Here is a 57276-nt window from a genome sequence, read left to right on the forward strand (position 1 = left end):
GCCAGCGACTCCCTCGCGCGTGCTCCTCGGCCGCAAAGCGGCCTCGGAGGCACGCGCCACCGTCCGGGGCCCGTGGTTGCGATCCGCCACGACGCCGCCGGGACCCAAACCGTTTCCCGCGACGGTGGCCGAGACCGGACATGGACCTCTCAGTCGTCGACCTCTCGCCGGTCCCCCGGGGCGGCACCGCGGCGGACGCGTTCGAGAACACGGTCGACGCCGCGAAACACGCCGAGCGACTGGGGTACGAGCGGTTCTGGGTCGCCGAACACCACGGGATGGGCGACCGCCTCGCGGGCACCACGCCCGAGGTGCTGCTCGGGCGGCTCGCGGGCGCGACCGACTCGATCCGGATCGGCAGCGGAGCCGTCCTCATGAACCACTACAGCCCGTTCAAGGTGGCCGAGTCGTTCGGCGTCCTCGACGGGCTGGCGCCCGGCCGCGTCGACCTCGGGATGGGCCGCGCGAACGGCTCGCCCGCGTCGGACCGCGCGCTCGGCACCGACCGGCGCGTCGAGAACCCGAACGAGGACCACCGCGAGCGGATCACCGCGGTCGTGAACCACCTCCGCGGCGACTACCCCGACGAGCACCCGTACGGCGACCTCTCGGTTCCCGGGTCCGATTCCGGGCCGGCGGTCCCGTGGGTGCTGGGGTCGAGCCCGGCGAGCGGGGAGATCGCGGGCGAGCTGGGCCTGCGCTACTGCTTCGCCGGGTTCATCCGCCCCGGGTTCGCCGAGCGCGCCTTCGCGGCGTACCGCGAGGCGTTCGACCCCGAGGGAGGAGTCGGGGGCCTCGACGAGCCGCGCGGGATGGTCGCGGTCAACGCGGTCGCGGCGGAGACGGACGAGGCGGCGGCCCGCCGGCGCGCGCCAGCGGAGGCGACGTTCCGGCGGATGCAGCGCGGCGAACTGGGCGACGAGACGCCCACGGTCGAGGAGGCGATCGAGGAGCTCGGCGGCGCGCCCGAGCCGACGCCCGCGACGCTCGACGCCGACGAGTGGCCGCGGTCGATCTCGGGGGGTCCGGAGACGATTTCGGGGTTGCTGGAGCAGCTGGCCGACCGCGTCGGCGTCGACGAGGTGATGATCCAGCACACCGTGCCGGACCACGACGACGCGCTCGACTCGCACGCGCTTCTCGCCGAGGCGATGGATCTGGGCCCGCGGGAGTAGTTCGGTCTCGGCGAGGTGGCCGTTCTCGCTCTCGCGAATATCCCCTTGAGGAGCGGCCGAGAAGGACGAAACGGTGATTTTGTTCACACCGGAGGCGAGTGACTGAAGCGACCGACGACACGGAGACGCCGCTCAGGACAGGGGTATCAGGAGTCTGTGTCGCCCCGAGTGGACCGAATTGCGTCCACGACCCGGTGGAAGGTCCGTATCCCGATAAAGCGCGGCACGGTCCGGGCGTATTCGGCGTATCCGTCGTACTGCGCTCGCAGCCACGGCTCCTCGATGAGAGACTGTGCGGCCATCCAGATAGTGAGGACACCCGCGAGTATTCCGACGAGGAGCGACGCCGAAGCGACCGCCGAGGACCAGAACAGGAGGATGTACCCGAGGTTCTGCGGGTTCCGCGTGTATCGGTACAACCCGTCTGTCCGAAGTTCCCCGACGCGTCCCGCCGTCTCTTCTTCCCCGAGGTCGAAGCCCGATTTCGCTAGTAAACCGACTGCGAAGATGACGACCACCCCACCGACCGCTCGCGACCATAGCGGAATCGTCGCGCTCCCGGCGTCGAGAGCAACGACTGCGAGCGTACACAACGCGAAACCACGAGAACAGGAGAGGTACACGCGCCGTTTCCCCTCGTCCGCGCCGGGCGGCCAAAACCGGTAGTCGTCCCTGAATGCGGTGGCGGCGAACCCGACGAGGAGAGCCGTAGCACAAAGGAGTCCGGTGGCGAGCGAGACGTACGCCAGCATCGTGCGATCACATACGGATCGCCCGTTGAAAGTATCTGCCGTTCAACCATTTGGACGGTTCGGGCCTCCGGAACCCGTTACTCCGTCCGCGACGCTCGCCGGCCATCCGTTTCCGGTGAGAGTACATCTGAGAAGCCAACCGCTCGAAGTGGACGGCGTCCCTCGCGCGTGCTGTCGCCGCCGCAGATCGATCCCCGAGTGACGACGGGGTCTGACTCCTACTCCACGCGCTCGCGGGCCGCGGCGACGAGCATCGGGAGCATCACCGTCGCGTCGCCGTAGACGGAGGCGTTGCGCGCGTCCTTCTCTAGTTTGCCCCACGAGCGCGCCTCTTCGAGGCTCGCGCCGGAGAGCCCGCCGGTCGCCTCGGGGTCCATCGTGATCTGGACGGCGTAGTCGTAGGCGCGCGGCGTGACGAGCATCGTCTGGAGCGTGAAGTTCTTCGGGACGCCGCCGCCGACGAGCAGGCAGCCGGCGTCGTCGGCCTCGAACGCGAGGTCGGTCAGCTCCGTCATGTCGTCGAGGGCGTCGAGCGTGAAGTCGGCGGTCTGGGCGTACATCCACGCCTGAAGCCCCAAAACGGAGTCTTGAACCGCGGGGCAGTAGATCGGCACGTCGCACTCGTAGGCGGCGGCCGCGACCCCCGGCCCCTCCGGGACGTCGTCGCGCTCGTTCACCGCGGCGTTCGCGCGACCGAGCTCGCGCGTGAGGTCGGCGATGGAGACGGCGTCTGTCCCCTCCGCGTCCGGGTCGGCTTCCAGCGCCGGGAACACCTCCTCGCGGAGGTGGCCCTCGAAGTCGGCGAAGTGCTCCTGCGGGAGGTAGACGTTGTAGATGCGGTCGACCCCCTCGTCGCGGAGCCCCTCGTCGTGTTCGCGGGGGGTCTTCTCCGGGTCGTGGGTGCGCCCGTGGTGGTGTTTCCCCCCGATGGCCTCGATGGCGTCGTGGGTGAGGTTCGCGCCCGTGGTCACTACGGCGTCGACGTAGCCGTCGCGGATGAGGTCGGCGACGATCCGACGCATGCCGGCGGGCACCATCGCGCCCGCCAGCGAGAGGAACACGGTACAGTCGTCGTTCTCGAACATCTCCGCGAGCACGTCGCCCGCCTCGTTGACGGCGGCGGCGCCGATCCCCGCGTCGCCGTAGCCGTCGACGAGCTCGCTCACCGTCATCCCGGCGGTCGCGCGCGTGTGTCCGACGGGGTCCTCGCCGAACTCCTCGCGGTGCGGGTCGTGGCCGCCGTGATCGTCGCTGCCGCCGTGGTCGCCCTCGGGACCCGCCGCGTCGTCTCCCGTCTCCTCGTTGTTGTCGGTCATGGCTCCCGATGGGGCCGGCGCGCGTTTGAAACGACCGATCTACCGACCGGCGGCCCCGCCGCTCACGGGCGGGAACAGCGCCAGTTCGTCGCCCGCTTCCAGCGTCGCGTCGAGCCCCTCCTCGTCGTGGCGGACGCTCCGCCCGTTCCGGAGGACGTTGATGTGGTCTGCGACGGTCCCGTCCTCCAGCACCCGGTCCCGGAGGTCGGGGTGCGCCTCCAGCAGCGCGTCGAGCGCGTCGCCGACCGTGTCGCCCGGCTCCGCGTCGACGGCCACCGCGCGGTCGCCCGCGATCTCCGCGAGGTCGGCGAACAGCTTCCACTCCATAGCGGATCCCCGCGCGGGCGACTCAAGAGCGTTGCGTCCCGTCGGAATCGGTTTCCTCGTCACGGTCGACCTCCGCGTCGAAATCGGTCCCCTCGTCGATGCCGTCGAGCTCGGCGTCGCGCGCGGCCGCGGACGCCGTCTCGATCCCTCCGTCAGCCCCCTCCGCGTCGGGCGGCGACGCGGCGGCGGCCTCGAACCGACGGATCGCGTCCGGCCTGCCGACGAGGTACACCAGGTCGCCGGCGCCGAAGGCGTACGCGCGCGGCGGGATCGGCTGAACGGGCCCCTCCGCCGGGCGGACCGCGGCGACGACGGCCCCGACCTCGCCGACGGTGCTCCCGTCGAGGTCGCTCCCGGCGCCCACCGCGACCGAGGCCATCGTCTCGTCGGCGGTCCGCAGCAGGGAGGCGAACTCGCGGTCGGCCTGCGGCTCCGCGGGGAGGGTCACGAGGCGGTAGTCGCCCTCCTCCGTCAGCCGTTCGGCGTCCGACTCGTCGAGCGCGACGGTGACGGCGTCGCCGGCGACGCCGCGCAGCTCGCCGGTCGCGACGCGCTTCGGCTCCGGGTCGTCGCGCCACAGCTGGACCGTGTCGCCGACGGTGGCGTTGTTCGGCGGGTCCGCCGCGACCGCGACCGCCGCCGACCCCGGCGCGAGCGTCGGGCCGAGCCCCGCCGCGCGAGAGCCGACGGCGAAGTACTCGACGGTCCCGTCCGCGTCGAGGTCGAGGTCGACGTAGCCGACGCCGTACTCGTCTTTGAGCCGGGAAACGAGCCGCTCTCGGAGGTCCGCCGCCGAGAGCTTCCGCGGGAACAGCAGGGTCGTCTCCGCGAGCTCCGCCTTCTTCTCCGGCGAGACGGGGTCGTACGTGTCCATGTCGCCGATCTCGTCGGCCGGCGGGATCGTCACCGCCGTGAACCGGCCGACCGCGCGCACGACCCCGCTCAGCTCGCCCTCGAGCTGCTTGGCCCCGGAGAGCGCGAACACGTCGACAGCGAGCCGGTCGCCCGCGTACCGGCCGACGGGGGCCATCACCGCCGCGACGCCGAGCGAGACGAGGTTGAAGAAGACGCTCTCGGGCGCCAGGAGGGCCGGGTTGTCGCCGACCGCGACCGACCCCAGCGAGGTCGTGTTGAGGTACAAGGCGACGACCGAGACCCCGATCAGGCCGGTCACCCCCTCGGGGATCTCCGTGCGGAAGTACCAGCGGTAGGCGAGCGCCGCGCCGCCGGCCACGAGTGTGGCGACGACCGCGAACGTGACCAGCGTGACCGCCGCCTGCCGGGGGCGAGCGAAGCCGACGTCGACCGCGGCGAGAACGGCGAGCGAGGGGCTCACGCGGCCACCTCAGCGAACCGGTCGAGCGCGTCGCGGCTCCCGACGACGAACAGGTCGTCGCCCGCCGACAGCGACTGCGAGCCGTCGGGCGCGATCGTCCACGACTCGTGGCGGGCCGCGAGGACGGCCACGTCGTACGCCTCGCGGACCTCTGCCTCGCCGATCGTGTGCCCGTCCAGCGGCCCTCCGGCGACGACGGAGACCCTCCGGAACCGCTTCCCGGCCCGGCGCAGCAGGGCCGTGAGCTCGTACTCGCGGCGGGTGCCCCGCGACAGCACCAGCACGCGCCCGCGGTCGGCGCGGAGGAGCGCCGTTGCCTCGGAGCGGTCGAGCGCGAGCGTCACGCGCCCCTCGCCGCCGGTCGTGGTCGGTGCGGTCGCCGCCGGCGGGGCGGCGACGGTCTCCTCGCCGCCGTCGGTCCGCGCGTCGTCGTCCGGGTCCGGGTCGTCGCCCGCAGGGGCGGGTTTCGCCGCCGCGGCGGCCCCCGGTTCCGGCTTCCCGCTGGACCGGGCGGCGATCACGGCCCCCTCGGCGTCGAGGTCGGGGGTTATCACGCGGACGACGTCGCCGCGGGCGATCCCGGTCGGGACGAGCGCCGACACCGACACCGCGCGCTTCCCCGCGGGCACGCGCTTCGAGAGAGCGCCGGTCGGCGGCGCGGCGGCCACGGTCGCGCGCGCCTGTTCGTCGATCCGGACCGCCACGTCGGCGAGGTCGAGCTCGGTCTGGAGCCGCTCCGCGAAGCGGTCTTCCAGCTCCGCGAGCGGGAGGTCGGCGGGGAACGTCCAGTCGCCGTCGAGGATCGCGCGGCGCGTGTCGGCCGGCAGCGGCGGGTACCCTTCCATGTCGTTCACCTCGCCGGCGACCTCGACGGAGACGCGCCCCCGGCCGCCGACGAGCTCGATCACGTCGGTCGAGAGCGTCCGGTCGCGGAGCTGCCTGAGCGAGATGCGCTTCGGGACGCTGGCGCCGAGCCGGTCCCCCTGCGCGTGGGCGTACATGGAGAGCATCAACACCACGACGATCGCCGTGAGGATGGCGGGCGCGCGCTCCGACGAGCGGATCGTCTCGTCGTTGAGCGCGAGCAGCCCGCCGTTGACGCCGGCGATCGCGAGCGACAGCACGACCACCCCGAGCCCCGGGATCGTCACGTCAGTGACGTACTTGAACACGAACCCGAGGGTCCCGGCCACCAGCGCGGGGACGATCCCGGTGATGACGCCGAGGTAGACGCCGAAGACGATCTCGACGGGCAGCGACATACCCCTTTCAACCGACGGGTGGGTTAAACGTGTGTCGACGGGGGAGCTGGTCGCCCCCGGGACCGTCGGCCTCGCGGTCGCCTCGCGGGGTTTAAGTCCGGTCTCGGCGACGCGGAGATATGGAGCTGACCCGGGACTGGGTGACCGTCCGAGCGTCGATCGCCTTGACGTTCGCGGTCGCGATACTGTCGATCCTCGCCGGCCTCGCGCAGATCGGCGGGCTCGGCGTCTCCGGGCCGCTCGCCCCGCTGGTCCCCGACTTCGTCAGACAGACCGTCGGGTTCACGGGGACGATCACGGGGTTCTCGATGCTCGGGAGCGGCTTCGCGCTGAAGAACGGCTACCGGATCGGCTGGTACTCCACGGCGGTGTTGCTCCCGTTGACGGCGATCCAGGGGCTGATGCAGGCCTCTATCCTCTCGTTCCCGTTGGTGGCGCTCTCCGTCCTCTCGGTGCCGACGCTCGTGATCAACCGGGGGCGGTTCGACAGGTCGTACTCCCCCTCGCCGACGCAGCTCGCGGCCGGCGCCGCGCTGGTGACGGCCGTCTCCTACGGGACGGTCGGCACGTACGCGCTCCGCGATCAGTTCAACGGGGCCGTGACCATCGTCGACGCGTTCTACTTCACCGTCGTCACCGCCTCCACGGTCGGCTACGGCGACATCAGCCCGGCGACCGACATCGCCCGGCTGTTCGCGGTCTCCTCGCTCGTGATGAACGTCGCCGCCTTCGCGGTGGCGCTCGGGGTCCTCCTCACGCCCGCCATCGAGGCGCAGCTCTCCAAGGCGCTCGGAAAAATGACCGACAGACAGATCGACCTCCTCGACGACCACGTCCTCGTGCTCGGCTACGGGGACCTGACGGAACCGATTCTCGAAGAGCTCGACGCCCGCGACGGCGTCGAGTACGCCGTCGTGACGCCCGACGAGACCGCCGCGCGGCGGCTCGCCGAGCGCGACATTCCGGTGTTCACAGCGGACCCCAGCGACGTCGACCCGCTCGAACGGGTGAACCTCGCCGGCGCCCGCGCGGTCGTCGCCGCCACCGAGGACGACGCGCGCGACGCGCTCGCCATCCTCACCGCCCGACAGCTCAACCCCGACGTGCGGATCGTCGCGGCGGTCACGCAGCGTGAGAACGTCGACAAGCTCCGCCGCGCGGGGGCCGACCAAGTGATCTCGCCGACGACGCTCGGCGGGCACATCATCGTCGACTGCGCGTTCGGCGCCGACAGCACGGACGCGACCGAGGGAGTCCTCGACGACATCGACCTCGACGACTGAGCGTCGCGGCGGGATCGCTCCCGACCGCTCAGCGGCTCCGCCGCCCCTTCGTCTGTCGGTAGTCGCGGCTCAACACGTTCTCGCGCATGTGGTCGCGGAAGGCGTCGGCCTCGTCGTCGCTCATCGCCGCCGGCTCCTTCATCGGCACCAGCTCGAATCCGCGCCCGCGGATCGTCGTCGCGTGCTCGGCGCCGACGTCGAAGGAGTCCGGCCGGCGCGTCGTGTACTCGACGGCCAGCTCGCGGAGGGGTCGCTCGCCGACCGGCACGATGATCTGGGGGTTTATCATCCGGATCTCCGCGTTGAGGAACGGCTCGCAGGTGCCGACTTCCCGGTCCGTCGGCTTGCGGTCGGGATGCCGACACCGCGTCAGGTTCGTGAAGAATATGTTCTGGACGTCGGGCTCCGCGGCGTCCGGCGCCGAGCGGACGAAGCCGAGGTCGCCGAAGATCGACTGGACGCGCTCGCCGCCCCCCTCGCCGGTGAAGGGGACGCCGTTGCGCTCGGCGGCTTCGGTCGGCGCCGTCCCGACCACGAGGAACTCGGCGCCGACGTCGCCGTAGCCGTGGACGACGCGGTCGCGGGCGCCGCACAGCTCCTCGCAGTTCTCGCAGTCGGTGTCCATCGCGAACGGGTTCTCGAACTCCGTCTGGTTCGCGTCCACGGTCGACGTGGGCGCTCCGCCACCCTAAACGCTCCGCCGTGGCGGGCGAGGAGACGAGAGAAACGCGGCGTTGCGAGGCGACGACCCGCGAGCGCCGAGACGGCGGCCGCGTCAGTTGGGTACGTAGCAGTCGCCGTCGCAGTCGACGAGCCCCTCGCTGCGGAGGGTCTTCAGGATGCTGTATAAGGAGAGCTTCTTCATGCCGAGCGACTCGCCCATCTCGGAAACGGTGGCGTCGCCGTTCGTGGTGAGGTACAGGTACACGAGCTTGGCGCGGGGCGACTGGAGCTCCCGGGGGAGCGACGGGGCCGTCGCGGACGCGGTCTCCGTTTCGAGCATCTTGTCCGAGACGTCGGGTTCGACGATAATAAATCCCCTATTCAACAGTCGTCGAAAACACCTCAAATAACGAGAGAGCGCCTAAGAACTCGAATATCCGCATATCCGATCGAATAACGTCGATCGACGAACCGGGAATCGACGCGTATCGACGCTCGATTTCGACCGTCGACGGATAGGAAACCGTGAACGATCCGGATCGATCCGGCGAAAGCGAGCCGGCCGGCTCAGTACGAGCGGCTCTTCGGCTCGTACGTCTTGTTCTCGCCCTCGAGGACGACGGGCTTGTACCACAGCTCCGGCTCGCCGTCGTTCCACGAGATGAGCGTGTGCTTCAGCCATTCCTCGTCTTTGCGCTTCTGGTGCTCTTTGCGCCAGTGGGCGCCCCGGAACTCCTCGCGGGCGAGCGCGCCCATCGTCAGCGCCTCCGCGAGGTCGAGGATGTTCCGCGTCTCGATCGTGTGGATGAGGTCGGTGTTGAACGTCCGCGACGGGTCCGACACCGCGACGTCCTTGTACGCCTCGCGGGCCTCGCGGAGGTCTTCGAGCGTCTCCTCCAGCCGGCCCTCCTCGCGGAACACGTTGACGTTGGCCGTCATCGTCTCCTGGACCGCGGAGCGGATCTCCGCGTGGTTGCGGCCCTTGCGGGAGAGCAGCTCGTCGACGCGCTCCTGTGCGCGGTCGACGGCGCCCCCGACGACGCTCTCTGCGTCGGTCGCCACGGCGCCGCCGTCGGCCGCGGCGGGGTCCGAGCCGTCCGTCTCGCCGACCTCGACGCCGAACTCGTAGTCGGCCGGTTCCCAGTCGCTGGACCGGCCGGTCGTGACCTCGGCCTCGCCCATCTCCTCGCCGGCCGCGTGGCGCCCGGCGCGCTTGCCGAAGACGATGAGCTCTGGGAGCGCGTTGCCGCCGAGGCGGTTCGCGCCGTGGACGGAGGCGCAGGCGCACTCGCCGGCGGCGTACAGCCCGTCGATAACGGTCTCGCCGAACTCGTTCGTCTCGATGCCGCCCATCGCGTAGTGCTGGCCGGGCTTGACCGGCATCGGCTCCGTGAGCCCGTCGGCGCCCTCGAAGTCCTCCGCGAGGTGGAGAATGTTCTCCAGCCGGTCGAGGATGCGCTCCTCGCCGAGGTGGCGCATGTCGAGGTGGACGTACTCGTCCTCGATGCCGCGGCCCTCGTTGACCTCGGTCAGCTCGGCGCGGGAGACGACGTCGCGGGAGGCGAGCTCGCCGTCGTTGTTCGCGTAGCCGTGCTCGAACATGAACCGCTCGCCGTCCTCGTTGTAGAGGATTCCGCCCTCGCCGCGGACGCCCTCGGAGATGAGGACGCCCGTCGACGGCAGCGTCGTCGGGTGGAACTGGATGAACTCCATGTCCTCCATCGGGACGCCGGCGCGGTACGCCATCGCGACCCCGTCGCCGGTGTTCGCGACCGCGTTCGTGGTGTGGTCGAACACCTGCCCCATCCCGCCGGTCGCGAGGATGACGCCGTTCTCGGCGCGGAAGCCGCTGATCTCGCCGCTCTGGATGTCGTACGCGACGACGCCGTGACAGGTCCGCTCCGCGGGGTCGTCCTCGTCGGTGACGGCCAGATCCATCACGTGCCACTCGTCGTACACCGTGATGCCTCGTTTGACCACCTGCTCGTACATCGTGTGGAGCATCTGGTGGCCGGTCTCGGCGCCCGCGTACGTCGTGCGCGGGAACGATAGGCCGCCGAACGGTCGCTGGGAGACGCGGCCGTCGTCCTCGCGGGAGAACGGCATCCCCCAGTGTTCGAGGCGGATGACCTCCTCGGGGCTCTCCTGACAGAGGGCCTCGACCGCCGGCGCGTCGCCGAGGTAGTCGGACCCCTTCATCGTGTCGTACGCGTGGTCCTGCCAGGAGTCGGCGTCGCGCAGCGCCGCGTTGATCCCGCCCTCTGCCGCGCCCGTGTGCGACCGGACGGGATGGAGCTTCGACACCATCGCCACGTCCGCGCCCGCCTCTTGTGCCGCGATCGCCGCCCGGAGTCCCGCCCCGCCGGCCCCGACGACGACGACGTCGTGTTCGTACATTGTTGGTATGAAAGTTGGTTAGGTCTGAATGCCCTTGAGCGTGTCTCCCGTCGCTACCAGAACTTCAGGTTGTTTTTGACCGCCTCGCGCTTCAGCTCCTGGATGTGCTCGGTGAGGGGGATGTCCTTCGGGCACACCTCCGTACAGGAGAACTGCGTCTGACACCGCCAGACGCCGTGTTCCTGCTCGATGATCTCCAGCCGCTTCTGTTTGATATCCTCGCCCTCGCGCTCGTCCATCGCGAACCGGTACGCCTTGTTGATCGCGGCGGGACCGAGGTACTCGTTGTCGCCCGCGGCGATGTTGCACGAGGACATGCACGCGCCACACCAGATACAGCGCGTGGACATCTTGATCTTCTCGCGGTTCTCCCGGTCCTGGCGCTGCTCTTCGAGCTCGCCGTCCGGGTACTCGTTCGTCTGGAAGTACGGCTCGACGGCCTCCATCTGGTCGTAGAAGTGCTCCATGTCGACGACGAGGTCCTTCGTCACCTCGGCGTGCGGGAGCGGCTCGACGCGGACCGGCTCGTCGAGGTCCGAGATCTGCGTCTTACACGCCAGCTTCTGGCCGCCGTTGACGAACATGGCGTCCGAGCCGCACACCGCCTGCCGGCAGGAGTGCCGGAAGGTGAGCGAGGAGTCGTACGTGTCGCGCGCGTACATCAGCGCGTCGAGGACGGTCATCCCCTTCGTGAACGGGACGTGGAACGTGTCGAACCGCGGCTCCTGTTTCCCCTCGACCTGCGGGTCGTAGCGGAACACCTTCAGCTCGACCGTGCTCTCGTCTGCGGCCGCCTTCTCGGCCTCCTCCTGTTGCCGCTGTTCGCGGCGGTCGGCCGCGCGGCGCCGCTTCTCGGCGCGGCGCTCGTCGCCCTTCGAGGCCGGCTCCGTCTCGGTCTCGGTCGATTCCTCGGTCTGCTTCGGAATTTGCGTGCTCATGGTCGGTTCAGTAGAGTCCGATACCCGCCCACGCGTTCGCGGTGCGGATTCCCTGGGCGATCAACACGACGCTCGCGGCGACGAGCGTCCACTTGATCACGGTGCGTTTCGTGCCGGTGAGCCCCTGGTTCACCAGCGCGTTGTAGACGCCGTTGACCCCGTGGAACGTCGCGGTCACGAGGAAGAGGATCATCAGCGAGTAGTAGCTCAGCTGCTCCATCCGAGCCGAACTGGCGAGGAACGACACCTCGTCGGCGTGGTGGACGAAGTGGAGCAGGAAGAAGTGGAACGCCAGCACGACCAGCAGGAAGACCGCCGTGACGCGCTGGAGGAACCACATGCGGCCGCCCGACTGGAACGAGGAGTAGCGCTCGGCCATCTCAGAACGCCCCCGCGATGAACGTCGGCACCGACGCGACGGTGATCGCTCCCGTGAGGATCAGCGACGCGTAGAAGCTCTTGTCCTGTGCCTCCAGCCCGATTCCGAGGTCCGTGAGAAGGAGGCGGGTCCCGTTGAGCATATGGAACACCGCCACCGCCAGCAGGCCGACCTCCAGGAGGCGCACGAGAAGCAGCCCCTCCAGCGAGACGATGGTCTGGGTGTACACGTCGTTTCCCGCTGCGATCGCCGCCTCGCCGGCGCCGGCGGCCGGAATCCCCGTACTCAACACGGCGATGTGCGTGAACAGGTACCCGATGAGCACCCATCCCGTGAACTTGTGGAAGATCCACGCCCACATCCCCGCCTCGAACTCCCGCCAGCGGCCGAAGTCCTCGATGAGGCCTCGATTGTACGACTGACTCATACCTAACGGTTCTGAACCGGGGTCGTATAGTAGTTTCTAACACGGCGGCGCTCGCCCCCGCGTCCCCGGGCTCGGCGGCGGCTCGCGGCCGGGGCGGGTCGCCCCCTAGCCGCTCCGTGCCACGGCTCCGAGCCGCTCCGTGAGACGGCGTTCCACGCCGCGACACGTCACGGAAGCCTTATATGTTCCAGTCCCGCTTCTACGGTCGCAATGGCGAAAGGCGAAGTTGACTTCTTCAACGACACTGGCGGCTACGGTTTCATTTCGACTGACGACGCGGACGAGGACGTGTTCTTCCACATGGAGGACGTCGGCGGCCCGGACCTCGAAGAGGGTCAGGAAGTCGAGTTCGACATCGAGGAGGCGGACAAGGGTCCGCGCGCGTCGAACGTCACCCGTCTGTAAGTCGGCGACACCCGAGGCGAATCGGCTTTTCGACTGTTCTCGTCCGCTGAGCGGCGGCGCCGACGCGCGTGCTGCCGCGGACGAGGGGCGCTCGCGGCGCGGAGTGCTTTCGGCCCGGAACGCTTTCGGCGCGGAACGCCCCCGACCGATAGGAATTTACCGCTCGTTGACTGACCGGTCAGTCAATGAGCGACTCGCCGAGCGCGGCCGCGGAGATCATGGACGGGGTGTACAGCGCCCTCCGCGCTCACGGCTACGCCGACCTGACGATGCAGGACATCGCCGACGAGTGTTCGAAGAGCAAGTCGCTGCTCCACTACCACTACGACACGAAGGAGGACCTGCTCGTCGCCTTCCTCGACTACGTCGTCACCGACTCGGAGGAGCGGATCGCGGCCCGCGCCGACGACCCGCCCGTCGACCGACTGGTCCAGTTCGTCGGCTGGTTCGTCTTCGCGCCCGACGAGGCCGACCGCGAGGCGTTCCACATCGCCCTGCTGGAGCTCCGCACCCAGGGCCCGTTCAACGAGCGGATCCGCGAACAGCTGGCGCGCAGCGACCGGCTGCTCCGGGGGACGGTCGCCGACATCCTCGCCGACGGCATCGAGGCGGGCGTCTTCCGCGACGTCGACGTCGAGGAGACGGCGGCCCTGCTCGTGGCGACCCTCGACGGCGCGCGGACCCGGCAGATCACGCTCGCCGGGGCCGAGCGCGACGCCGAGGGCGACGGCTACACCCGCGAGGTCGCGGAGGCGGCGCTCCGGCGGATCGTCGGGCCGCTGCTCGCCGACGGGGTCGAACTGCCGCCGCTCGACGACGCCATCGAGGCGCTCCGGCGCGATCCGGACGCACCTGAGAACGAGCGTCAGGAAGCCGACGCGGCCGCGGACGAGCCCGAATGACACGCTTCGGGTTCGAGCGACCGCCGCCGGTGCTGCTCGCGGTGATCGCGAGCACGTTCTTCGTCGGCTTCGGCGGCGGCGTCGTCTTCCCGATCCTCCCGAACCTCGGCGCGGTGTTGGGGATCTCCGCATTCATGGTGGGCGCGATCCTCTCCGCGAACCGGTGGGTTCGGCTCGTCGCGAACGCGCCGGCCGGCGCCCTCGTCGACCGGTACGGGACGCGCACGCCGTTCGTCGCCGGGCTGTTCGTGGAGGGAGTCGCCACGCTCGGCTACGTCGTCGCGCTCGCGATGCCGCCCGCCGAGTCGCTCCGCCCGCTCGCGGCCTCGCTGCCGACGCTCGCGGCCGGCCCCCTCGCGGTCGGCCCCGAGGAGTGGTTCGCTCCGATCGGCGTCGCGGTCGCCCCGGAGACGTGGTTCCTGCTCGCGCGGATCCTGTGGGGGCTCGGCTCCGCGGCCGTGTTCGCGACCGCCTACACCATCGCTGCCGACCTCTCGGACAGCGGCTCGCGGGGGACGAACATGGGGATCGTCCGCGGCGGGATCACGATGGGGTTCCCGGCGGGCCTCGTGCTCGGGGGGATCGTCTCCGCGCTCGCGGGCAACGTCGCCGCGTTCACCGTCGCCGCCGCGTTCGCGCTCACGGCCAGCGTGGTCGCGTACCGGTACGTCCCGGAGACCCACGTCACCGGCGACCGCTCGGGAGACTCGATCAAGCCGTGGGAGGTCGACACCGCGATTCCGGCCGTGACGGTCGGGCTGGTCAACTTCGGGCTGATGTTCGCGTACATCGGCGCGCTGTTCTCGACGCTCGTCCTGTTCCTCGGCGCGAACGACATCTCGCTGTTCGGCCTCGCGCCGCAGGGCACCTCCGGGCTGTTCATGGCCGGCACGGTCGTCTCGGCAGCGTTCTTCATGCTCGTCGGCGGGCGGATATCCGACACTCGGAACTCCCGGACGCCCATACTGCTGACGTTCCTCGCCGTCTCGTTCGTCGGGTTCCTGCTGCTCGCCAGGGCCGGGTCGGTCCTCTCCTTGGGCCTCGCCTGCGTCTTCATCGGCGCGGGGCAGGGCGGGACGAGCGGTCCGATGATGGCCCTGCTCGCGGACCTGACGCCCGACGAGCGGATGGGCCGCGCCTCGGGGACCAACAACGTCCTCGGCGACGTCGGCGGCGGCCTCGGGCCGATGGTGTCGCTCCCGCTCATCGAGGCGGTCGGCTTTACCCCGATCTACGCCGCCTGCGCGGCCCTCCCGCTCCTCGCCGGGGGCGTCCTCCTCCTCGGGGTCCGCCGGGAGACGGGATCGTTCCTCCCCGGACGCGTCGCGGACGAGGCGGGTTCGAGCGACCCGTCGAGCGTCGTCGACTCGTAGTCGATTACGCCCTCGACCCAGCGTAGGCACGGTTTAAAAATGAACGAGGCGGTGGCGCGTGCCTGCGAGCGGCCCTCGGCCGCGAGCAGCACGCGCGAGGGAGTCAGTCGCCGGAGCGAAGCGACGGCGACTGACGAGGCTGGGGAGGTGTGAGGTGCGGTTGCTGTGCTGTGCGGGGTGGGACTCAAAGGGGCAGCCGCGAGGAGGGCGTAGGCGACGTAAGCACCGTAGCGAAGGAACGGAGTGACTGAGCGAGGAGCGCAGCGAGCGTACGGCCTCCTCGCGGCTGGGGCTTTGGAGGTGTTCTCCGCGGCAGCGACCACGTATCGCCGAGCGGCTGGGGCTTTGGAGGTGTTCTCCGCGGCAGCGACCACGTATCGCCGAGCGGGTGGGACTTTGGCGGTGTTTGCCGTTTGTCAGCAGTCAACGATTGATAAATAAACGGCGGGAGAGCTGGCGGAGCTCCACTCGACATCGAGTATTCATTTATAAGCACACACTGAACAGACGTGCTTCGTCGAACGAGTGGTTCACCGCCATGTAAGCCACTCGTAAGGTGTGCGAACCGCTGACTCCCCCTGCCCGAAAGAACAACCGTTAAAAGTCGGCGACGGGTTCGTACGGACATGGCTGGAACTATCGAAGCGCTCGTCCCCGGCGGGCAGGCCAATCCCGGTCCGCCGCTCGGTCCCGAGCTCGGACCGACGCCGGTGGACGTCCAGGACGTCGTCGCGGAGATCAACGACGAGACCGCTGCCTTCGACGGCATGGAGGTGCCCGTCACCGTCGAGTACGACGACGACGGCTCCTTCACCATCGAGGTCGGCGTGCCGCCCACCGCGGAGCTCATCAAGGACGAGGCCGGCTTCGAGACCGGCTCCGGCGAGCCCCAGGAGAACTTCGTCGCCGACATGTCGATCGAGCAGGTGAAGACGGTCGCCGAGCAGAAGTCGAGCGACCTGCTCGCGTACGACACGAAGGCCGCCGCCAAGGAGGTCGGCGGCACCTGCGCCTCCCTCGGCGTCACCATCGAGGGCGAGGACGCCCGGACGTTCGACGACCGCGTCGACGCCGGCGAGTACGACGACGTTCTCGACGAGTAGCTCCCTTTTCGCGGCTCTCCGACCTTCGGTGCCGCTTTCGATTCCGCCCGGTCAGACCGTGGACCGATCAGACCGCGGACCGATCAGACCGTGGACCGATCAGACCGCGGACCGATCAGACCGTGGACCGATCAGACCGCGGACCGATCAGACCGCGGGCCGCTCCGCGGGCTCCGACTCGGGCGGTTCGGACGCGACCGGTCGCACGTCGGCCCACGTCCAGCCGACGATCGCGGCCGCGGCGACGAGCGCGTAGAACTGGACGAACACGCCGGCAATCGTTCCGAGCACGGGGACCACCGAGAGCACGCCGATCGCGAGCGCGCCGGCGAGGACGACGACGGCCGCGGCGATCCACCCCGTCGCGTACGCCCGCTTCGTGACGACGCCCCAGAGCGTCCCGACGGCGAACCCGTCGCCGACGCGCCCCGAGTCCGCCACCGCGGCCAGCGCCGCGGGCGTCACGTAGAGCCCGACCAGCGACAGGACCAGGGCGACGAGCCCCGCGACGAGGACGAAGATCCCGACTGCGAAGGTGCCGAGGAAGGTCCCCGCGCCGCCGTCGCCGGTTCCCGGCACCACGACGAACGCGCCGAGGCTCACCGCCGCCGCGACCGCGACGACCGCGAGCGGCAGCAGCGAGTAGACGAACGCGACGGCGAACGCCTTCAGCCCGTCGACGAACAGGTCGCCCCACTCCCCGAAGACCGGCGGGGCGTCGTCGCCGTCGGCGGTGCGCCGCAGGACGCGCGTCAGGTAGCCGAGGACGAGGATCGAGGGGACGATCAGCGGACTCGCGAGGAGCAGGAGCCCGCCGATGACGGCGGTGGTGACGGCGTCGTCGCCGTCGCGGAGGTAGGTGAGCGATGCTTCTATCATGATGATTCTCACGCTCTCGACGCGCCGTGAGGTATTAAGCTAGTATGGCGGCGTTCAGCGGGCACCGGAGCCGACGGATTTTATCCGGCCCGACCCGACTCGCCGGTATGCCCGACCTCAACCCCGTCGCGAAGCGGATCCACAACGTCCAGCCTCGGCCGGTGCGGCTCGAACTCGACTCCGGCGAGAGCGGCGTCTTCGAGTTCTCGTCGACGGAGTTCTTCCAGCGAGAGTTCCGCGGCGAGGGCGTCCGGACCGACGCCGACGGCGACGCCGACTTCCGGCTGATCAGCTCCGACGACTACGAGCGGATCCTGCTCGGCCGCTCGGGGCCCGACGAGGAGGGGTGGTCGATGGTCGGCGAGGTGGTCGCGGCCGAGCGCGCCGAGGAGTAGGGGCGCGCCGATCGCAGCGCTCGATTCAGCGGACGATTCAGCGGACGACCGTCACGGGCACCTCTGCGCGGCGCACCACGCCCTCCGCGACGCTGCCGAGGAGGACCCGCGAGAGCCCGGTCCGCCCCCGACTCGCCAGCACGACGTGGTCGAACGGCTCGGCGGAGTCCGGCTCCTCGCCGACCGGCTCCTCGCCGCCGGCCACCTCGAGGATCGTCTTCGTCGGCCGGCCGACCTCCAGGCGCGTCTCGATCTCTCGGTCGACCGCCTCGGCCGCCTCGCGTAGGGTCCGGTTGCCGCGCTGTTTGGCGCTCTCGTACCACTGGTCGGAGGCCCCCGGGAACCCGCCCTCCGCGCCTGTCGCCGAGTCCGCGGGGTTGATCACGTGGAGCGCCGTGAGTTCGGCGTCCGGCCACTCGCCGGCCGCGAACCGCAGCGCTTCGGCGGCCTCCTCCGACCCGTCGACCGCGACGAGGATGCGTTTGGGCATACGTGGCGGTTCGCCCGCTCCGAATAAAAAGAGCGGCGGCGACTCCGGCTCGGTGGCAATCCGCCGCCAGCGGGGAGCGGAACTCCTCGACTGCGTCGGCGGTCGGCCCAAAACACTTGCTGGGGCGCCCCTTCAACGATCCGCATGGGCAACACCCCGTACGCGCGGTCGCAGCTGGCGTCGGTCACCGCCCGCGGCGGCGCGTGGCTCGTCGACATGGTCGCGAGCCTCGCCGCCGCCGCCGTCGTCTCGTTGGCGGTCGGCGCCGTCTCGGGCGGCCTCGCCGACCTCGCCTTCCTCCTCGTCGCGGTGGGCTGGTACGTCGTCTCGGAAGCGGTCTGGGGGCACACGCCGGGGAAGTGGGTCGTCGGGATCGAGGTCGTCGACACGGACGGCGAGGAGATCTCCGCCAGCGCAGCGGTCGTTCGAAACGTCACGAAGATACTCGGTGGCGCCTCGCTCCTGCTGATCCTCGCTGGCGTCGTGTTCATCGCCGACGACCTCGACAACCAGCGGCTCGGCGATCGGTTCGCGGACACGCTGGTCGTGCGGGTTTAGGAAGGCTCCGCAGTCAGTCGTGCCGCGTCACGCACTCCGAGAGCCCGATCAGCTCGACGGGCTCGGAGTTGTCCGGCGAGTAGACGACCATCTGTCCCTTCTCCATGTACGGGACCTTCCCGGCGAGGTTCGTCGGGATGTTGACGCTGGAGATCGCGTCCTCGTCGCCGAGGTTCAACACGATCTTCGTGTTCACCTGTTTGAACACCGACTCGGCGACGTCCTGCGGGTCCTGCGTGATCAGGAAGAGCCCCAGTCGCTCCTTCCGGCCCTGCTTGGCGGCCTCCGTGAACTTCTGGACCACCTTCTGCGCTTGGACGTTGTCGGCGTCGGCGAGGAAGTTGTGCGCCTCGTCCATCCCGACCAGCAGCGGCGTCTCCTTGATCCGGTCGCTCGCCGGGTCGTTCGAGAGCTTGTCGTCGACGAGTAACCCCGCGACCGCGAGGACGACGATCTCCTTCTGCCGGGAGGTCGGGAGGTGATACGTGGGGACGACGGAGAGCCCGCCGGGGCGCACGAGCGTGTGGTCCAGCTCCGTGATCGGCTTCGCGTCCTGGTCGAACACGCCGCTCGGGACGCCCCGGACCCGACGCTTGACGGCGTCGAACGTCGCCTCGTGGACCCGGCCGCTCTCGTGGAGCTCCTCTTTCAGCGCCGGGTCGTCGAGGTACGAGAGGAACTGGCTGTAGGTGCCCGAGTCCCCGTAGTTGTCGAAGAAGCGGTTGAGCAGCGTCAACAGCGCGGGGTACTGGTTGTCGTTGAGCCCGGAGCCCGCGACGAGCCACGGCATGTCGTCCGCCAGCGAGAAGGGGATCGTGAACTCGACGCGTTCGGCGCGGTGTCCCTCGCCGGGGTACGTCGCGTTCGCGACTCGCGGGACGAGGGCGACCGTGTCGTCGTGGCCGCCGTGGGCGATCCCCTCGCGCTCCAGCCGGCGCGCGAACGCGTCGTCGAGGTCGGGGTTGTCGTCGTGCATCTGCGCGTACTCGTCCTGCGGGTCGAACTGGACGACGGCCATTCGCGACTCGCGGCCGTCGCCCATGGGGTAGGTCCGGTCCGAGTCGAGGTACTGCCGGAGGACGTTCTTCGAGGCGTGGGTCTTCCCCGACCCGGTGCCGCCGGCGACGAGCGTGTGGCGGAACGCGAGCGGGTCGCCGTCGGCGTAGTCGTCCTTCACGCGGTAGTCGACCGTGGGGGGTTCCGCCGCGGTCCGGACCTTCTCGCCGCCGACCGAGAGGTGCCCGAGGAAGACGCCGTCGTCGGGGATCTTCAGCCCCGTCTTGATTTCGGCGTCGTCGGCCGCCTCCTCGACGACGGCGCCCGGCTTGGGCACGCGGTCCGTCATCCGCCGCTTCATCGAGTCGCCCTCGCCGTAGACGACGGACATCGGTTCGAGGTCGGCGACGAACTTGTAGTCGCGCTCGGCGAACTCGTCGCGTCGCATCTGCCGGCGGGCGTGGATCTCCGTCGCGTCGTCCGACTGGAACTCCTGTGCGTACTCCAGTCCGGTGATCCGACAGAAGAGGCGCTCGCCGTCGGGATACGGGATCAGGAGGTACTTCCCGAGCCGCACCGACTCGCGGTTCCCGGTCGTGACGAACGCCTTCAGCGACGTCTCGTCTTCCTCCTCCGCCACGCGGAGCCCCTGCGACACCGACACGACGCCCAGGCCCGAGTCGCTTCCGGCCGGCGTGGCGTCGTAGGCGGCGAACGCGTCGTCCCCGCGTTCGCCGCCCGCGTCGGGCTCGGGCGCGTCCGAGGGGGCCGCGCCCGCCGCGCTCCCGCCGTCGGCCGCGGACTCGCCGCCGTCTCCGGCCTCCCCGGCGCCGTCGGCCTCGCCTCGAGCGCCGTCCTCGCCGTCACCGTCACCGTCCCCGGTGAACTCGGTGAAATCCTCCAGCGTCATGGCGTATCCACCGGTCGCCGGGCCGAAAGCGTTTCCCCTCGCGTCGCCGGCAGCCGTCTCGGCCCCGACCGGCCGCGGAGCGCCGGTCACGGCGCCCTTATCCGGCTCGGTCCCGTAGCCGTGGCATGATACTCGTTCGCGGCAGCGGCGGCGGGACGGACCTCACCGGAACGGTGTTCGAGCGCGGCGAGGAGCCGCCCGCGTACAAGGGCGCGCCGAACGAGGACGCGCCGTACGTGTGGGTGTGCGACTCCTTCTACGAGGTCGAGAGCGGCGGCTCCCCGCTCGTCGTCGACGGCGAGGAGATCCGCGTCGCCTTCGAGGAGCCGATGCCCCGCGGGTTCGACACCCGAGACCAGGCGGTCGAGGCGGCCCGCGACCACGTCCGGACGCAGTTCGCGCGGATCGGCGTCGACCCCGACGACGTCGCGGTCGAGGTGAGCGCGGCGGACCCCGCCTGAGCTTCGCTACCGAACTCCGGCCGCGTCCGCTACCGGCCCTCCTTTTACCCGTCCCGCTTCGGTACTGGTCGGTATGTCCGACCCGTCCGAAAATTTCGATCCCGAGTCGCGGGAGGAGCGCGAGGTCGCCGCCGAGGCCGCGACCGACCGCTCCGACTTCCTCTCGCTCATTGCCCACACCTACCGCGGCGAGCTCGGCCGGACGAGCTCGTGGCGGACCCGCATCGACCGGACGACCAACTGGGCGGTCGTGGTGACGGCGTCGCTGCTCACGTGGACCTTCTCGAACGAGTCGCGGCCGCACTACGTGCTGCTCATCGGGCTCGTCATGCTCAGCGTCTTCCTCGGCATCGAGACCCGCCGGTACCGAGCCTTCGACGTCTGGCGGTCCCGCGTCCGACTGCTGGAGGAGAACGTGTTCGCGAACGCGCTCGACCCGGAGGGCGTCGAGCAGTCGAACTGGCGACAGCTGCTGAGCGAGGACCTCCGCGAGCCGACGATCAAGATGCCGAGCGTCGAGGCGGTGTCCCGGCGCCTCAGACGGGTGTACGCGCCGCTCTTCTCCGTCCTCATCGCGGCGTGGATCGTCAGGCTCACCGTGTTCACGCCGTCCGGGAGCGGCGTCGTCGCGACCGCCGCGGTCGGCGCGATTCCGGGCGCGCTCGTGCTGGCGATCGTCGCCTGCTTCTACCTCGTCGTGCTGGCGCTGACGCTGCGACGGGCCCCGAGGCGGGCCAAAGGCGAGATGCAGTCCGCCGAGAGCGTCGACGACTGGAAGTGAGCCGGGCCCGTCTCCACCCTCGCGTTAAGTTTGACGTGAATTGTGGTAGACAGCGAAGGCTTCGAGCCAGTTTTGAGCTGTTTCGAGCGCGACATTGTAAAAACTATTCGCAAACGATGATATTCGTCGGCACATATTTCAAATGACATTTTAGATGGCATTCCGATTTTCATGTTGAATGAGTTAAAACCGATAGCCATCTTCAGCGAGTACTGATCCGAGATAGTCTGCGTCATCGACGAGAAACTCCACGTTATTCAGCTAATAGCGCCGATGTAGATCGGTCAGAAACCATCGCGTCGTCTGTTTATTTGTGGTTGAATAGAGACTCACGTGGAGGATCTCGTTCGTCTGTGGATCAACCGCGCCGTACAGTCAGAACTGCTGGCCGTGGAGGCGGATCATCTTTTCGTCAATCGCGAGTTGATCCTTGGAAACGGTTGAGATCGGCTTTATGAACTCAGTTGTGAATAGCGACGCGGCTCGGATTAATTCTATATTTTCAGGGAATTTACTTACTTCGCGTAGTGGCATACCGGTTAAGTGACATCGGATCCCTATTTCGATTGACCATCGATGCGTTCGATCTTGCTCCACAAAACGACAAGTCGATCCACACGATACCATCGTTGAGGCGGTCGAATTCTGCCATAGACACTCAGAACTCGTCCGCCTCATCCTCTAAGTTAAGGCGACCACGGTGGGTCGCCGAGATGTTACGAACTCTGATCGTCGGTCGCCGTTCCTCTCGCGTGGACGACAGGTCTTTAGCCCAGTCAGTTACACATACCTCGTATGGACGTGGACCGCTTTGAGGGTGTTCAGTCGGGGATCGCCGAGCGGACTGAGCTGGCTACCGAACCGGGCACGACCGCGGTCCCTTTCGAGGGCGTCCGGAGCGTCGAATCCATCGAGAGCGTCGTCGGCATTACAGGGGGATACGGGTCAACTCTGCTCGCCGCCGTCAGCGCCGCGGTACTTCTCGTAGTCGCGGTCGGCGCGTTGACCGTGTACCGCCGCCGGGCCACTAACACATTCGGCGGCCTCTCGGCGTCTCCGACCGGCGGCAGCGCCTCGGACGGGGGCAGCGCGAGCGCCGACGGAAACGGAGGAACGAGCGATGCGACCGAGCCGAACGTCGGCAAGTCGGACCGATCAGACAGTGACGGCGCGAGCACGGCGTTCGACGACCAGATCGGCGATCGGACCCTCGACCAGCTCGAACCGGTTGTGCCGGACGCAGTCTCGCGAGTCCGTGACCGACTCCCGCTTGGTCGGAACGCGACGCCGAACACAGTCGACACGATAGAGCGAGACCTTCGGCAGGCTGTCGAGGGCGCGCTTGACGAGGGGCTGTTCGACCCGACCGTGACCTCGCCGCTGGGCGGGACCTACGACGTAGTGAATCTGCCGAGTCGATTCCGCGAACTGACGGTACCCCCCGGGGGCGAAACAGCCCATGTGGCAGATATGGAGGGAGTTGTCCGCGCCGCACTCTCCGGCCGGGACCTCCACGAGGCCGCTCGAATCGTCACGGCGGTCCACGAGCACTGCCAAGAGATCGAGTCCCACATCCGGCGCCGCGAGGGATCGTACCTCGAGACGCGACGAGAGGCGGAGCGAACGCTCGAGGACATCCGAGGAATGACCAACCGCTTCGACGGCACCCTCGCCGACCGTGTTCGGGAGTTCGTCGTTGACGGGCGACACGAGGCCCTCTTGGGTGTCCGCGATATCGAGCGACGGATCGACACCGCGGACCGATCGCTCCACGCCTGCGCGTTCGACGATGCTGACCGGGCGGTCCGCAACGCCGAACGGGCCGGCGACGACCTGCTGATGGCGGTCGACTTCCTCGGCGGCGTCACCGGAACGATCGACCACGGGAGCGGCCGGATCGAGGTTCCGGAGGGAGTGGACGACGCGTTCGTCGCCGATCTCGTGCCGATCCTCGAACGACAGTACACCGTCGGCGTGGAGTTCGACGGCGACGAGATCGTCGTCACCGGCGGCGAGTCGTCACAGTCCGGAGGGCGCGGCTCCGCGCCCTCCGGCGGCGGAGGCGGCTCGCGTCCCGGCGGGAGGAGATCTGGTTCCAAGCCCGAGGCTTCCGGTTCCCCCTCGTTGGGTGATTCGACGGGAGGATCGAGGCGGGAGAGAAGCAGTGGACGTGAACAGCTCACGCCGGACGCGGTCGCGGACGAGATTCTCTTCGTGCTCCGGGAGCTCGACGATCGGGGCGGGAACGGCGCCGTCGAGTGTCAGACAGAGCTGCTTCCCGACGCGGTAGCGCGCCGCGAGGTGCTCGAACCGCTGGCGACGTTTTGCCGGCGACAGACGGACCTCGTGGCGTCCGTGACACTCCAAGAGAACGCACCCCCGGGCTTCTTCGAAATTGAATTCACGGAGAGAACCACTGCGTCCACCGGGCTCAACTCGCTCCGGAAGCGATTTACTGAGCGACACGGAGGGTGAGCAGTCTGGAACGCTGTCGAAGTTCTGTCAACTTCCAATAATAAAATCGGGGGAACCAACCGCGTCCGTAATGTTTTATGTGTCTCCGTGACCGCTCATACGTTATCCTAACATGACCGACATCTGTAAGATCTGTATGCAGCGCTCGAACAAGTGGGCTGGCGAGTCGCTCGTCGAGCACTTGGCCCGAGCCCACGCGGACGAGCCCGCATCGGTCGAGCAGGTGTATCCGGACCGCAAGGAAGCGGCGCTGTCCGGGGACGGTCCCGCCGCAGACGATCAGGACAACGCGACCGATCCAACAGACACCGGCGAGTTCGGGCGGGCCGCGACGCCAGCGCCCGCGGGAACCGAAACGCCGAGCGACGACTTGATGGACGATGCCTACGGAAAGAAGTGGTATCTCGTCGGCGTCGGAGGCGCGGGAAACAACATCCTCGACGCGATTCTGCTGCGACGCGCGACGCTTGAGGAGAACAACGAGCGTCGCGCCCGGATCTGGCAGGGTGGGTTGGCGGGGTACGGGTTGTTGAACACTAATGTCAGCGAACTCGAACAGACCTACTATGCCCAAGAGGAAAAGGGGTACAGCCGTAACGACCTCCTCCCCAACTGTATCATCGGCTTCGGCGAACACGACTACGCCGGCGCCGGCTACCGGTGGGACCTCGGACGAGACCTGATCGAGGCCGACTTCGCCGATGACGCCGACCCCTTCCGGGAGCGGTGGGACCTCAAGGGCGAGCGGCTCCGTGACTCACAGGCCGTGATGTTCGTCCACAGCGTGACCAAAGGCACAGGCTGTGGCGCGACCCCGGTCCTCGCCGAGAAACTCCGCGAGAAGGTGCTCGACGATGGGATCGTCTCAAAGCCGCTGTTCAGCAGCGTCGTGATCCCCTCCGAGGGGACCCAATACTCGGAGTTTGGTGGCCGCGCGAAGGTGAACGGCGTTGTTGGCCTCGCCCGCACTTCCCGAACCGTCGACGCGATCATCCCGTTCGATAACCAGCGGCTGGAGGACGTGGGTGCCGATATCCGCCCGCGGGTCGACCGACTCGGCGAGTACAACCCACCACAGTACGTCGAGGTGAACAAGCCGCTCGTGGCCTTCTTGGAGGCGTTCACGATGTCGTCGGTGCCGCAGTTCCTCGACCGCGACGCGACGATGTCGATCAAGGGAGACGTGTTCGACCCGGCCGACAGCTTCCGCCCGGTTCAGGACAAGTACCAGCGCGACCCGGACCGAGACTTCTCGCCCGCGGTAGTGCTCGCGCCGGTGCTCGGCCGATCGCGAGCGAACACGTTCGACAAATCGAAGCTGGAGCTGCTCGTCCGGAACGCGCTGTTCCAGAACAAACTCGCCGAGTTCGATCCGACAACCGCGTGGGGCGGTACCTTCCTCGTGTACGGTCCCGAAGGGAAGATGCAGGAGGTCTCGGAGCTGATAGGTGACGGCACTCTCGCGAGCATTATCGGCGACGAGGAGTTCCTTGACGCCGGTCGCTCGACCGGGATCGAGTCGGTGGACATCCACATCAAACAGCTCGTGACGCCGTACCTTGACGACGTGTACCTGTGGGGGACGCTGTGGAACCCAGAGATGCCCTCGATCGAGACGATGTACGACCACGCGCTGACACTCAAACAGGAGGGGAACAGCGAACAGGCAGAGAACGTCCGCGAGGTATGGGACGAGGTCGAGGCGCTGTTCTCCTGTCTCGGCCGGGAGAATATGGCGTGACCGGAAAGTCAGCCCCCGAGTAGTCTTTCCCGTGTCGCTTTTGTCTCTTCTTTTCCCTCTCTCTGTAAGTGTATGAATATATATGAAAAGTATTAGGGTTACTTACCAGACAAATGACAACGATGAAGAGGGATATTGTGGTACAAACGACGGTCACGCCGTCGGGGAAGGGTGTCTATCGTCGGGGGGATCAGTCGGACGACCTCAGAGATGCCACCGGTGCGCACGAATGGTCTGATATCAAAAAATCGATCTTGGACGGTGAACCGGCCGCGCGCGCCTCGTGGGTGAGGAGGTAGCCCATGTCCGAGGAGACGGGTCACGAGGCGAGTACGGCCGGGATCAATCCGCTTGACGGGGAGTCGGTACTCAAGAACGTCCATCCGTCTTGGATCAACTGGAAAGGACGGCTGTTCTTTGCCTTCTTTTTCGCGGTTATCGGGCTGATGATCGGAGGTGACGTCGGTGCGTTCTTGATCTTCCTCGGACTGCTTCAAGTTTTGAGCGCCTTCCTTTCGCGCCGGGCGAGTCGGTACATCGTTACGAATCAGCGGGTGAAAGTAAAAATCGGCCTGTTGGGATCGTCGACTCAGGAGGCCAGGCTGGACACCCTCAACGGCATCTCGACCAACTCCGGGTTCATCGAGGGGCTCTTCGGCAAGGGCACCGTCTCCGTGACGGACGCCGCCCGCGAGACGCTGGCGATCAAGGGCGTCGGGGACTACCAAGACCTTGCGCGGACGCTCCGCGAGCAACAGCGACAGGCGTCACAGCCCGGCCGCGCCGGCCATCAACAGCAGCCGCCGGGCGGTCAGCAGTCGCAGCCCCCACAGTCGCAGTCGGCGAGCGGCTCGGCCGCGAGCGGAGGTGAGTCGCCCGCGAGCGATTCGGAAGCCGAGACCGACGAAGGGACCTCCCGCGAGCGCTGCCTGAGCTGCGGCTCGCTGATCGACGACTCCGTGGGCTTCTGTCCGGAGTGCGGGACAGAAGAACCGTTCTCCCCGTCCGCGGTGTCGGCGTCGGACGACGACGAGTCGGGATCCGCGGCCGACAACGCGTCGAGCGACCCGGAACCGGAGTTCCGCGACCACCCGGTCGTTGAGGCCGCGGACGCGATCGCAAGTCAAGAACGCCCCGACGACGACGCAGCCCGCGAACTCTGTCGGGTGCTCGCAGATCCCGACATTGACAGCCACTCGGTCAAGTCAGCTCTGAGAGGCGCTGTCGGTGCCATCGAAGAGGCGGAAGAGAGACAGACGGAGACGGAGAGAAGCGTCCCCGACGAGCTTGCCGGCCTCGGGGAGTCGCCGACCGCAAATCAGCTCGAATCCGCCCGCGGACGGCTGTTGCGCTCCGATCATCCCGCCGCGACCGCGACACTCCCCGTCGTGGATCGCGCGATCCAGCTTGAGGCCGAACGCGAGCAAGCGGCGACCGAACGGGACCGCTACCGAGAGGCAGTCGAGTCGATCTGCGACGCGGCGGCCCGTGGGGGGGCCGTGAGCTTCACGGCTAACAACCCCGACGCGCGCGCCGAGGAACTCGTCAAAGCCGTCGAGCGCGGTGACGCAGTCATCGAGTCCTCCGGAACCGCGTGGGAGTCCGTGGCCGCGGAAATAGAGCGCTCGAAGCGACCACAGAGCACGGAGGCGCGGGACCTACTCAACGCGTTCGAGACGAACGACACCGAGGAGATGACCGCCTCCCTCGGCGCCGCGGTGGAGGAGCTCGAAGAACTCGGCGAGCTCCGATCCGGGATCATGGACATTGAGCAGCGCGACATCCAACGGCGGATCGACTCCTTGGAGGAGGAGCTTGGCCGTACCGACGGGAGCGTCTACCGTCACCTCGCGGACCGGGTCCGCGAGCTGGAGGCGATGGCGAACGAGCCAGATGTCGACGAGGTACAGCTATACGCCATCTACCAGGAGTGTACCTTCTACGATCGGACGCTCGTCCCGCGGCTCTCGCGGTCCGACAGCTCCTCGGAGAGCGTCGACGTCGCACGGCGGGCGCGCGATATTGAGGATCGGATCGCGTCAGTCAACGACGAGTACGTATCGGTCCGCGCCGACCACAACCACACCATCCCGAAGCACTTCCTCGACCTCGCCGACACGCTCCGTGATCGGGCGCGGCGCATGGGCGACGAACAGCCTCACCAGGCGGCCGGCCAGCTCGCCGCCGCGAGCGATCTCCTCGACCACGTCGAAGAACTGTACGAGCGTAATGAGTACAGCGTGATGCTCCGTCGGCTGCGCGGTTGACACCTATCCGCGTACTGGCATGTCCATCATCTTTATAATCTAATGCTCCAGCAATGTTTATCGTAGAAACATGTACTGTCCGGTAACTATTTTCCCAAGCGGACGTACGAAGGAATCACCAGCTAAATGACGTATCTATTTATTGGCGCGGGGCAGGCGGGGGGGGCTATCGTCGACGCGATATTCGAGTACACGGACGACTCGATGCTCAGCCTGTTCGAATCCACGGACATCTCGACGTTGGGTCGACCGTTGGTGTTCAACTCGACGATGCGGGACTTACAGAACCTCTCGAACGTTCCCGCGGAGGACCAGTACGGAGTCGCACAGCAGCACGGGCTCGTACAGGGGATCGAGCCCGGCTTCGAGGAAATGGTGACTGGCGGGTTCGGCCGGAACCCGGTCGACGCCGATGAGGTGATGGGAGATCACGCCGACGAGCTCCAGACGATCCTCGAATCGAAGTTCGGGGGGCGGACATCTCCTGCCGCGGACGAGGAGGAGGTACCAGCGACTGACACCGACGCCATCCAGTTCGCGTTCCTGTTCGTCGGGCTGGGCGGCGGCACCGGGTGCGGGATCAGCCCACACATCGCCCGCGGCGTCAAGGAGTTCACCGACGACCGGACCAAGGTGGTCGCCGTGGCCGTCCTCCCGAACACCCGCGGCGGGGTCGATAACGACGAGACTGACGGCGAGGTCAGCGCGGGTCGACAGGCGTGGAATGCCCGGTACGGGCTCGACCGACTGGAAGACGAGGTCGACGGCATCGTCCTCGTCGACAACCAGCGGATATCGTACCTCGACTCGGCGGGGGGCGAGTTCGGCGAGTACAACGAGTACGTCGCCGCCGCGTTCCACGACATCGTCGTCGGACCGATGCTGAGCAACGTCGACGCCAGCGAGGTAGAAGGCGTCGACACGCCAGACATCGACGTTCGCGACATCGTCACGTCGCTGTCGTTCGGCGTTGCCGGAGGGGAGTCGAAACCCGGCTACGGTGCGATCGGTCGCTCCGTCACGATGACTCGGTCGCTGTCGGGGTACCTGCTGCCATTCGTCGGCCGCCGCGATATCGACAGCGCGGCGTTGGCACGGCTCTCGGCGTCGAAGCAGTCGCTCGCCAAAGCCGACCCGGACGACGCCCAGAAGGCAATCGCGCTGGTCCGGGCGCCGAGCGCCAATATCGGGCCGGGCTCCCACAGCATCGAGACCGGAACGATCAAGGAATACTTGGAACGGAGCTGTCGGCTCAACGAGGTGAACCTCGGCGTCGCGCTCAGCGATCGCAACCTCGCGTCGGTCGTGACGCTGTTAACGTACCGACGTGAGGACCTTGGCCGGCTCGACGAGATCGAGGCCGCGGCCGACGCCTACGAACAGGAGACGGAGGAGCTGTTCGCATGACACGGACGACGAAATCGCGGATCGCGGGCAGCGCTCTCGTCGCGGCGGCCGCGCTAATCGGGTTCGTCGGCGTCGTCGTCGGCGACGGCGGGAACCCGGTTGAGCCCGCAGTAGATGCGTTAAATACGGCGGAGACCGCCGCGGCGCTCGCCGGGCAGGTCCCGTACCTCGCGGCCGGCGGCGTGCTGATAGGGCTCGGCGTCGGCGCCGTGATCGCGAGCGGCGCCACGTACTGGTACCAGAACAAACAGATCGGGGGGCGCCTCGAATGACCGGACGCGCGGGACACTACCTGCTCGCCTCGCTGTGCTGTGCCGCCCTGCTCGCCGTCGTCGCGACCGGCGGCGCGGCCGCTGCCGGCCCCGACGACTACTGCGAGGGAGTCGGTGAGAACGAAAGCGCAATCGTCGGCGGCGTCGGCGACACCACCTACACCGACAACGTGACGCTCTACCCCGGATCGACCCTGACCGTCGGCTACTGCTCGTTCGGCGAGCCGGCCGACCGCGACTGGCTGTCCAACGCGTCCGGGTTCGAGGTCGGAGAACGCGACGGCCACACCTATCCCGTCACGATCACCGGCGAGACCGGCACCGTCGACTTCGCGGACCACCTCGCCGACGGGGATCAGCCGTCGTTCGAGACGCGGCTCGTCGTTACCGTGGCCGGGGGCGGAGACGAGGCTGCCGGCCCCGGCCTCGCTACCGGTGACAGGAATCTCACCGACACTTACCGCGGGTACCGCAGCGCGGTGCGTGAGACAGAGAACGCGACGACGGCACTGAACGAGACGACGAGCGCCATCAACGCGGACGAGATCGACCCCGGTGACGCGAACGAAACGGTATACTCGCTGGAGGAGGAGTACAGGACAATGAATAAGACACGGGCAGAGCTACTCAACCAACTCAGGTCGGCCGGGGAGGAGGGGAACGCGGCGGGCACCGTCTCGGCCGCCGAGGCGGTTGACGACGGGTACGGACAGACAAAATCGAACGTGACGGCGGCGGTGACCGCGTACACCGGGGCCGTTGAGACGACGACGCAGGGGCTCCGATCGACGGTGCGGCTCTCGGTGCTCGGGTCGTTGGGCGTCGGCGCGGCGCTCGGCCTTGTCGCCGGCGCGGCGGTCCCGCTGGTCGCCGCACGCCGCGTCAAGGAGAAGATGAAGCTGAGCCGCGACGTGAGCTACGACCGGAAGACGGCGCTGATCCCGATCCTGCTCGGGGTCGTCGCCGCGGTCGGCGGGGCAGCGATCCTCGCCGTAAGAATCGGGATCGACGACCTGCTCAGGGTGATAGTATGAACGCGAACCGGCGGACCGCGCTCGGAATCGGCGCACTAGTCGTGTTGGCGGCGGCGATCGGGGCGGGGATCTTCGTCTGGTCTGGGTCGCAGGCGGCGACGTGGTTCGTCCTCGTCGGAGTTCCGCTGTTCGTCGTCCTCGGTATCGGGCTGTACGTCCGCGGCGTGATCACTCGCAGCGGGACGAGCGAACAGCAGTTCGTCCGCACCCGCGCCCGGTCGACCGCCGAGGAGTTCCAGGCGCTCCTCCGGCAGAGACAGGAGCTTCAAACTGCCTACCCGGACTGGGATCCGGGGATCGGCGCGCAGATCGAGTCCGCGGTCGGCGACTTCGAGACGCAGGGCGTCTCCGTCGACCGTGAGACCGGCGCGTTCGACCTCGGGAAGGGGGTCAAGTCGGCCGACCTCCAAGAGTTCGAACGTCTTTCGAACGAGACCGAACGGCTCGAAGACGAGGTCGAGTCGTCGTTCCGCGAGTTCGTCGCCGGCGATCTCTCCCGGCGCGAGCGCGTGCTTGACCGGCTGTCGGAGGTCGATCTCGCAGAGTCGAGCGAGTCGTTCTCGGCGCCCGATTCCAGCGCCTCCGTTGCCGAGTGCCGCGACGTACTCGACGGCTCGCGCGAGGCGACGCGCGAGACGGTCGAGACGGCAACCGAGACCGTCCGCGAGATGCGGCGCGGCGGGCAGCGCGCGGACGACGGCGGCGCCATCGAGGCCGACCTCGACAACGCCGAGGCGGCGTTGGATCGCGGGGAGTTCGAGTCGGCCGTCGAGTCCGTACTCGAAGCACGGGACCGGCTCCGTGATGAGTTCTCCGGCTCGTTCAACGAAGAGTTAGACGCGATCCGCGACCTCGTCGATGCGGTCGGCCGGGCCGACGTCGACGCGCACGTCGAGGCGAGCTCAATCGACGAAGTCGACCGCATCGACGCGGCGGTATCTGATCTCGACTCGGCGCTTGACCTCTCCGAGGCGAGCCGCCATCGCTCCGACCTCCGGCGGGTTTGCCTCGACATGATCCGGACGATGGAGCAGCGCCTCGTCGGCCACGCCGAGACGCTGCGGGCGGCCGACCTGCCGCCGGGCTACTACACGGAGCCCGACGCGGTCGACGAGCGCTTCGCGGCCGAGCTCGAAGATATCGACGACCTCGAGGGGTTCACCGAGCGGTGGGAGACCGCGGCGACCGACCTGCGCGACGCGGTCGAGACGGCGAGCACCAAGGCCGCGGTCGTCGAGGCGTACGACGACGTCTCCGAGACGATCGAGACGGCGCTGGCGGAGCGTGGAGAGGTCGTCGGCGACGATCTCCCGATGCGACACGCGGACCAGTTCCTCGGGCTCTACTACCGGCGGAACGAGGGGCTGGAGTTCGATCCGAGCGTCCCTGTACTCCGGCGCGGCGACGTGGAGACGCACGACCTCACCGTGGAAGTGGCGTACGAACACGGGAGTGAACGGCCGCGCACGGCGACGGTCGCACTCGACGGCGGCGGCTACTCGGAGACCGTCACCGTGGAGACGCGCGTCGCCGGCACGGCGGCGTTCGAGAACGTCCCAGCGGGCACCCACGAACTCTCGGCCGACCCCGGCGACGACGCGTTTGCCGCGATCGAGCGCGACGTGACCGTCGACGGCGACGCGTCGGTGTCCGTGGAGTTCCTCGAACAGGAGCTCCGCGAACAGCTCTGTGCGGACGTCGAGGTGGACATGACGGAGGTCCTGCCGGACATGCGGTCCCGGCTTGAGTCGTCGTTCGCCGATGAGGGGTACGTGTCGACGGAGATGGACCTCCCCGTACAGGACACCCACTCGGCCTGCCTGCTCGCTGTCTGGAGCGACGAAGCGGGTTACGGAATCTGCCGGAGCAACGGCGACGTCGTCGTGTACGACCACGATCAGATCGAACGCGAGGTGGCCAACGTTCTGCGGTACAACATCGACCCGGGCGACCGGGTGAGCTTTGCCGAGCTGCGGCAGAACTTCCTCTCGGCGCCGGTTCCGGACTCCGTAATCCGGGACGTGGTCGGTGGGATTGACGGCGAGCACAGCGTGAGGATGACCGAAACGGGACTCGAGACCAACGAACACTAACCAATGGCACAAGCGGACACATTTACGAGATGGAGCGTTATCGCGTCGGGAGAGGGCGGCGGCCGCATCGCGTCGCAGTTCTTCGATCGGGCGGAGAACCCCGGCATCGACGACCGGGTACTTGTAATGAACACGAACCGGGCCGATCTCCGAAACACGATCGACCGGATGCGCGGGACCTTACAGGACGAGCGAGGCGAGGAGGAGACGATGGAGTCGCACGCGCTGGAGTTTGGCTCTCAGCAGGGCGCGGGGAACTTTTTCCCGAACGGTGAGGCGTGCGCGCGGGAAGACCTTGACCGCATTGTCTCTCGGATCAAGGACTTCGGGACTTCAGACGCGTTCATGCACGTTGCGACGCTCGGCGGAGGCACCGGAAACGGATCGATCCCGTACACGATAGAGCAGTTCAAGACCGGACTCGCCGACCTCGAAGACGCCGGCGCAACGGAAGAGTGGATGGCCAGCGTGATCCATACCGCGTTCGGTGTATGGCCCTACTACTACGAGCAGCCGCAGCGGCACTTCAACGCGGTGTGCGGGCTCTCACGACTGCTTCGAACCGCGGACGACACGCAGAACGCGGATATGGTGTTGCTCGCCTCAAACTCCCAACTCGATGATGAGGAGAACGGGAACGGGCGCCACTACGACTCGATCAACGACGCGATCATCACGGCCATCGACCTGATGATCGGTGCCGGGCGCGAGACCCGGAGCGTCATCGACGTGAAAGACTACGTGACCATCCCCTCCCAGATGGACGCGTACCACTTCACGCCGGCCGTCGCGACCGAGATGAACGGGCAGGTGTACGAGCTCGAGTACATGCTCGACCAGGCCGCGGAGAACACGTACGTGCCGATGGACGTGGGGACGACGACTGCCGCGTACGCCATTGTCCGCGCCCCAGAGAGCATGATCGACGACGGCGAGATCAGCGAGCCCGAGGTGTACGGCGCGTTCCGCGACTGGACGACTAAACACGACATCAACGTCGCCGGGCAGGCGAGCCTCACCCCGAAGCGCGGGCGCGGTAACGACGTCGACGTGCTTCTGCTTCTGGGCGGGTTCGACCTGAGTCCGCTCCTCGATCACTCGTGGGACGAGTTCGAGATGCTCGGGGACAGCCTCGCCGGGACCGGCGGTGGGACCGGCGGCGAGCTGACGAAGCCCCAACTCGACCGGATCGTCGACAACCTCGAGACGTACGTCGAACGGAACGCGGAGTGACTAGTGAGATGAGCCCACACGAACCATCGGCCGGCGCGGCGTCCGAATCCCGACGCCGAGCCGCCGTCGTGGCCATCTCGCTGGTCCTCGTCAGCCTCGTCGCGGTCGGGTTCGCTCCCGGCGTCGCCTCGGCCGACGACACCCTCGAACGCGATGGGAGCGATCTCGTCGTCAACGTCTCCAGCGTCGACGACCCGGAGACGGTCACCGTCGAGGTGACTGACCCGGCCGACACCGAGATCACCTACACGGCTAACGCGACGAATACAGAGGACGGAGAGGTCCGGATCGACGTGGCGGCGCCAGACCCAGGGGGGACCGTCAACGGGACCGACCTACGGAGCGCGAACGTGACCGTCACCGTCGATCCGGCGGGAGAGAACGCCACGGCCGTACCGCTGGCGAACGAGACGGCAGTACCTCTCCACGCAGTCGCGCTCGCAGATCCGGTGTGGATCGGTGACAGCGAAGGCGACAACGCGACCGACCAGCTCTACGTCCCGCTAGATCCGGCCGGGACGGTCGGCGTCTCGGCGGGGACCGATTTCGATGTCGGTCTCGGCCTCGACGGGAACGAGACTGTAGACGTGGAGGGAACGATCCGAGGAGATGGCACCCAGCTCGTCGTCGACCGCGGCGAACTCGTCGACGAGGCCGGCGACTCGCGAGAAACGCTCGATCTCCGGGTGCTGTCGAGCGCCGGTCCGGTGAGCGATAGGGCGCCGATCGGCCCCGAGCTGCGCTCTTGGGGAGACGGACTCGCGCTCTGGCACCCGCTGTTCGAGCCCGGCCAAGAGTATACTGTCAACGCGGCAGATGACGGGAACGCCCGGTACACCGCCACCGCCGCCGAGACTGTGGACGGGTACCTCGAGCTTCCGGGGCTCTCGGCCGGCGAGGCCGAGATCCGCGTGTCGACCGCCGACGGGACCGAACTCGTCAACCGCACGGACGACGCCCTCGAGTACTCGGGTCCGCTCGAACTCTCCGCCGAGGTCGCGGACGACGGGAGCCTCGGCTTCGACCGGTCGCTCGCGGGGCTCGCCGTCGACGGCGCCGTCGTCGATACCGGGAGCGGATCGATGTACGCCGGTATCGACGGCGCCGTCAACGAGGAGGGACGCTTAGCTTTCGACGAGACCGACCTGAGCGGCGCGGAGACGCTGCTGCTGTCGACCGCTGCCGGCGATATAGCCGTGACGCTCGAGACGGGCAGCGATAGCGCGGCGCCCGGCGCACTCGGCGGTCTTGGCGGCATTCTCTCCGTGCTTCTCGTGTTCCTCGCTCCGCTCGTAGTCGGCCTCGGGCTCGGCGGCGTCATCGCTCAGTTCCAAAACGGCATTCCAGATATCGTGTCGAAACTCGCGCTCGGCGTGATGGGGTTCGCGCTGGCGCTCGGCTCGCTCTTCGCGATTCACCTGCTGACTCCGATCGTCGTGTTAGGATCGACGCTCCAGTGGGTCGGACTTATCGGGATCCTGTTCGGCGCCGTCGGGACCCCAGCGATACCGACCGTGGTTGCCTCGCGAAAGGGCGGAGCCGTTGCCGCGCCCGGACCGTTCGCCGCCAAGGTGACCGTCACCGACGGTTCCGATCTCTTCCGCGGCGACGTCACCGTCCACTATCGCGAGCCCGGAGGACAGGACCGGTACGACCCCGTGACGGTGCGGGGCGGTCGCGGGACGGTCCAGCTGCCCGGCACCGGAAGCTGGGAGATGTACGCGCAGCACGGCTCCGCGCACTCGGACATCGAGACGGTCGACGCGAACGAGCCGACGGTGACGCTGACAATCCCGGTCGAAGCGACGCTCACCGTGGTTGACGCGGTCGACGGGGAACCCGTCGCGGACGCGACGATCAGCGGCGAGGGTGGAATCTCGGGAACGACAGACCAGAACGGCGCGGTCACGCTCGACCCGCCGGAGGACGCGACCGACGCGGAGATCGAGGTGTCCCACGACCGGTACGCGGACGCGACCGAGCGCGTCCGCTTCCGACAGAACGCGAACCACACCGTCGAGCTCGATCGCCGGACCGGACGGCTTCGGGGGGCGGCCACCGTCGACGGCACGGCCGCCGGGGCGGTTCCGTTCCGGATCGTCCCTGACGACGAGTTCCTCTCCGACCGCTTCGACGTCGAGACGGTCACCACCGACGCCGACGGAACGCTCGACGAACGGACGTTACCGATCGGCCGGTACCGCGTCGAGGTCACCCTCACAGACGGGAACGTGGCGTACGAGGGAACCGAAACGACGATCACCGTGAACGAGTCCGGGACCGCGCGGGCGGCCGTCGACGCCCGGTTCACGTGGCGGCTCGACGCCGACCGCCGGGACCGGATCGACCGCGTCCGGAGTGACGTTCGATCGGTCTTGGAGGGCGGCGGCCGCGACGGGACAATTCCGCGATACTACGCCTCAGTCGTCGATTCGATGCTTGACGCCGCCGAGTCGGTGCCCGACGTCGGCCACGAGTTCGTCGGCCGCGAGGTCGACCCCAGCGACGCCGTCGACGGGATCCTCGCAGCGGCCGAGCGAGCGACGGACGCCATCTCCGAGGCGATGACGACGAAGCGTAACGTCGACCTGTTCGCGGCCTGCGCCGACATGCCCGACGCGGACGTTCGGTGGAGTGGCTCCTTCGAACTCGCGGAGCTGCTCGACCGGCTCGAGTCCGACTCGAACGCGCAGCGCCGCGAGGTGAAGCAGCGCTACGAGGCGGTCGACGGCCTCATCGAGGGACGGCGCGGCGAGCTCTCGGAGATCGCGCCGGCCAGAGAGATGCAACAGCGCGCGTGGGAGCTGACACGCGAGGCCGACCGCGGTTCCGAGGCGGTCGCGATCGGCTACACGTCCCTGCTACTGCTCGACGCGGTCGAGGAGCTGTTCGAGCACGACGCCCTCCGCGAGCGGCTCACACGAACGGTGTTCTGACATGACAGAAACACGCACAACACGCACACGGACAACTCGGACGGCGGCCGCCTGCGCGCTCGCCGCCTTACTCGTCCTCGCGACGATCGCGGCGGGGGGCGTCGGGACGGCTGCCGCACAGGAAGACCCCGAGACCGCGAACGAGTACTTCGAGACGTTCCGTGCGATGGAGGGGACCGAAGCGTATCAGGAGTACGAGGAGTTCGAGACGATGCGCACGTTCGCCGTCTCTCGCGCACAGGAGGTGGGAACGCTTGACGACGCTGACCGTGCCGAGTTCGCCGCGGTGCTCGACACGATGGTGGCGTTCGAACGCGCGTACGAGCGCGCTGGTGCCGGCGAGTACGAGGCGAGTCTCGCCGCGGCTGAGGAGGCCGAGGCAGAGATCGACGAGCTGGAGTCGTACGAGGAGACCCAAGCGACGCTCGCGAGTCTCGCGGTGACTCGTTTCTACGCGAGGCTTGGCGACGGCCTCCGTGATCAGGCGTCGTCCGCCGAGCGGACGCCGGATCGGATCGAGCTGCTCTCTATGACCGCGACCGCTTACGAGCGTGCGAACCGGCCGAACGAGGCCGCGGAGTTCAACCTACAGGCCGAACAGCTCTCGGCTGAGTACGATGCCGCGGTGGAGCGGATGGACGAGGCGGAGGCGACCGCCGGCGCCCTCCTCGATCAGTGTCGTGGGTGCGACACCGTCGCCGGCGCGGTCGGCGGCAACCCTGTCCGAACCTTCGAGCGCTATCAGGCCTCTCAGGAGGCGCTCTCGGAGGTCCAGGCAGCGCAGGCGGACGCGAGTAAAAACGGCCTCGACGACCGTACGGCCGATCTGAGGGCGCTCGCAAGCGACGTGGGTGACGCGCGGTTCTCTCTCGCGGTCGCGTCCACCTCGATCCTCGTCGGGTACGGGCTCGTCGTCGGGCTGATCGGCACGGCAGTACTCAGCCGGGTCTTCCTCTGGCGGCGGACCTACGAGATGGCCCAGATCGGGTCGATCGTCTCCGGAGGTAAAAACGATGTCTAAGCGGCTCTCTGCCGCCCTCGTTGTGGCAGTCGCTCTCGGCCTACTCGCCGCGCCTGCCGTCGGTGCGGCCAACGTCTCGGATGTACAGGCGAGCGACTACACGATGGACGTCCAGACGGACGGGCAGACGGACACCCACGACATTCAGGTGACCAACAGCGGCCAGAACGGGACGAACGCGGACGTGACGATCACGAGTGAGCCGTCCGGCGTATCAGTATCCGGCGCGGACACGTATCTCGCACCGGGCACAACCACTGATGTTCCTCTTGACATCACCGCTGGCTTCGACGCCGAGAGCGGCACCGTCTCCGGGAGCGTCAACGGCGAGCCATTCGAGTTCTACCTGACGGTCACCACCCCCCCGCTCGCCGGCTTCGAGGACGAACCGCTTGACCTCGGCAACGTGCTTGTCGGCGAAACCGCCTCGGGTGAGGCCACGGTCGAGAAGGTCAGCGGCGACGGGTCGCTCGACGGGGTCGAAATCACTGAAGTGCGCGGCGATCAGGACGCGACGCTCGACTTCTCCGGCGGCTTCTCCGTCAGCGGAAGCAGCGGGACCGTCGACTGGACGGTGACTCCGGACTCGAACGCGCCGCAACACGAGGACCTCGAGTGGACCGTTGAGCTGTCGGACTCGCGGTACCCCGACGCGACCCGCGAGGTCGACGTCGAGGCCCGCGTCATCTACCCCGGCTACTTCGGCGAGCTGTCGCTCGACGACGACGAGTTCACGTTCGACGAGCCGCGGGACGAGGGCGACACGCTGACCCGAACGATCGACCTAGAGATCCCCAACGACGGGGACACCCCAATCGAGGTCGGTAGCGTCTCGGCGTCCTCGTCCGACCCGGGCGTCTCCGTGACGGCCTCGAGTACCCCGAACGAAATCGACGGGCAGTCGACCGAGGAGGCCGCCCTCCGAGTTACTGCCGACCGAGACCTCCCGGAGGGGTCGTACGACATCTCTGCGACCGTGGACACGCCGGGATTCGACGGTGACGATGCGAGTCTCGACGAGAGCTTCGAAATCGTCCACGAGACGCGCCTCGTTGCCGACGACACCGACATCGGCGACGTGGCGATCGGCGAGGCCAACAGCCGGACCGTAACGATCAGCGAGGAACTCGGCTACAACGATGTCAACGACATCGAAACGACGCTCACTAACGGACCGGAGGAGTGGCTCACGCTGGAGAGCGCACCGAGTTCGGTGAGTGCGGGCGGCAGCGAAGACGCCTCGTTCTCGCTGGAGTTCGACACGAGCGCGGAGCTCGGCGAGAGCTACGAGTGGGAGTACGACGTCGACGGTGACGGCGACGACGCGAGCATCACGGTCACGGCCTCGCCGGTTCCGCTCGATCTCGAACCGATCCAGAACGAGCTTTCCGGGTACGACACGGCCGTCGCCGACAGTACCCTCGAACTCGTCGACAGGATGGACGAGCGCCTCCGGAGCGGAGAGAGCGCCAATCAGGAGATATCAACCGTGCTGACCTTCGGCGAGGCGGCGACGCTGTACTCCGAGGCGATCGAGGAGGCCGACAGTCACCTGGAGAGTGGCGAGCACACCGAGGCCCAGTCCGCGATCATCCGCGCGGCCGCCGCGTACAACACGATGGGGTTACAGGCCGAGCGGCTCGAAAACGACGAGCTGCGCGGGCTCGCGAATACTGCCCGGTCCGACGCGGAGGGCGACCTCGACCGACTCATTCAGGAACAACGGGCCTACTACGAGGACCGGCTCGAATCGGGCGAGATGTCGCTGATCGAGGAGGCGACCACGCAGCGCCAGCTCGCGCGGATCGCGCTCCTACAGGGCGACGAGCAGCGCGCAAACCAGCTCGAAAACGACGCTGAAGAGGCGTTCAACAGCTACTCCGACTCCGTCTCGACCGGCGAACAGGCGGTACAGGAGGCCGAGAGTACGTGGAGCGAGATGGAAGACGACCAGTTCGTCGTCGTTCTCGGCCAGCCACTCCTGTTGAACCCGGCGGACTACGACGCGTTCATGGCGGGCACGGCGTCGATCGACGACGCCTACCAAGAGGCGATCAGCGCGTTTGAGAGCGCGGGCGAGACCACTCGCGCCGAGGAGGTCACGGCCGAGTACGAGTCACGGACCGCCGCGCTCGGAATCGCACGATACTCGCTCTTCGGCGCGATCGGGGCCTACGCGCTGGTCGCGGTCGGACTGACCGTCCGAACCGCGAAGCGGATGTTTTGGTACGTCCGCGACACGCAGGAATCGGTAAGCGGCGACTTCCTCGTGTAGCTTCAGGAGAGCTCTCCGAGGATTTTTTAGCGGACTGCCTTCGCGACGCCGTTAGTTCTCGCTCCGCGGCGGCGTCGAGAGCCGCGAGGGGAACTCGGGCGACGAGTTCGCGGCGTCGATCCGGTCGATCGACCACGCGGCAAGGAGGTCGTCGGTCCACGCGGACACGTCATCCACGGCGGGACCGGCGGCGCGGGCGACGTACTCCTGCTCGGTCCCGTCGATCGCGTACGAGACGGTGGCCTCGAAGCCGGGCTCCGTGTACCCGGACTCGAGGTCGACGTAGTGCTCGATCCGATCGCCCGGATCGACGCGCTCACGGCGGGCAGGCGAGTAGAACATCGAGTCGATCGGGTCCCCGTCGGCGACCACCGAGACGTCCGTCAGCGGTTCGTCGCCGTCGTTCTCGAACACGAGAACGACAGAGCTGTACTCGCCCGCGACTTGGGTGTCCGAGCTGATACCGGGTGTCAGCGCCGGCTCGCCGCCGGCACTAGCACCCGCCGCGTCGCCGTCGGCCGCCGCCAACACGTCGATCCGACGCTCCTCGCCGTCCGACTCGATCCAGAAGGAAACGGGGACGGCGTCGCCGGGCGCGGGACGTTCGCCGACCGTCGCCGAGACGGTTCCGCTCGCGCCGACGTCTACCGCGGTCGAGAGCGGCGCTCGACTGCCGTCCGGTCCGGGGTCAAGGCCCGTCACGCGACACTGCCAGTCAGTGCCGTTCTCGATCACGGCCGTGAGTGCCCCGTCGTCCGGATCGACTGTTGCCAGCACCCCGATCGCGTCGTCGCTCACCGAGAGCTGCCGGGCGTCGACCTCGCTGACGACCTTCCCGCTCACCTCGACCGCAGCCGACGGGAGGGTGAGTTCGCCCGCCTCGCCTGCGGCGACGAACCGGTCGACGGACGCGGCCGCACCGTGGTCGATGCGGCCGAGAGAGAGGCGATCACCGTCGTCGAAGGCGATCTCGACTGACCCGACCGGCTCGCCCACGTTCTCGACGACGATCCGATCTCGGATCGCGTGGCCGACCCCGGAGGCGCGCTCCGGAGCGCGTCGCGTCGCCGACAGGAACGGTTCGCCCTCGGTCCCGCTCTCCGATCGACCTTCCGTCGGGCCTCTGACCGAGGAATCCATTCGGTCCTCGGCTCTGGTTTCCTCCGAATCACGGCTCGACTCCCTCTCGGCCCGATTCGTCGTCGATGACGACTGTCGGTTCCGGTCACTCGTCCGCTCGTTGGATCGGTTCCGGTTATCCGCCGCGTCGCCCGAGCGGCTCCGACCCTCCGCCATCTCGTCCGACCCGCTCCACACCGAGTCATGAGCGGGGGATAAACTGGTCTCCGACGGATCATCCGTCGAAGCGGTCGACCGGTCGGGTGTCGCCGACTCGCCCGACTCTGTCGAGTTCTGCGACCGGCCCGTCCCTCCGGTTTCGCGGGACGACCGTGAACGATCGCGGTCGCGACCGCCGGTCGACGAGGGGGGTGTGAACGTCCCGTTTCCGGGGACTCGGACGCGCTTCTCGGCGTCGAGCGCGTCGAGCGCGATCCGGGCGACCCCCGACTCGTACTGCGGGACGAGGAGCAGCAGTTCGTCGGCGTCGATCGTCACCGGAGACCGCACACGGCCGGCGCCCGGCATCTCTACCACGAGCCGGTCTTCGACCGGAACGCCGTCAGCGACGACCACGGTCGCCCGTAGTACGTCGCGTTCAACCGCCGCGTCGATCGTCGGCCGGGACGGGAGCGTACACGTGGGGGCGTACTCCCGCCGGCGGTCGCCGCGCGTCACCTCGAGCCCGACAGAGACCCGTGTTTCGGGCTCGTACGGCCGGGTGACCGTTCCCTCCCACGCGTCGCCCGGCGCGATGTCTGTCGCCTCGGTGCCGGCTTCCAGTAGCCGGACCGCGTCGAGGGGGACACCCCCGACGTTCTCGACCCTCACCTCAATCTCGGCGACGCCGTCGTCGATCCGCGCTGCGTGTAGGGCCGTCTCGACCGCTAGTCCGCCGCTCGCCGCGTCTTCGACCTCGACGGTCCCGCGCCCAGCCTCGTCGCCGTCGGCCGCAACGTTCACGTCGGCTCGCCCCTCCCGCCGCACCGACGCGACGGGGAAGTCGGCGACCGCAGAGTCCTCGCCGTCGATCGTCACGGTTCGCTCGGCGGGCGAGAGCGAGCAGCCGTCCACGTCGAGCGAGAGATCGACCGTCCGCTCCTGCTCGGTCGGATTCGACACCTCCACGTCGACCGTGCCGCCAACCCCGACGGAGTCGGTGAGGACCGCCACGTCGAACCGGTCGCGGTCGGGGACGTACGTCGCGATCGTCCCGTCGCGTACCGAGCAGACGACCGCCCCGTCGCCGGAAGCGTACACGTCGCCGGTCGGGAGGTCGGGGACCGTCTCGGTCGCCCCGTCGGCCGCCACGTCGAGCACTCCGTCGGCCGCGCTGACCAGCACCGACCCCTCACCGACCGGTGCGACCTGTCGGGCGTCAAGCTCCGTGCGCCAGCGGTCCTCGCCGCTCCCGCCGTCGAGACCGACGAGGCGGTCGCTCTGGAGCGCCGCGACCACGGTCCCGTCGCAGACGCCGACGCTCCGAACGACCGCCGAGAGATCCCGGTCGAAGGCGATCTCTCCGTCGCCGTCTACCGCGGTGAGGAAGGACCACGTCGCGATCACGAAGCCGGTCGGCGTCGCGAGGAAGGCGTCGTCGGTCGTCCCCGGCCGGGTCCGATCAACCGCGAACCGCTCGCGGCCGCTCGCTACCTCGACGAACCGGAGGGCGTCGGCGCCGAGGACCCCGCAGCACTCCCGGGACTCGGCGCCGGCCACGGCGTACGCGTCTCCCGCGTCGTGGCTCCACACCTGATCTCCGTCAAGCGAGTACGCCGTGAGCGTCTCCGTCGAGAGGACGAGCAGGCGGTCCGCCACCGCCAGATCGAGTATCGGACCGCCGTGGTCGATCGCGGTCCGCTCCCGGCCGGAGACCAGCGTCACCCGGTCGCCGAGCCCGAACGCGATCACGTCGCGACCGAGCCCGATCGCGGCCGGGGGGTCGCTCTCGAAGGAGCCAACCTGCCGGTAGCCATCACTCACGGCCGTCACCTCCGATCTCCGCCTCAGCGGGGCCTTCGGGCGCGGGTTCGTCTCCGGGGCCCTCGCCTCCGGGCGTCGGTTCGCCGTCGCCGCCTCCCGTGCCGCCATCGCCGCTACCGCTTCTGCCGTCCCCGCCGCTTCCGTCATCTCCCCCCTCAGCGCTTCCGTCTCCGTCCCCGCCGAAGAGCTGTTCGAGCGACGAGGGTTCGTTGCCCAGCCGCATGTCCAGCCGCTCGGCCTGCTCTTCGACGTACCGCCGCAGCTCTGGGTATCCTTCGAGGTCGTCGATCTGGGTCCGGACGCTGGCGACGTACTGCCGGACCGTCTTGGGTTCGGTCTTCCCGAGTCGGTCCGCGAAGTAGTCGGTCGTCGGTTCGATCGGCTCCCGATCCGGCAGGTGGACGCTCTCGACGAACTCGCGCTGGAGCTCGCTTCCCAGCACGCGGTCGGCGATCTCCGCCGGTGTGTACCCGGTCGATAGCTCGCCGAGCCGGTCGTAGTCGATCGCGTCGGTCTCGTGCATCGACGCGAGGTGTTTCCGCCACACCTGTGCCATCACCTCCGTCTCCGGCTGCGGGATGAACTGCTGGATAGGGAACCGGCGGGTGGCGGCCGGGTCGATGGTGAACGGCATGTTCGTCGCGCCGATCACCAGCAGGTTGTCCTCGATCTCGTTCATCTCTTGGAGAAACGCGTTGGTCAGCGAGCGCTCGTGGCGCTGGAGCGAGTCGTCGCCGCGGTCGGGGATCAGCGTGTCGACCTCGTCGAAGAAGAGGACGGCGAACCCGTCTTGCGCGATCCCGTGTGCCTTCTCGAAGATCGCCTCCACGCGCTTCTCCGACTCCCCGGAGTACTTCGAGAGCACGTCGCTGCCCTTGATCTCGAGGAACTTCACCTCGCCGTAGCTCTCCTCGATGTTCGAGTTGTACTTCGCCTCGTAGGCGATCGCCTCCGAGACGAGCGTCTTCCCGCAACCGGGGGGCCCGTACAGCAGCATGCTGTTGCCGCGCGAGGCGAACTCGTCGCCGTAGCGGTCGACCACCTCGTCGCGCACGTCGGGGTCGAACAGGGCGAGCAGGTTCTCCGCCGTGCGCTTCACCTCTGGCAGCCCGGCGACGTCCTCCTCGAAGCTGACCGTCGGCTTCTTCGGTTCGAGCGACACCTGGACCGCCTCGTCGTCCTCCTCCTGCCCGCCGCGACCCTGTCTCCCCGTTCCCGGTCCCCTCGGCCGAGAGTCTGCCATCGCCTTTCGCTCTCGGTACTCGCCGGTGTCGACGAACTCGACCTCGGTCTCGTCGGTCACCCGAACGGTGTTGTACCCTGACGGTTCGATCTCGACGGGGTCGAACGTCTCGAGGCGGTCGCCGCGTTCGACCGCTTCTTCGATCGGGTGGAGGAGGTAGTTGCTCTCGCGGAGAAACGTCTCCAGCTCCCCCTCGTCGGTCGCTGCGTGGATCGAGACGGATGTACAGTCGGGGACTTCCGTGATCGAGACGTCGGTGTCGACGAGGAAGTCGCGGCTCCGATCGAACCCGCCGAACAGCCGCTCGACGTTCTCGTGGACGCGGACCTCGTTTCCGATGTCGTTGAAAAGGTCGTCGACGGTGTTGACGTAAAAGTACGCGCCGACCCCCTTGTGTTTCAGCTGTACGACATCGGTCGACGCGCTGATCTTTGAGTCGCCGATCTTGACGTGCGAGGTCGGCTGTCGCGACAGCGCGATCGGCTTGATGTTAAGCATGGGTTCGCTCCGTGATCGTTCCCGCGATCCGACCGATGTCGGTGAGCATCTCGAACGTGTCCCGCCGGGTCGACCGGTAGACGAACTCGCCCATCGTCAGAGCCTCGTCCAACAGCTCCCGGAGCGCGACCAGCCGGTCTAGAAGCGTCCAGAACGCGGTCTCGACGAGGTCGGACCCGCCGGCGTCGGCACGGCGGTGGAGCCGCCGTGCGTCGTCGATCAGCTCCGCGAGCCAGTCGCGCAACTCGTCCGCGAGGAGCCACCAGTTTCGAATCGGTCCAGCCCCCCCGTTGAGGGGAACGAAGACCGTCTCAGCCTCCTCGACGAGGCGGCCGTCGCTCACGGCGCGATCGACGTCCTCGGTGGCGAGGTCGGGGTCGTCCCGATCCGCGATCCGGGCCTCGACGATCGATTCGACGGTGTCATCGGTTTCCCACCGCTCGTATCCTGACAGTTCCGCGCTGGTCACAGCGACCGTCGCCAGCTCGGCGATGTCGTCAACCGCTGCCACCGCCTCGGACCGAATCCGGCGTACTCGGTCCGTCCGGCGGTAGGTGTCGAGCGAGAGTGCGCGCTCGACGGCGCCGTCGACGTTCCTGAACGCCTCGATGAACGATGAGGCGTACATCCTACCGTTTGAACCCCGCGGCCTCCTCAGCGGTCTCGGCGAGATTGGTCGTCTCCGCGGCCTGCTCTTGGACAGCTTCGCCGTGCTTTTCCTCGATCATCTCGGCGAACTCGTCGTCCGCGTAGTCGTCCGCCTGACTCTCCTCCTGGCCGGCGAGTTCGTTTATCAAGCTCCCGGCGTTATCGACGAACTCTAACGCCTCTTCCGGGAATACGGAGCTCTTGAGTGCCGCCTTTCGGGTGTTGGAGTGGAACATGTCGTACGCCTCGCGCGCGGCTTCGAGCCGCTCAATCGCCATCCCGATCTGATCGACGCCGGCGCTCACGTTCTCGACGAAGTTCTCCGATTTTGCCTTCTCGATGTCTTGGAGGTACAGGTAGTGCTCCTTGAGCTGGGTGTACTCCTGCCGATCGTCGTCGCTCAGCGTGTCCGGATCCGGGACGCCCTGTCCGGGGCCGAGGTTCTGTATCCGCTGTGCGGTCTTCGAGAGGCGCTCTTCGGAGTCCTGCTGTTCGACTTCAAGCGTATCGACAGTCTCTTGGAACCGTTCTTTCGCGTCCTCAACCCGTTCGAGGTGTTCGTCGATGCTCTCGATCACCGCTGACATCAGCGCTGCCCAGTTCATCAGCGCCGCGCTGTTGAGGCTCTCCTCGTCGGGGTCTCGGAACAACACGAGCTCTTCGCCCTCGATGTCGACGATGTCCTCGTCCGCGAGGTACTCGACGAGCACGTCGGCCTGCTGCTCGCTCGACACGATCGTCTCCCCGTCTACAGTCGCCCCGGCGAGCGCCTCGACGGCTTCCCGGCGGTTGATCCCGCCGTGCCCCTCGTCGATGTCAATCTGGTCGATGTTCTCCGGCTGGACGATCTGTTTGATCAGGTCCTCCCACTTCCCCTCCATGTCGTCGCTCTCGATCCAGTCGGCTCGGACGCGGATCGGTTCGGAGGACTGGCCGCGCCCCTCTGCGATAACGAACTGCTGGCCGTTGATCGTTTTCGTTTCGAAGGAATATTTGCGAGTCATTCGATAGTCGTTGAGTTTATATCAATCAGCCAATCCACATTATTCCATCGGCTTTCAGAACTCCTCGTCGGCGACGATGGTTTCGTACCGGTCGATCACGGCCTCGCGGACGTGATCGTTGACGCGGTCGTCGTGGGCGACTTGAAGCTCCTCGAACTGTTTCTCGGCACGCTCAGTGAACTCCGACGGAGAGGCGAACACGTCGTACTCTCCCTTCACCTCGCCGAGGATCCGGCGCGCGCGCTCATCGACGAGCCGGTCGAAGGGCTCTTCGACCGTGACGATCTCTGGCCCCTCCGCGAGCCCCAAGCGGTCGACGAGCGTCGACCGCGTCTCCCTGAGGATATCCGTCCGGACGCTCCGCGCCGCCGACAGCACGTCGAACCGGGAGTCGATCGCGTTCTCCACGACCTGTTCGAACTCCCCGACGCGCAGCGCGTGGTTCGACTCCTCGAACTCCGTTTCGACGGTCTCCTCGATCTCGTCCGCGAGGAACTCCGCGTACTCGTCTATCGCCTCCTCGACGAGGTACTCGCCGTTGAGATCGACGATGTAACCCTCCCGGTCGAGGTACCGGATCACGTCAGAGGTGGCGTTCACGTCGATGACGCTCTCGAGGTCGCTGTGGGCGATCTTCCCCTTCGACGCCTCGCGTTCGAGCCGCGCGTCGAGCCCCACGTCGTCGGCGTGCTCCTTGAGCTTCGGACCGATCGTGTAGTAGTCTCGCTTGCCCGCTGTGATGCGGCGGAGGTAGTCGCGCTCGGTGAGCTCGTCGACAAAGAATTCAAGATCGTCGATCGCCAGCGAGAACCGCGAGCGGAGTGTCTCCCCAGTGACCACCAGTCGCTGGCCGAACAGGTTCGTCAACTCTCGCGTAATGTTCATGTTCCCCTTCACGCCGAAGGGATCGACGTAGTACACTCCGTCTCGAAGCTGGTTGAGGTCGACGAACTCGTCGGCTGACATCTCCGAGAGTGCCTTTCGCATATCGCTTGCGGCGAGCGATCCCGCGTTAAGAGTTCCAACGTCCGCGTTCTCGTAGCCGGATTTGATATCCGACTTCTGGTCTGCGACGTACACGAACCCGTAGTTGTCTTGGGCAATATCTCGACAGACGTCCTCGAGGACGTCCATATCCACCGGCAAAATCGTCATTACCCCATACGTGACAGGCTCCCATACTAAAACTTGCGAACACGATAATTGGCGGCCGACCCACATCTCGCGCCGCCACAGTTTTGAGCGCTCAGTCTGCGGGTATCATCTTTTTGTTAACCGCGAGTTGATCCTTGGAAACGGTCGAGATCGGCTCTATGAACTCAGTTGTGAATAGCGACGCGGCTCGGATCAATTCTATATTTCAGGGAATTTACTTACTTCGCATAGTGACCTACCGGTTAAGTGACATCGGACCCCTATTTCGATCGACCATCGCTCCGTTCGATCTTGCTCCACAAAACGACAAGTCGATCCATGCGATACCATCGTTGTGGCGGTCGAATTCCGCTACAGACACTCAAAACTCGTCCGCCTCACCCTCTAACTTAACGCGACCGTCTCCGCTTCCCGAACCCCTTTTCGCCCGCGGTACAAGCGGATCGTATGACCGAGCTACCGGACCGCGTCGTCGGCGACGCGCGGACGAGCGACTTCGGGTGGAGCCTCCTCACGGACCTGACGGACATCGGAGATCGCATGGCGGGGTCGACCGGCGAGCGCCGCGGGGCCGAGCGCGTCGTCGAGGCGTTCGAGGCGGCCGGCCTGCGGAACGCCGGCCTCGACGAGTTCGAGATCCCCGGCTGGTGGCGGGGCGACTCGTCGCTGTCGGTGTCGGGCGCCGTCGAGCGGCGCCACGAGAACTCCCACGAGGTGATCGCGCTGCCCGGCACGCCGAGCGGCGAGGCGACGGCGCCGCTCGTCGACGTCGGGGACGGCACGGACGAGGAGTTCGCGGCCGCGGGCGAGGCGCTGGAGGGAGCGATCGCCATGGCTTCCTCGCGCACCCCCGACTCTCACGACCGGTGGATCCACCGGATGGAGAAGTACGTCGCGGCCGCGGAGCGCGGCGCGGTCGGGTTCGTCTTCCGTAACCACATCGAGGGGGCGCTCCCGCCGACCGGCGAGATCGGCTACCACAACCGACCGGGGCCGATCCCCGCCGTCGGCGTCTCGAAGGAGGTCGGCGAGCGGCTCGCGCGGCTCGCCGAGGCGGCCGATGGCGACGGCGACGAGTCGGAACGCGGCGGCGCCGACCGCCCGATCGTCTCGCTCGACGTCGACTGCCGGAACGAGCCGACGACCTCGGTGAACGCCGTCGCGGAGGTCGGGCCGGACACCGAGGAGGCGGTGTACCTCACCGCCCACGTCGACGCCCACGACGTGAGCGACGGGGCCAACGACAACGGTGCGGGGTCGGCGCTCGTCGCGGAGGTCGGGCGCCTGCTCGCGAGCGTCGAGGACGACCTCGACACGCGGGTACGACTCGTCACCTTCGGCTCCGAGGAGATCGGGCTGTGGGGGGCGTATCACGCCGCGGAGACGACGCCCGAGGAGGAGATCGCCTGCGTGGTCAACCTCGACGGCGCCTGTAGCTCGCGGAACCTCCGCGTCGGGACGAACGGGTTCGAGGGGATGCGCTCGACGTTCGAGGCCGTCGCGGACGCGTTCGACGCGCCCCTGACGACCGGCGAGACGATCTCGCCGCACGGCGACCAGTGGGCGTTCGTCCAAGAGGGGATCCCGGCCGTGATGGCCTCGACGACCAGCGACCAGTCCGGGCGCGGTTGGGGGCACACCCACGCCGACACCCTCGACAAGCTCGACTCCCGGGACCTCCGCGAGGTGGCCACGCTCGTGACCGCGGCCGTCTACCGGTTCGCGACGGGGGAGGTCGAGGCCGAACACCGCTCGCGGGAGTCGATCCGCGACGCGATCGACGAGGGGTACGTCGAGGAGCTGAAGACGGGCGGGCGGTGGCCCTACGAGGAGTGAGGGCGGCGGCGGAGTTCGAACCGAAACGGGGGCGAGAACGCGTCCGAACGAGTCCGGCGCGGCGGCTCACGGACCGCTCGCCGGTCCCGCACCCGACTCACTCCTCGTCGGAGCCGTCGCAGACGCCGAGCGGGAGCGACTCGGGGGCGTCCCCCTCGCCGTCGAGGCCGGCGTACGCGTCGTCGATGAGCCGGGCCAGTTGCGTCTCGGGGCTCACGCCGCGGGCGGCGGCGAGGGCAGCGAGGCGCTCGTACTGCTCGTCCGGCACGGAGACGGTTCCGTCGTCCATACGCGCCGCTCCGTCCCGAAGCACCAAAAGCGTTGGTCCGAGTCGATTTTTCGCCTAATTCGACCGTTTCACGCCGAGTCCGTCCGGTCTCGCTCCCGGACGGCCCCGACCGGCTCCCCGTCCGCGAACCGGTCGAACAGCGCGTTCATCACCGTCGACTCCGCGCGCGAGAGATGTTCCCACACCGTCGTCGAGCCGAGGCCCAGCTCCGCGGCGACCTCCTCGACGCCGACGCCCCCGCCGTGGTCGTAGTAGCCCGCGGCGATCGCGGTCGCGAGGACCTCCCGCTGCCGGTCGGTGAGCCCGTTGAGGAGGCCGGACGCGGGGAGCTGCGGGGACCGCTCGATCGACGCCAGCTCCACGTTCCGTGCGAGCTCCACCTCGTTGCCGCCGCGCTCCAGTTCGCGCATCACCGCCGAGAGGTCGTCGTCGTCCTCCAGGTACGCCGTCCATCGCTCGACGCCGCCGGAGATGGTCGTCCCCGTCCGGTAGTGGATCCCCATCTGAGAGAACCGCTCGCCGATCCCGTCCCAGTCGGCCGCCGCGACGTCGATCGTCAGCGCGACGTAGGCGTGCGTCCCCTCGATCGGTGCGAGCGGCTCCGCGGAGACGATCAGGTCGAACTCGCGGAACTCCTCGACGAACGCCTCGATCTCCGCCGACGGCCCGGTGAGCTCGGCGATCCGCTTGTGCTCGGGGCCGCTGCCGGTCATCGAAGAGACCGACCGGTAGCGCACCTCCGGGTGGCGCGCGCTCACCTCGCACTCCGGCTCCCCCGCGTGGTGGATCCGGAACGTCACTTCCCGCATGGGAGTTCCGAGGACGCCCGGGTTCAAACGGGTTCCGGAGCGTCGCGAGCCATTTATACCGGTGACCGCGCAATCGTCGGTGTGGTGGCCATGACGATCCGTTACCCCCTCTAAGCCCCTTGTGACGAAAGACTTCAACCGAGCCACCACTTCTACGTGCCGAGTTACAACACTCGACACGCTCGCCACGGTCGCTTAGTAGTTCTCGATTTTCTCCACCGAGCCCCTCGTCAGTGGCCCACGACTGAAGCCGGGGGCTTCCTCCTCGTTACTCTGTGACGACGGGGTTCGACCGAGCCACCGTTTCCGCGCTCGCCAGCGGCGCGGCCGATCCGGGGCGGGGTGAAAGTGGTTCTTTTCGGGAAGAACCGTTCTCTGTCTGGCGCTTTCGAGGCGAAAGAAGCGGGTCGGCGGGACGCCGGGAGGGACGGAGCCGGTCGCCGCTCAGTACGAGGCCGCGCGCTTGTCGAGGCCGGCGGCCTCGATGTCCTCGCCGTCGACGGAGGTGCGGAGGACGTCCATCCCGTCGTCGCGGTCGATATCGAAGTTCCGGGCGTACAGCTCTTCGAGGCGGTCGTACTCGCTGTCGGAGATCGGCGGCACGTCCGCCGCGGCGCTCCACTCGGCGATGTCGTCGCCGTCGCGGAACGTCGGCGTGACGGAGGCGACCTCGTCGTGCGCGAGCAGCCAGCGGATCGCGGCCTGCGCCATCGTGCGCGTCCCCCCGCTGTGCTCCGGATCTTCGAGGAAGCGGATCGCCTCGACCTTCTCCCAGCCCGTCTCGTACCACTCCTTCGGGCGGTGCGAGCGGTGGTCGCCGTCCTCGAGGACGGTGTCGGGCGTCACCTGCTCGTTGAGCAGGCCGGAGGAGTGCGGGACGCGGGCGATGACGGAGGTGTCCGAGCCGGACTCGCGGACACTGTCGACGAAGTGGCGACCGGGCTCCTGCTCGAAGAGGTTGAAGACGGTCTGGACAGCGTCGAACTCCTCGTACTCGACGGCGGCGTCGCCCTCGGCGAGCCAGCCGATCGAGGGGCCGAGCGCCCAGCCGAGCGCGCGGACGCGCCCCGACTCCTTCCACTCGCGGAGGAGGTCGCGCACCTCGGGCGTGACGTCGTCGACGTTCGCGTTGTGCAGCTGGAGCAGGTCGACGTGGTCGGTGTCGAGCCGGTCGAGCGAGCGTTCGAAGGCGGTTTCGAGGTACTCGCGGTTGAGCTCTTTCGGAAGCTCGCCGTGACCGGCCTGCGGGTTGTTGTAGAAGTCGTAGCCGATCTTCGTCGCGAGCGTCACCTCGTCTCGGCGGCCGTCGATCGCCTTCCCGATTATCTCCTCGCTGTCGCCGTGGCCGTACACGTCGCCGGTGTCGACGTAGGTGACGCCCGCGTCGAGCGCCTCCTCGACCATCCCGACCGCCTGGTCGTCCGAGCGGTCGCCCCACCAGTCGGTGCCGACGACCCACGCGCCGAAGCCGATTTCGGAGACCTCGACGCCCGAGTTCCCGAGTTCGCGGTGTTGCATGGCCACTGATTGGCGGTGGGGACACTTATCGGACGCGGTCGCTCCCGCGCCGGTGGAATCGGCGGGCCGCGGTCGCGGGGAATCGGCGGGCCGCGGTCGCGAGGAATCACGGCGCAGCGTCGCGGTCTGAACCGGTATTTACTACTCGCCTCTCGCCGATCCGACGCCCATGGACGACGCCCTCCGCCGTCGGCTCGACGCCGTCGTCGCCCTGCTCGCGGTCATCGCCGTGGTCTCGGTCGCCGCCTTGTTGCTGTCGTTCAGGGTCGCCGGAATCGTCGTGGCCTTCGTCGTGCTGTTCGTCGGGCTGGTTGTCGCCCTGTTCGTCCGCGCCGAACTCCGCTGACCGGATCGGGCGTCGCGTTCGCACAACCGAATCCCTTTGAGTGACGGCGACGAAGGTGGCCCGATGACAAAGCGACACGTGTCCCTGCCCGACGGCGCCGAGGCCGGGGTCCGAGGGTTCATCGACGAGGTGGACGAGCGGCTCGCCTCGGACGAGGACACCTGCGAGGTCGTCCGCGACGTGCTGATCGACCTCCACGGCGACCGCGAGGCGTGGGAGGCGTGGCAGAGCGGCGAGTCGGTGTCGCGCGCCGAGCGCGTCCGCCTCCAGGGGTACGACCCGTGTAACGCGACGCTGGAGTCGGAGTACTACGCCGAGAAGGACGAGGACCGCTTCCAGCGCTCGAAACACCTCCAGTGGCTCTGGCGGCAGTTCGACGCCACCCCGATGGCCGACAACGTCGAGTTCGCGCTCCGCTTCCGGCAGATGCTCGGCAACCACCTGTTCGCCGAGTGCGGGGAGAACTGCCGCTTCTTCAAGGGCATCTCCGTCACCTACGGCCACAACATCGAGGTCGGCGACAACGTCGTGATCCACGACGACGTCCACCTCGACGACCGCGGGAAGCTGACGATCGGCGACCGCGCCTCCATCTCCGACGGCGTCCACCTCTACAGCCACGACCACGATATCGTCGACCAGACCGAGGTCCGGAACTTCCACACGATCGTCGAGGACGACGCCCGCGTCACCTACGACGCGATGGTCCGAGCCGGCTGCCGCGTCGGCGAGAACAGCGTCGTCGGCGCGCGCTCCGTGGTCCAGGGCGACGTGCCCGCCCATCACGTGGTCGTCGGATCGCCCGCCCGCAGTGTCCGCGTGAAGCCGGGGTGGGAGGAGGCCGCCGAGGAGATCGAGGACGGGCGGCTCCCCGACAACCAAGACGACCGCGAGATCGAGTACGAGCTCCCGGACGACCTCGAGCAGTTCGACGAGTTTCAGCGGGACCTCCAGCCGCCGAGCCCGCCGCGCTGAGGGCGCCGTGCGGCCGACGCGTCAGTGATCGAAAGCGGCTTGTTCGTGGTATGGTATCGCACGCCAGTATCGTTATTGGCCAGCAGCGCGTACGCATAGATGGTGTCGCACACATGACAGGACAACGGATACTGCTGATCGTCGGCGACTTCGGCGAGGACTACGAGATAATGGTGCCGTACCAGGCGCTCCAGGCGGTCGGCCACGAGGTTCACGCCGTCTGTCCGGACAGGGAGGGCGGCGAGACGGTCAAGACCGCGATCCACGACTTCCGCGGCGACCAGACGTACCTCGAGACCCGAGGGCACGACTTCGAGCTCACCCACGGCTTCGACGAGATCGACCCGAGCGACTACGACGCCCTGGTCGTCCCCGGCGGACGCGCGCCGGAGTACCTCCGCGGCTACGACGAGGTGCTCGACGCGGTCCGGCACTTCTTCGAGGCCGACAAGCCCGTCGCGTCGATCTGTCACGGCCCGCAGATCCTCGCGGCGGCGGGCGTGCTCGACGGCTACGAGATGACGGCGTACCCGGCCGTCAAGCCGGAGGTCGAGGCCGCCGGCTGCTCGTGGGTCGACGGCGTGACGACCGACGGCAACCTCGTCACCGGGCAGGCGTGGCCCGACCACCCCGAGTGGATCGCGCAGTTCCTCGACCTCCTCGGGACCGAGATCGAACACGAAGGGGCCGCCGCGACGGCGGACTGAGTCCCCGCTTTTTTTCGTCATGCCCGGTCCCCGCGCCGTCGCCGTCAACGTCGCCGCCAACACGAACGAACCGGGATTCCGCGGCCCCGTCTACCCCGACGGCTCCTTCGCGTACGTCCCGATCCCGGAGTCGGCGGCGACGCTCCCGCGGGACCGGTTCCCCGTCGACGAGCCGCTCCCGACGTACGGCGACCTCGACCTCCCGTTCGCCGTCCCGGCGGACCTGCGCGAGACGGCGGTCCACGCCGACCCCGAGTTCCCGGGCGTCCACGGCCGCGAGTGCGCCACCTACGGCGACCCGCACGGCGTGAAGGCCGCCCGGATCGCCGACCTCGGCCCCGGAGACTGGCTCCTATTCTACGCGACCCTCACGCTGCGACCGCACGGGTGGGCGGGACCGGGCGGCGGGCAGGTCGGCGACGCCGCCGAGCGCACAGGCGGCGGCAGCGCGGGCGACGCGGGCGCCGACGAGCGCGACGGCGCGTGGCTCCGCGAGCGCGGGGTCGCCGTCGACGACGACCTCGCGCCCGACTGGGGCGCGTACCTCTTCGCCGGGATGCGGGTCGAGCGAGTGCTCTCGGCGGCGGACGGCGACGGGGACGGCGGGGCCGTCGACCGCGCGGCCGCCGCCGCGGCCGCGCCGACGAACGCGCACCTGAAACGGGACCCGTTCGACGCCCGCGTCGTCGCGGTCGGCGATCCCGATGCGTCCGGGCTCTTCGACCGCGTCGCCCCGCTGAGCGCGCCCGACGCCGGGAGCGAAGCGAACCCGATCGTCACCGACCTGTCGAGCGACTCCGGGAAGGGCCCGTGGTGGCGCCGCCCGATGGCCTTCGACGCGGCGGCGACGAGCCGGTTGCTGGCGCGGATCGACGGGATCTGACGAAGCGTACCGCTCCCGGCGCCACCGCGATTTATGAGGCGCGGCCGCGTTGTACGGCGTATGAGCGACGAATCCACGGAGACGACGGACGAGGCGGTCGGCCGCGGCGCGCCGTCGCGGCTCGGCCGCGTCCTGCTCGGGGTCGGCCTCGCCGCGCAGGCCTCGGAGGACTTCCGCGACATGGAGGACACGATCGAGTACGCCGAGTCGGCCGGCGTCCCGATGCCGGACGTCGCCGCGCCGTTCGCTTCCGGTATGATGGTGGTCGCCGGCCTCGGGATCGCGCTCTGGCGACTCCCCAAGATCGCGACCGGGGCGGCGGTCGCGTTCCTGACCGTCGTGACCGGGACGATGCACGACTTCTGGAACGCCGACGAGGACGACAGGAGCGGCGAGCGGCTCGCCTTCTTCGGCAACCTCGCGATGCTGGGCGGGGCCTTGGTGTTCCTTCGCGAGGCGTACAAGAAGTGACCGACTAAGGCGAGCGCAGCGGCTCGCCCGCCGCGAAAAAACGGGAAAAGGTCGGCGAGTTCCCTACTCGTTCAGCACGCTCGACCACTGGCTGGTGTACGTCGCCTGGTTCGGCTCGAAGGAGACGCGCTGGTCGATCGTCCCGTCGCGCTCCTCGAAGGCGTTCACGTACGCCTCCTCCAGCGACTGCCCGTAGGCGTCGTTGAGGTACAGCGTGCCGGAGCTCTCGGCGCCGACGTTGTCGCCCACGGCGAGGTCCGCCATCGCGGGTCCCTGGAGCAGGTCGGAGGGCGCGGTCCGGAAGATGTAGCCGTTGTCCTCGAGGTCCGTGACGTTCGGGTCGGTCGAGGACGGCGAGATGCCGACGACGCCGTTGGGGATGAACACCTGTTCGGAGACCTGGAGGTTGACGTTCGACGACGCCGGGCCGACGACCGCGCCGTAGCCGGCGTTGACGATGGCGTTCGCCCCCGAGATGCCGGCCTGCGGGTCGGTCTGTGTGTCCTCGACTCTGGTCTCGACGTCGACGTTGATGCCGGCGTCGTTGACCTGCGTGGCCGCGAGCAGCGCGCCGTCGCGGATCGGCACGCCGAGCGGGCCGAGGTCGCCCGTCTCCGGCATCAGAACGCCGATCCGAGCGGTGAACGAGTCGACGCCGACCGGAGCCGCGGCGGTCGCGTTCAGGTCCTCCTCCGAGAGCTCGTTCCCGAACTCGACGGTGTCGAGGGTGACGAGCTCGCCGTCTTGGAAGTCGATGACGTCGTAGGCCGCGGTGGCCATGTCGCCGTTGACGTCGAAGTTGACGCTCGAGGACGCGCCCACGTAGTGGACCGGGTCGCCCCCGGCGACCGTCTCGACGGCCTCGGGGAGGTCCGCGGGACCGAACTCCTCGCCGCCGGGGTTGGCGACGGTCCGGACGCGGTCGCGGATCGCCTCGCCGTCGTTCTCGCCCGCCGCGGTCGCCGCGAGTATTTCGACCGCCATCGCGTCGTACGCCTGCGCGGTGAACACGCCCGGCTCCTCGCCGTACTCCTCCTGATACGACTCGGTGAAGAACTCCGCGCCGGGACCGCCCGCGGAGGGCGCGGTGCCGATGACGTTGTTCATGTCGTTGTCCACCTCTGCGGGGAGGTCGCCGTCGATCAGGCCGTCGGGGACGATGATGTCCAGGTCCGGCGCGCTGTCGGCGAACTCCGAGTAGAAGTCGCGGAACAGCTGGATACCGGACTGCGGGAAGCCGACGACCATCACGGCGTCGGGGACGTTGTTGGCGTCGCCGCCGTCGCTCCCGTCGCCGCCGTCGCTTCCGTCGGAGCCGTCGCCGCCGTCGGAGCCGTCGGAGCCGTCGCTCCCGTCGCCGCTCTCCGTCGAACAGCCGGCGAGCCCCGCGATGCCGACCGCGCCGGCGCCTCTGAGCACGTCTCGTCGCTGGATTCTTCGCGTCATCCTGTGAGCGTATACCATACGAGCCGTTATAAGTGTATCCACGACCACAAATACGACGCCGGTCGAATTCGAACCCATCAGGCG

The 57276-nt window shown here is 68.1% G+C and carries 51 protein-coding genes and 2 pseudogenes; 28 read left to right on the forward strand and 25 right to left on the reverse strand.

All coding sequences use genetic code 11. The annotated features are described in order from the left end of the window. Positions 1-140: 140 nt before the first annotated feature. A complete protein-coding gene (locus tag C470_RS11970) occupies positions 141-1175 on the forward strand; it encodes an LLM class flavin-dependent oxidoreductase (RefSeq protein WP_008367526.1) in 1035 nt (344 codons plus the stop codon). A gap of 146 nt (positions 1176-1321) precedes the next feature. Here C470_RS11970 and C470_RS11975 read toward each other — a convergent pair whose 3' ends face one another. The 5 genes from C470_RS11975 to C470_RS11995 all read right to left on the reverse strand — a co-directional run bounded on the left by C470_RS11975 (position 1322) and on the right by C470_RS11995 (position 6168). Next, complete coding sequence (locus C470_RS11975) at positions 1322-1927, reverse strand: methyltransferase family protein (protein WP_007345229.1); 606 nt, start codon at positions 1925-1927, stop codon at positions 1322-1324. Between the two features lie 218 nt (positions 1928-2145). After that, a complete protein-coding gene (locus C470_RS11980) occupies positions 2146-3243 on the reverse strand; it encodes a deoxyhypusine synthase (RefSeq protein ID WP_008367528.1) in 1098 nt (365 codons plus the stop codon). 39 nt (positions 3244-3282) lie between these two features. Continuing rightward, positions 3283-3570: a ubiquitin-like small modifier protein 1 gene (locus tag C470_RS11985; RefSeq protein WP_008367530.1), complete on the reverse strand. Its 288-nt coding sequence runs from the start codon at positions 3568-3570 to the stop codon at positions 3283-3285. 22 nt (positions 3571-3592) lie between these two features. Then, positions 3593-4906, reverse strand: a complete 1314-nt coding sequence (locus tag C470_RS11990) for a cation:proton antiporter regulatory subunit (protein ID WP_008367532.1) — start codon at positions 4904-4906, stop codon at positions 3593-3595. Beyond that, entirely contained in the window at positions 4903-6168 is a 1266-nt protein-coding gene (locus tag C470_RS11995) for a potassium channel family protein (RefSeq protein WP_008367534.1), read from the reverse strand. Before C470_RS11995 ends, C470_RS11990 begins: the two co-directional genes overlap by 4 nt. Positions 6169-6287: 119 nt before the next feature. Between C470_RS11995 and C470_RS12000 the strand changes: the two genes are divergently transcribed. Beyond that, a complete protein-coding gene (locus C470_RS12000; protein WP_004596885.1) occupies positions 6288-7451 on the forward strand; it encodes an NAD-binding protein in 1164 nt (387 codons plus the stop codon). A gap of 28 nt (positions 7452-7479) precedes the next feature. Here C470_RS12000 and C470_RS12005 read toward each other — a convergent pair whose 3' ends face one another. The 6 genes from C470_RS12005 to sdhC form a co-directional block, all read right to left on the reverse strand. Continuing rightward, a complete protein-coding gene (locus tag C470_RS12005) occupies positions 7480-8115 on the reverse strand; it encodes a uracil-DNA glycosylase (RefSeq protein WP_007345226.1) in 636 nt (211 codons plus the stop codon). A 111-nt stretch (positions 8116-8226) separates the two neighbouring features. Then, the gene (locus tag C470_RS12010) at positions 8227-8454 is read right to left on the reverse strand and encodes a hypothetical protein (protein ID WP_007345225.1); all 228 of its coding nucleotides are present in this window, start codon (positions 8452-8454) and stop codon (positions 8227-8229) included. Positions 8455-8681: 227 nt separating this feature from the next. Further along, positions 8682-10511 (reverse strand): FAD-binding protein, encoded by a 1830-nt coding sequence (locus tag C470_RS12015; protein ID WP_008367536.1) that lies wholly within the window; start codon positions 10509-10511, stop codon positions 8682-8684. Positions 10512-10564: 53 nt separating this feature from the next. Then, entirely contained in the window at positions 10565-11449 is an 885-nt protein-coding gene (locus C470_RS12020; protein WP_007996617.1) for a succinate dehydrogenase/fumarate reductase iron-sulfur subunit, read from the reverse strand. Between the two features lie 7 nt (positions 11450-11456). Continuing rightward, complete coding sequence (locus C470_RS12025; RefSeq protein ID WP_004596874.1) at positions 11457-11828, reverse strand: succinate dehydrogenase hydrophobic membrane anchor subunit; 372 nt, start codon at positions 11826-11828, stop codon at positions 11457-11459. Between the two features lies 1 nt (position 11829). Then, complete coding sequence (gene sdhC / locus C470_RS12030; RefSeq protein ID WP_004596872.1) at positions 11830-12255, reverse strand: succinate dehydrogenase, cytochrome b556 subunit; 426 nt, start codon at positions 12253-12255, stop codon at positions 11830-11832. A gap of 210 nt (positions 12256-12465) precedes the next feature. On the opposite strand from sdhC, the gene C470_RS12035 reads away from it, so the two are divergent. The 4 genes from C470_RS12035 to C470_RS12050 all read left to right on the forward strand — a co-directional run bounded on the left by C470_RS12035 (position 12466) and on the right by C470_RS12050 (position 16038). Further along, positions 12466-12660: a cold-shock protein gene (locus tag C470_RS12035; protein ID WP_004596869.1), complete on the forward strand. Its 195-nt coding sequence runs from the start codon at positions 12466-12468 to the stop codon at positions 12658-12660. Positions 12661-12845: 185 nt separating this feature from the next. Continuing rightward, positions 12846-13562 carry a TetR/AcrR family transcriptional regulator gene (locus tag C470_RS12040; RefSeq protein ID WP_007345222.1) on the forward strand — a complete coding sequence of 239 codons (717 nt, stop codon included), beginning with the start codon at positions 12846-12848 and terminating at the stop codon, positions 13560-13562. Beyond that, positions 13559-14935 carry an MFS transporter gene (locus tag C470_RS12045; protein ID WP_008367537.1) on the forward strand — a complete coding sequence of 459 codons (1377 nt, stop codon included), beginning with the start codon at positions 13559-13561 and terminating at the stop codon, positions 14933-14935. The genes C470_RS12040 and C470_RS12045 overlap by 4 nt, the downstream gene beginning before the upstream one ends. Positions 14936-15561: 626 nt before the next feature. Then, positions 15562-16038, forward strand: a complete 477-nt coding sequence (locus C470_RS12050; RefSeq protein WP_004596863.1) for a 50S ribosomal protein L11 — start codon at positions 15562-15564, stop codon at positions 16036-16038. 147 nt (positions 16039-16185) lie between these two features. On the opposite strand, the gene C470_RS12055 is transcribed toward C470_RS12050, so the two are convergent. Beyond that, the gene (locus tag C470_RS12055) at positions 16186-16917 is read right to left on the reverse strand and encodes a DUF4013 domain-containing protein (RefSeq protein ID WP_008367538.1); all 732 of its coding nucleotides are present in this window, start codon (positions 16915-16917) and stop codon (positions 16186-16188) included. A gap of 107 nt (positions 16918-17024) precedes the next feature. Between C470_RS12055 and C470_RS12060 the strand changes: the two genes are divergently transcribed. Beyond that, positions 17025-17312 (forward strand): hypothetical protein, encoded by a 288-nt coding sequence (locus C470_RS12060; RefSeq protein ID WP_008367540.1) that lies wholly within the window; start codon positions 17025-17027, stop codon positions 17310-17312. A gap of 37 nt (positions 17313-17349) precedes the next feature. On the opposite strand, the gene C470_RS12065 is transcribed toward C470_RS12060, so the two are convergent. Continuing rightward, positions 17350-17802, reverse strand: a complete 453-nt coding sequence (locus C470_RS12065) for a universal stress protein (RefSeq protein ID WP_004596857.1) — start codon at positions 17800-17802, stop codon at positions 17350-17352. Between the two features lie 144 nt (positions 17803-17946). Here C470_RS12065 and C470_RS12070 point away from each other — a divergent pair, with 144 nt between their 5' ends. Further along, positions 17947-18360, forward strand: coding sequence for an RDD family protein (locus C470_RS12070; RefSeq protein WP_008367542.1), 414 nt, complete (start codon positions 17947-17949; stop codon positions 18358-18360). Between the two features lie 13 nt (positions 18361-18373). Here C470_RS12070 and C470_RS12075 read toward each other — a convergent pair whose 3' ends face one another. Next, complete coding sequence (locus C470_RS12075) at positions 18374-20266, reverse strand: ATP-binding protein (protein ID WP_008367544.1); 1893 nt, start codon at positions 20264-20266, stop codon at positions 18374-18376. Between the two features lie 125 nt (positions 20267-20391). On the opposite strand from C470_RS12075, the gene C470_RS12080 reads away from it, so the two are divergent. Both C470_RS12080 and C470_RS12085 read left to right on the forward strand, forming a co-directional pair. Beyond that, positions 20392-20727 carry a DUF7113 family protein gene (locus C470_RS12080; protein WP_004596850.1) on the forward strand — a complete coding sequence of 112 codons (336 nt, stop codon included), beginning with the start codon at positions 20392-20394 and terminating at the stop codon, positions 20725-20727. Between the two features lie 73 nt (positions 20728-20800). After that, positions 20801-21508, forward strand: a complete 708-nt coding sequence (locus C470_RS12085) for a DUF2270 domain-containing protein (RefSeq protein ID WP_008367545.1) — start codon at positions 20801-20803, stop codon at positions 21506-21508. Between the two features lie 24 nt (positions 21509-21532). Here C470_RS12085 and C470_RS16510 read toward each other — a convergent pair. Next, positions 21533-22160 (reverse strand): annotated as a pseudogene (locus tag C470_RS16510) (IS6 family transposase). A 143-nt stretch (positions 22161-22303) separates the two neighbouring features. Between C470_RS16510 and C470_RS12090 the strand changes: the two are divergent. From C470_RS12090 to C470_RS12140, 12 genes are all read left to right on the forward strand, one after another. Beyond that, positions 22304-23983: a hypothetical protein gene (locus tag C470_RS12090; protein WP_008367547.1), complete on the forward strand. Its 1680-nt coding sequence runs from the start codon at positions 22304-22306 to the stop codon at positions 23981-23983. Between the two features lie 112 nt (positions 23984-24095). Next, positions 24096-25724 (forward strand): hypothetical protein, encoded by a 1629-nt coding sequence (locus C470_RS12095; protein ID WP_008367549.1) that lies wholly within the window; start codon positions 24096-24098, stop codon positions 25722-25724. 113 nt (positions 25725-25837) lie between these two features. Beyond that, positions 25838-26023 (forward strand): hypothetical protein, encoded by a 186-nt coding sequence (locus tag C470_RS15780; protein WP_152418671.1) that lies wholly within the window; start codon positions 25838-25840, stop codon positions 26021-26023. A 3-nt stretch (positions 26024-26026) separates the two neighbouring features. Then, entirely contained in the window at positions 26027-27991 is a 1965-nt protein-coding gene (locus C470_RS12100) for a PH domain-containing protein (RefSeq protein WP_082226685.1), read from the forward strand. A 126-nt stretch (positions 27992-28117) separates the two neighbouring features. Next, positions 28118-29398, forward strand: coding sequence for a cell division protein FtsZ (locus C470_RS12105; RefSeq protein WP_008367553.1), 1281 nt, complete (start codon positions 28118-28120; stop codon positions 29396-29398). Then, entirely contained in the window at positions 29395-29670 is a 276-nt protein-coding gene (locus tag C470_RS12110) for a hypothetical protein (RefSeq protein WP_008367554.1), read from the forward strand. The genes C470_RS12105 and C470_RS12110 overlap by 4 nt, the downstream gene beginning before the upstream one ends. Further along, on the forward strand, positions 29667-30704 hold the full coding sequence (locus C470_RS12115; RefSeq protein ID WP_008367555.1) for a hypothetical protein: 1038 nt from the start codon (positions 29667-29669) through the stop codon (positions 30702-30704). The genes C470_RS12110 and C470_RS12115 overlap by 4 nt, the downstream gene beginning before the upstream one ends. Beyond that, complete coding sequence (locus C470_RS12120; RefSeq protein WP_008367556.1) at positions 30701-32797, forward strand: coiled-coil protein; 2097 nt, start codon at positions 30701-30703, stop codon at positions 32795-32797. Before C470_RS12115 ends, C470_RS12120 begins: the two co-directional genes overlap by 4 nt. Before the next feature lie 3 nt (positions 32798-32800). Further along, a complete protein-coding gene (locus C470_RS12125; protein WP_049908725.1) occupies positions 32801-34030 on the forward strand; it encodes a hypothetical protein in 1230 nt (409 codons plus the stop codon). 8 nt (positions 34031-34038) lie between these two features. After that, on the forward strand, positions 34039-36966 hold the full coding sequence (locus tag C470_RS12130) for a prealbumin-like fold domain-containing protein (RefSeq protein WP_049908726.1): 2928 nt from the start codon (positions 34039-34041) through the stop codon (positions 36964-36966). A gap of 1 nt (position 36967) precedes the next feature. Continuing rightward, entirely contained in the window at positions 36968-37987 is a 1020-nt protein-coding gene (locus tag C470_RS12135) for a hypothetical protein (RefSeq protein ID WP_008367569.1), read from the forward strand. A gap of 22 nt (positions 37988-38009) precedes the next feature. Continuing rightward, positions 38010-40262: a hypothetical protein gene (locus tag C470_RS12140; protein ID WP_204365892.1), complete on the forward strand. Its 2253-nt coding sequence runs from the start codon at positions 38010-38012 to the stop codon at positions 40260-40262. A 51-nt stretch (positions 40263-40313) separates the two neighbouring features. On the opposite strand, the gene C470_RS12145 is transcribed toward C470_RS12140, so the two are convergent. From C470_RS12145 to C470_RS16515, 6 genes and pseudogenes are all read right to left on the reverse strand, one after another. Then, on the reverse strand, positions 40314-43364 hold the full coding sequence (locus C470_RS12145; protein ID WP_152418672.1) for a hypothetical protein: 3051 nt from the start codon (positions 43362-43364) through the stop codon (positions 40314-40316). Further along, positions 43357-45105 (reverse strand): ATP-binding protein, encoded by a 1749-nt coding sequence (locus tag C470_RS12150; RefSeq protein ID WP_008367576.1) that lies wholly within the window; start codon positions 45103-45105, stop codon positions 43357-43359. The genes C470_RS12145 and C470_RS12150 overlap by 8 nt, the downstream gene beginning before the upstream one ends. Further along, positions 45098-45733 (reverse strand): hypothetical protein, encoded by a 636-nt coding sequence (locus C470_RS12155; protein ID WP_008367578.1) that lies wholly within the window; start codon positions 45731-45733, stop codon positions 45098-45100. The genes C470_RS12150 and C470_RS12155 overlap by 8 nt, the downstream gene beginning before the upstream one ends. Position 45734: 1 nt before the next feature. Then, a complete protein-coding gene (locus C470_RS12160) occupies positions 45735-46757 on the reverse strand; it encodes a hypothetical protein (RefSeq protein WP_008367580.1) in 1023 nt (340 codons plus the stop codon). Positions 46758-46811: 54 nt separating this feature from the next. Next, positions 46812-47912, reverse strand: coding sequence for a hypothetical protein (locus tag C470_RS12165; RefSeq protein WP_049908730.1), 1101 nt, complete (start codon positions 47910-47912; stop codon positions 46812-46814). 103 nt (positions 47913-48015) lie between these two features. Continuing rightward, positions 48016-48273 (reverse strand): annotated as a pseudogene (locus C470_RS16515) (IS6 family transposase); the annotation flags it as partial. Between the two features lie 86 nt (positions 48274-48359). On the opposite strand from C470_RS16515, the gene C470_RS12170 reads away from it, so the two are divergent. Continuing rightward, positions 48360-49748 carry a M28 family peptidase gene (locus C470_RS12170; protein WP_008367584.1) on the forward strand — a complete coding sequence of 463 codons (1389 nt, stop codon included), beginning with the start codon at positions 48360-48362 and terminating at the stop codon, positions 49746-49748. A gap of 97 nt (positions 49749-49845) precedes the next feature. Here the strand turns inward: C470_RS12170 and C470_RS12175 are convergent, their stop codons facing one another. The 3 genes from C470_RS12175 to C470_RS12185 all read right to left on the reverse strand — a co-directional run bounded on the left by C470_RS12175 (position 49846) and on the right by C470_RS12185 (position 52364). Continuing rightward, positions 49846-50037: a hypothetical protein gene (locus tag C470_RS12175; RefSeq protein ID WP_004596844.1), complete on the reverse strand. Its 192-nt coding sequence runs from the start codon at positions 50035-50037 to the stop codon at positions 49846-49848. A 68-nt stretch (positions 50038-50105) separates the two neighbouring features. After that, complete coding sequence (locus tag C470_RS12180) at positions 50106-50846, reverse strand: helix-turn-helix domain-containing protein (protein ID WP_004596842.1); 741 nt, start codon at positions 50844-50846, stop codon at positions 50106-50108. 444 nt (positions 50847-51290) lie between these two features. After that, a complete protein-coding gene (locus C470_RS12185) occupies positions 51291-52364 on the reverse strand; it encodes an aldo/keto reductase (RefSeq protein ID WP_008367587.1) in 1074 nt (357 codons plus the stop codon). Positions 52365-52533: 169 nt separating this feature from the next. On the opposite strand from C470_RS12185, the gene C470_RS15950 reads away from it, so the two are divergent. The 5 genes from C470_RS15950 to C470_RS12205 all read left to right on the forward strand — a co-directional run bounded on the left by C470_RS15950 (position 52534) and on the right by C470_RS12205 (position 55746). Continuing rightward, positions 52534-52710, forward strand: a complete 177-nt coding sequence (locus tag C470_RS15950; protein ID WP_159369157.1) for a hypothetical protein — start codon at positions 52534-52536, stop codon at positions 52708-52710. Positions 52711-52773: 63 nt separating this feature from the next. Then, entirely contained in the window at positions 52774-53685 is a 912-nt protein-coding gene (locus tag C470_RS12190) for an acyltransferase (RefSeq protein ID WP_008367588.1), read from the forward strand. Between the two features lie 113 nt (positions 53686-53798). Then, entirely contained in the window at positions 53799-54392 is a 594-nt protein-coding gene (locus C470_RS12195; RefSeq protein ID WP_004596830.1) for a DJ-1/PfpI family protein, read from the forward strand. Positions 54393-54411: 19 nt separating this feature from the next. After that, positions 54412-55275, forward strand: coding sequence for an Nmad3 family putative nucleotide modification protein (locus tag C470_RS12200; RefSeq protein WP_008367589.1), 864 nt, complete (start codon positions 54412-54414; stop codon positions 55273-55275). A 60-nt stretch (positions 55276-55335) separates the two neighbouring features. Next, positions 55336-55746, forward strand: coding sequence for a DoxX family protein (locus C470_RS12205; protein ID WP_008367590.1), 411 nt, complete (start codon positions 55336-55338; stop codon positions 55744-55746). A gap of 63 nt (positions 55747-55809) precedes the next feature. On the opposite strand, the gene C470_RS12210 is transcribed toward C470_RS12205, so the two are convergent. Beyond that, positions 55810-57192, reverse strand: coding sequence for an ABC transporter substrate-binding protein (locus tag C470_RS12210; RefSeq protein WP_193365839.1), 1383 nt, complete (start codon positions 57190-57192; stop codon positions 55810-55812). Positions 57193-57276 lie beyond the last annotated feature (84 nt).

The sequence above is a fragment of the Halorubrum distributum JCM 13561 genome (assembly GCF_000337395.1).
Taxonomy (GTDB): domain Archaea; phylum Halobacteriota; class Halobacteria; order Halobacteriales; family Haloferacaceae; genus Halorubrum; species Halorubrum distributum.

Coding starts and splice junctions, on each gene's coding strand:
- C470_RS12055 (WP_008367538.1), bottom strand. CDS start 16,917: ATGATAGAAGCATCGCTCACCTACCTCCGCGACGGCGACGACGCCGTC.
- C470_RS12150 (WP_008367576.1), bottom strand. CDS start 45,105: ATGCTTAACATCAAGCCGATCGCGCTGTCGCGACAGCCGACCTCGCAC.
- C470_RS12085 (WP_008367545.1), top strand. CDS start 20,801: ATGTCCGACCCGTCCGAAAATTTCGATCCCGAGTCGCGGGAGGAGCGC.
- C470_RS12065 (WP_004596857.1), bottom strand. CDS start 17,802: ATGCCCAAACGCATCCTCGTCGCGGTCGACGGGTCGGAGGAGGCCGCC.
- C470_RS12095 (WP_008367549.1), top strand. CDS start 24,096: ATGACCGACATCTGTAAGATCTGTATGCAGCGCTCGAACAAGTGGGCT.
- C470_RS12165 (WP_049908730.1), bottom strand. CDS start 47,912: ATGACGATTTTGCCGGTGGATATGGACGTCCTCGAGGACGTCTGTCGA.
- C470_RS15950 (WP_159369157.1), top strand. CDS start 52,534: ATGGACGACGCCCTCCGCCGTCGGCTCGACGCCGTCGTCGCCCTGCTC.
- C470_RS12045 (WP_008367537.1), top strand. CDS start 13,559: ATGACACGCTTCGGGTTCGAGCGACCGCCGCCGGTGCTGCTCGCGGTG.
- C470_RS12020 (WP_007996617.1), bottom strand. CDS start 11,449: ATGAGCACGCAAATTCCGAAGCAGACCGAGGAATCGACCGAGACCGAG.
- C470_RS12195 (WP_004596830.1), top strand. CDS start 53,799: ATGACAGGACAACGGATACTGCTGATCGTCGGCGACTTCGGCGAGGAC.
- C470_RS12110 (WP_008367554.1), top strand. CDS start 29,395: ATGACACGGACGACGAAATCGCGGATCGCGGGCAGCGCTCTCGTCGCG.
- C470_RS11980 (WP_008367528.1), bottom strand. CDS start 3,243: ATGACCGACAACAACGAGGAGACGGGAGACGACGCGGCGGGTCCCGAG.
- C470_RS12155 (WP_008367578.1), bottom strand. CDS start 45,733: ATGTACGCCTCATCGTTCATCGAGGCGTTCAGGAACGTCGACGGCGCC.
- C470_RS11995 (WP_008367534.1), bottom strand. CDS start 6,168: ATGTCGCTGCCCGTCGAGATCGTCTTCGGCGTCTACCTCGGCGTCATC.
- C470_RS12000 (WP_004596885.1), top strand. CDS start 6,288: ATGGAGCTGACCCGGGACTGGGTGACCGTCCGAGCGTCGATCGCCTTG.
- C470_RS12075 (WP_008367544.1), bottom strand. CDS start 20,266: ATGACGCTGGAGGATTTCACCGAGTTCACCGGGGACGGTGACGGTGAC.
- C470_RS12090 (WP_008367547.1), top strand. CDS start 22,304: ATGGACGTGGACCGCTTTGAGGGTGTTCAGTCGGGGATCGCCGAGCGG.
- C470_RS12105 (WP_008367553.1), top strand. CDS start 28,118: ATGACGTATCTATTTATTGGCGCGGGGCAGGCGGGGGGGGCTATCGTC.
- C470_RS12025 (WP_004596874.1), bottom strand. CDS start 11,828: ATGGCCGAGCGCTACTCCTCGTTCCAGTCGGGCGGCCGCATGTGGTTC.
- C470_RS12010 (WP_007345225.1), bottom strand. CDS start 8,454: ATGCTCGAAACGGAGACCGCGTCCGCGACGGCCCCGTCGCTCCCCCGG.
- C470_RS12170 (WP_008367584.1), top strand. CDS start 48,360: ATGACCGAGCTACCGGACCGCGTCGTCGGCGACGCGCGGACGAGCGAC.
- C470_RS12035 (WP_004596869.1), top strand. CDS start 12,466: ATGGCGAAAGGCGAAGTTGACTTCTTCAACGACACTGGCGGCTACGGT.
- C470_RS12100 (WP_082226685.1), top strand. CDS start 26,027: ATGTCCGAGGAGACGGGTCACGAGGCGAGTACGGCCGGGATCAATCCG.
- C470_RS12070 (WP_008367542.1), top strand. CDS start 17,947: ATGGGCAACACCCCGTACGCGCGGTCGCAGCTGGCGTCGGTCACCGCC.
- C470_RS12205 (WP_008367590.1), top strand. CDS start 55,336: ATGAGCGACGAATCCACGGAGACGACGGACGAGGCGGTCGGCCGCGGC.
- C470_RS12040 (WP_007345222.1), top strand. CDS start 12,846: ATGAGCGACTCGCCGAGCGCGGCCGCGGAGATCATGGACGGGGTGTAC.
- C470_RS12115 (WP_008367555.1), top strand. CDS start 29,667: ATGACCGGACGCGCGGGACACTACCTGCTCGCCTCGCTGTGCTGTGCC.
- C470_RS12015 (WP_008367536.1), bottom strand. CDS start 10,511: ATGTACGAACACGACGTCGTCGTCGTCGGGGCCGGCGGGGCGGGACTC.
- C470_RS12185 (WP_008367587.1), bottom strand. CDS start 52,364: ATGCAACACCGCGAACTCGGGAACTCGGGCGTCGAGGTCTCCGAAATC.
- C470_RS12120 (WP_008367556.1), top strand. CDS start 30,701: ATGAACGCGAACCGGCGGACCGCGCTCGGAATCGGCGCACTAGTCGTG.
- C470_RS12080 (WP_004596850.1), top strand. CDS start 20,392: ATGATACTCGTTCGCGGCAGCGGCGGCGGGACGGACCTCACCGGAACG.
- C470_RS12050 (WP_004596863.1), top strand. CDS start 15,562: ATGGCTGGAACTATCGAAGCGCTCGTCCCCGGCGGGCAGGCCAATCCC.
- C470_RS12200 (WP_008367589.1), top strand. CDS start 54,412: ATGCCCGGTCCCCGCGCCGTCGCCGTCAACGTCGCCGCCAACACGAAC.
- C470_RS12125 (WP_049908725.1), top strand. CDS start 32,801: ATGGCACAAGCGGACACATTTACGAGATGGAGCGTTATCGCGTCGGGA.
- C470_RS11975 (WP_007345229.1), bottom strand. CDS start 1,927: ATGCTGGCGTACGTCTCGCTCGCCACCGGACTCCTTTGTGCTACGGCT.
- C470_RS12160 (WP_008367580.1), bottom strand. CDS start 46,757: ATGACTCGCAAATATTCCTTCGAAACGAAAACGATCAACGGCCAGCAG.
- C470_RS12135 (WP_008367569.1), top strand. CDS start 36,968: ATGACAGAAACACGCACAACACGCACACGGACAACTCGGACGGCGGCC.
- C470_RS12060 (WP_008367540.1), top strand. CDS start 17,025: ATGCCCGACCTCAACCCCGTCGCGAAGCGGATCCACAACGTCCAGCCT.
- C470_RS12130 (WP_049908726.1), top strand. CDS start 34,039: ATGAGCCCACACGAACCATCGGCCGGCGCGGCGTCCGAATCCCGACGC.
- C470_RS11985 (WP_008367530.1), bottom strand. CDS start 3,570: ATGGAGTGGAAGCTGTTCGCCGACCTCGCGGAGATCGCGGGCGACCGC.
- C470_RS15780 (WP_152418671.1), top strand. CDS start 25,838: ATGACAACGATGAAGAGGGATATTGTGGTACAAACGACGGTCACGCCG.
- C470_RS12180 (WP_004596842.1), bottom strand. CDS start 50,846: ATGCGGGAAGTGACGTTCCGGATCCACCACGCGGGGGAGCCGGAGTGC.
- C470_RS11970 (WP_008367526.1), top strand. CDS start 141: ATGGACCTCTCAGTCGTCGACCTCTCGCCGGTCCCCCGGGGCGGCACC.
- sdhC (WP_004596872.1), bottom strand. CDS start 12,255: ATGAGTCAGTCGTACAATCGAGGCCTCATCGAGGACTTCGGCCGCTGG.
- C470_RS12210 (WP_193365839.1), bottom strand. CDS start 57,192: ATGACGCGAAGAATCCAGCGACGAGACGTGCTCAGAGGCGCCGGCGCG.
- C470_RS12175 (WP_004596844.1), bottom strand. CDS start 50,037: ATGGACGACGGAACCGTCTCCGTGCCGGACGAGCAGTACGAGCGCCTC.
- C470_RS12190 (WP_008367588.1), top strand. CDS start 52,774: ATGACAAAGCGACACGTGTCCCTGCCCGACGGCGCCGAGGCCGGGGTC.